The organism is Aeromonas sp. MaB10011B (assembly GCF_017939325.1).
GTDB lineage: Bacteria > Pseudomonadota > Gammaproteobacteria > Enterobacterales > Aeromonadaceae > Aeromonas > Aeromonas caviae.
Genome location: NZ_JAGKRK010000032.1, coordinates 1 through 56380 on the forward strand (window position 1 = coordinate 1; position 56380 = coordinate 56380).

Annotated in this window: 48 protein-coding genes, 2 tRNA genes and 1 pseudogene (1 of these 51 cut by a window edge); 30 read left to right on the forward strand and 21 right to left on the reverse strand. The window is 63.9% G+C overall.

Annotation, left to right across the window (positions count from 1 at the left end; translation table 11 throughout):
- Positions 1-15: 15 nt before the first annotated feature.
- Positions 16-91, forward strand: a tRNA-Lys gene (locus tag J9893_RS10250).
- A 19-nt stretch (positions 92-110) separates the two neighbouring features.
- Positions 111-186 (forward strand) — tRNA-Val (locus tag J9893_RS10255).
- A 47-nt stretch (positions 187-233) separates the two neighbouring features.
- Here J9893_RS10255 and J9893_RS10260 read toward each other — a convergent pair.
- Positions 234-2339, reverse strand: a complete 2106-nt coding sequence (locus J9893_RS10260) for a methyl-accepting chemotaxis protein (protein ID WP_210600655.1) — start codon at positions 2337-2339, stop codon at positions 234-236.
- A 142-nt stretch (positions 2340-2481) separates the two neighbouring features.
- Here J9893_RS10260 and nadA point away from each other — a divergent pair, with 142 nt between their 5' ends.
- On the forward strand, positions 2482-3555 hold the full coding sequence (nadA, locus tag J9893_RS10265; RefSeq protein ID WP_052816503.1) for a quinolinate synthase NadA: 1074 nt from the start codon (positions 2482-2484) through the stop codon (positions 3553-3555).
- 70 nt (positions 3556-3625) lie between these two features.
- Here the strand turns inward: nadA and J9893_RS10270 are convergent, their stop codons facing one another.
- Positions 3626-4486 (reverse strand): D-hexose-6-phosphate mutarotase, encoded by an 861-nt coding sequence (locus tag J9893_RS10270; protein ID WP_210600653.1) that lies wholly within the window; start codon positions 4484-4486, stop codon positions 3626-3628.
- A gap of 105 nt (positions 4487-4591) precedes the next feature.
- Positions 4592-5587: a type I glyceraldehyde-3-phosphate dehydrogenase gene (gene gap / locus J9893_RS10275; protein ID WP_010672882.1), complete on the reverse strand. Its 996-nt coding sequence runs from the start codon at positions 5585-5587 to the stop codon at positions 4592-4594.
- A gap of 345 nt (positions 5588-5932) precedes the next feature.
- Here gap and malQ point away from each other — a divergent pair, with 345 nt between their 5' ends.
- From malQ to msrB, 4 genes are all read left to right on the forward strand, one after another.
- Positions 5933-8122, forward strand: a complete 2190-nt coding sequence (gene malQ / locus J9893_RS10280; protein ID WP_210600651.1) for a 4-alpha-glucanotransferase — start codon at positions 5933-5935, stop codon at positions 8120-8122.
- 82 nt (positions 8123-8204) lie between these two features.
- Positions 8205-10382, forward strand: coding sequence for a 1,4-alpha-glucan branching protein GlgB (gene glgB, locus J9893_RS10285; RefSeq protein WP_210600649.1), 2178 nt, complete (start codon positions 8205-8207; stop codon positions 10380-10382).
- Entirely contained in the window at positions 10382-12523 is a 2142-nt protein-coding gene (glgX, locus tag J9893_RS10290) for a glycogen debranching protein GlgX (protein ID WP_210600645.1), read from the forward strand. The genes glgB and glgX overlap by 1 nt, the downstream gene beginning before the upstream one ends.
- Positions 12524-12668: 145 nt before the next feature.
- Positions 12669-13055 carry a peptide-methionine (R)-S-oxide reductase MsrB gene (msrB, locus tag J9893_RS10295; RefSeq protein WP_210600644.1) on the forward strand — a complete coding sequence of 129 codons (387 nt, stop codon included), beginning with the start codon at positions 12669-12671 and terminating at the stop codon, positions 13053-13055.
- A 70-nt stretch (positions 13056-13125) separates the two neighbouring features.
- Here msrB and J9893_RS10300 read toward each other — a convergent pair whose 3' ends face one another.
- From J9893_RS10300 to J9893_RS10315, 4 genes are all read right to left on the reverse strand, one after another.
- Complete coding sequence (locus J9893_RS10300) at positions 13126-13995, reverse strand: AraC family transcriptional regulator (protein ID WP_210600643.1); 870 nt, start codon at positions 13993-13995, stop codon at positions 13126-13128.
- Positions 13996-14132: 137 nt separating this feature from the next.
- Entirely contained in the window at positions 14133-15275 is a 1143-nt protein-coding gene (gene chrA, locus J9893_RS10305) for a chromate efflux transporter (RefSeq protein ID WP_210600642.1), read from the reverse strand.
- A 173-nt stretch (positions 15276-15448) separates the two neighbouring features.
- Complete coding sequence (locus J9893_RS10310; protein ID WP_139736425.1) at positions 15449-15889, reverse strand: NUDIX hydrolase; 441 nt, start codon at positions 15887-15889, stop codon at positions 15449-15451.
- A gap of 178 nt (positions 15890-16067) precedes the next feature.
- Positions 16068-17072, reverse strand: coding sequence for an NADP-dependent oxidoreductase (locus J9893_RS10315; protein ID WP_042864401.1), 1005 nt, complete (start codon positions 17070-17072; stop codon positions 16068-16070).
- 176 nt (positions 17073-17248) lie between these two features.
- Between J9893_RS10315 and J9893_RS10320 the strand changes: the two genes are divergently transcribed.
- The 3 genes from J9893_RS10320 to J9893_RS10330 all read left to right on the forward strand — a co-directional run bounded on the left by J9893_RS10320 (position 17249) and on the right by J9893_RS10330 (position 18406).
- Complete coding sequence (locus J9893_RS10320) at positions 17249-17674, forward strand: MarR family transcriptional regulator (protein ID WP_029313694.1); 426 nt, start codon at positions 17249-17251, stop codon at positions 17672-17674.
- A gap of 35 nt (positions 17675-17709) precedes the next feature.
- Complete coding sequence (locus J9893_RS10325) at positions 17710-17940, forward strand: hypothetical protein (RefSeq protein ID WP_210600657.1); 231 nt, start codon at positions 17710-17712, stop codon at positions 17938-17940.
- Positions 17941-18088: 148 nt separating this feature from the next.
- On the forward strand, positions 18089-18406 hold the full coding sequence (locus J9893_RS10330; RefSeq protein ID WP_210600640.1) for a hypothetical protein: 318 nt from the start codon (positions 18089-18091) through the stop codon (positions 18404-18406).
- Between the two features lie 135 nt (positions 18407-18541).
- Here the strand turns inward: J9893_RS10330 and J9893_RS10335 are convergent, their stop codons facing one another.
- Positions 18542-19018 (reverse strand): Lrp/AsnC family transcriptional regulator, encoded by a 477-nt coding sequence (locus J9893_RS10335; RefSeq protein WP_010672894.1) that lies wholly within the window; start codon positions 19016-19018, stop codon positions 18542-18544.
- Positions 19019-19327: 309 nt separating this feature from the next.
- A complete protein-coding gene (locus J9893_RS10340; protein WP_041214535.1) occupies positions 19328-19951 on the reverse strand; it encodes a metalloregulator ArsR/SmtB family transcription factor in 624 nt (207 codons plus the stop codon).
- Positions 19952-20099: 148 nt separating this feature from the next.
- Here J9893_RS10340 and J9893_RS10345 point away from each other — a divergent pair, with 148 nt between their 5' ends.
- Together J9893_RS10345 and J9893_RS10350 are read left to right on the forward strand one after the other, a co-directional pair.
- The gene (locus J9893_RS10345) at positions 20100-21338 is read left to right on the forward strand and encodes an MFS transporter (RefSeq protein WP_210600638.1); all 1239 of its coding nucleotides are present in this window, start codon (positions 20100-20102) and stop codon (positions 21336-21338) included.
- A 234-nt stretch (positions 21339-21572) separates the two neighbouring features.
- On the forward strand, positions 21573-22394 hold the full coding sequence (locus J9893_RS10350) for a Cof-type HAD-IIB family hydrolase (protein ID WP_049635931.1): 822 nt from the start codon (positions 21573-21575) through the stop codon (positions 22392-22394).
- A gap of 54 nt (positions 22395-22448) precedes the next feature.
- On the opposite strand, the gene J9893_RS10355 is transcribed toward J9893_RS10350, so the two are convergent.
- Complete coding sequence (locus tag J9893_RS10355; RefSeq protein WP_010672898.1) at positions 22449-23012, reverse strand: DUF2799 domain-containing protein; 564 nt, start codon at positions 23010-23012, stop codon at positions 22449-22451.
- 200 nt (positions 23013-23212) lie between these two features.
- Between J9893_RS10355 and J9893_RS10360 the strand changes: the two genes are divergently transcribed.
- The 3 genes and pseudogenes from J9893_RS10360 (at position 23213) to J9893_RS10370 (ending at position 27303) form a co-directional block, all read left to right on the forward strand.
- Positions 23213-24052, forward strand: coding sequence for a 2OG-Fe(II) oxygenase family protein (locus tag J9893_RS10360; RefSeq protein ID WP_010672899.1), 840 nt, complete (start codon positions 23213-23215; stop codon positions 24050-24052).
- Positions 24053-24261: 209 nt separating this feature from the next.
- Positions 24262-25576, forward strand: a pseudogene (locus tag J9893_RS10365) (sodium-dependent transporter).
- Between the two features lie 413 nt (positions 25577-25989).
- Positions 25990-27303, forward strand: a complete 1314-nt coding sequence (locus tag J9893_RS10370; protein ID WP_041211033.1) for a sodium-dependent transporter — start codon at positions 25990-25992, stop codon at positions 27301-27303.
- A gap of 36 nt (positions 27304-27339) precedes the next feature.
- Here J9893_RS10370 and J9893_RS10375 read toward each other — a convergent pair whose 3' ends face one another.
- The 3 genes from J9893_RS10375 to J9893_RS10385 all read right to left on the reverse strand — a co-directional run bounded on the left by J9893_RS10375 (position 27340) and on the right by J9893_RS10385 (position 30987).
- Positions 27340-28977 carry a hypothetical protein gene (locus J9893_RS10375; RefSeq protein ID WP_210600636.1) on the reverse strand — a complete coding sequence of 546 codons (1638 nt, stop codon included), beginning with the start codon at positions 28975-28977 and terminating at the stop codon, positions 27340-27342.
- A 142-nt stretch (positions 28978-29119) separates the two neighbouring features.
- Entirely contained in the window at positions 29120-29584 is a 465-nt protein-coding gene (locus J9893_RS10380) for a hypothetical protein (RefSeq protein WP_210600634.1), read from the reverse strand.
- A gap of 29 nt (positions 29585-29613) precedes the next feature.
- A complete protein-coding gene (locus J9893_RS10385) occupies positions 29614-30987 on the reverse strand; it encodes a PLP-dependent aminotransferase family protein (RefSeq protein WP_042016518.1) in 1374 nt (457 codons plus the stop codon).
- 116 nt (positions 30988-31103) lie between these two features.
- Here J9893_RS10385 and J9893_RS10390 point away from each other — a divergent pair, with 116 nt between their 5' ends.
- From J9893_RS10390 to J9893_RS10405, 4 genes are all read left to right on the forward strand, one after another.
- Entirely contained in the window at positions 31104-31700 is a 597-nt protein-coding gene (locus J9893_RS10390; protein WP_039039402.1) for a LysE family translocator, read from the forward strand.
- 102 nt (positions 31701-31802) lie between these two features.
- Positions 31803-32393, forward strand: a complete 591-nt coding sequence (locus J9893_RS10395; protein WP_010672906.1) for a LysE family translocator — start codon at positions 31803-31805, stop codon at positions 32391-32393.
- Positions 32394-32528: 135 nt separating this feature from the next.
- Positions 32529-33221, forward strand: coding sequence for an aspartate/glutamate racemase family protein (locus tag J9893_RS10400; RefSeq protein ID WP_210600632.1), 693 nt, complete (start codon positions 32529-32531; stop codon positions 33219-33221).
- A gap of 227 nt (positions 33222-33448) precedes the next feature.
- Positions 33449-34663, forward strand: coding sequence for an aldose 1-epimerase family protein (locus J9893_RS10405; protein WP_210600630.1), 1215 nt, complete (start codon positions 33449-33451; stop codon positions 34661-34663).
- A 60-nt stretch (positions 34664-34723) separates the two neighbouring features.
- On the opposite strand, the gene J9893_RS10410 is transcribed toward J9893_RS10405, so the two are convergent.
- A complete protein-coding gene (locus J9893_RS10410; RefSeq protein WP_210600628.1) occupies positions 34724-36514 on the reverse strand; it encodes a long-chain fatty acid--CoA ligase in 1791 nt (596 codons plus the stop codon).
- A gap of 182 nt (positions 36515-36696) precedes the next feature.
- Between J9893_RS10410 and J9893_RS10415 the strand changes: the two genes are divergently transcribed.
- Positions 36697-37239, forward strand: coding sequence for a thioredoxin family protein (locus J9893_RS10415; RefSeq protein WP_210600626.1), 543 nt, complete (start codon positions 36697-36699; stop codon positions 37237-37239).
- Between the two features lie 73 nt (positions 37240-37312).
- On the opposite strand, the gene rimI is transcribed toward J9893_RS10415, so the two are convergent.
- Together rimI and J9893_RS10425 are read right to left on the reverse strand one after the other, a co-directional pair.
- Positions 37313-37762 (reverse strand): ribosomal protein S18-alanine N-acetyltransferase, encoded by a 450-nt coding sequence (gene rimI / locus J9893_RS10420; protein WP_029313700.1) that lies wholly within the window; start codon positions 37760-37762, stop codon positions 37313-37315.
- A 74-nt stretch (positions 37763-37836) separates the two neighbouring features.
- Positions 37837-38274, reverse strand: coding sequence for a hypothetical protein (locus J9893_RS10425; protein ID WP_210600624.1), 438 nt, complete (start codon positions 38272-38274; stop codon positions 37837-37839).
- Positions 38275-38490: 216 nt separating this feature from the next.
- On the opposite strand from J9893_RS10425, the gene J9893_RS10430 reads away from it, so the two are divergent.
- A complete protein-coding gene (locus tag J9893_RS10430) occupies positions 38491-40104 on the forward strand; it encodes an ATPase RavA domain-containing protein (protein WP_201895115.1) in 1614 nt (537 codons plus the stop codon).
- A 95-nt stretch (positions 40105-40199) separates the two neighbouring features.
- Positions 40200-41654, forward strand: a complete 1455-nt coding sequence (viaA, locus tag J9893_RS10435) for an ATPase RavA stimulator ViaA (protein ID WP_029313704.1) — start codon at positions 40200-40202, stop codon at positions 41652-41654.
- A gap of 12 nt (positions 41655-41666) precedes the next feature.
- Here viaA and J9893_RS10440 read toward each other — a convergent pair whose 3' ends face one another.
- Positions 41667-42671 carry a sensor domain-containing diguanylate cyclase gene (locus J9893_RS10440; RefSeq protein WP_210600622.1) on the reverse strand — a complete coding sequence of 335 codons (1005 nt, stop codon included), beginning with the start codon at positions 42669-42671 and terminating at the stop codon, positions 41667-41669.
- A 195-nt stretch (positions 42672-42866) separates the two neighbouring features.
- On the opposite strand from J9893_RS10440, the gene J9893_RS21645 reads away from it, so the two are divergent.
- The 5 genes from J9893_RS21645 to J9893_RS10460 all read left to right on the forward strand — a co-directional run bounded on the left by J9893_RS21645 (position 42867) and on the right by J9893_RS10460 (position 48124).
- Positions 42867-43028: a hypothetical protein gene (locus J9893_RS21645; RefSeq protein ID WP_234839593.1), complete on the forward strand. Its 162-nt coding sequence runs from the start codon at positions 42867-42869 to the stop codon at positions 43026-43028.
- A gap of 18 nt (positions 43029-43046) precedes the next feature.
- Complete coding sequence (locus J9893_RS22065; RefSeq protein WP_270830011.1) at positions 43047-44735, forward strand: diguanylate cyclase; 1689 nt, start codon at positions 43047-43049, stop codon at positions 44733-44735.
- Between the two features lie 244 nt (positions 44736-44979).
- Positions 44980-46569 carry a peptide chain release factor 3 gene (prfC, locus tag J9893_RS10450; RefSeq protein ID WP_089503670.1) on the forward strand — a complete coding sequence of 530 codons (1590 nt, stop codon included), beginning with the start codon at positions 44980-44982 and terminating at the stop codon, positions 46567-46569.
- Between the two features lie 168 nt (positions 46570-46737).
- Entirely contained in the window at positions 46738-47076 is a 339-nt protein-coding gene (locus J9893_RS10455) for a nuclear transport factor 2 family protein (RefSeq protein ID WP_104451827.1), read from the forward strand.
- 103 nt (positions 47077-47179) lie between these two features.
- Entirely contained in the window at positions 47180-48124 is a 945-nt protein-coding gene (locus J9893_RS10460; RefSeq protein WP_113069659.1) for a bile acid:sodium symporter family protein, read from the forward strand.
- 169 nt (positions 48125-48293) lie between these two features.
- Here the strand turns inward: J9893_RS10460 and J9893_RS10465 are convergent, their stop codons facing one another.
- Both J9893_RS10465 and J9893_RS10470 read right to left on the reverse strand, forming a co-directional pair.
- Positions 48294-49205: a bifunctional helix-turn-helix transcriptional regulator/GNAT family N-acetyltransferase gene (locus tag J9893_RS10465; protein ID WP_113069660.1), complete on the reverse strand. Its 912-nt coding sequence runs from the start codon at positions 49203-49205 to the stop codon at positions 48294-48296.
- Between the two features lie 192 nt (positions 49206-49397).
- Complete coding sequence (locus J9893_RS10470) at positions 49398-50435, reverse strand: alkene reductase (RefSeq protein ID WP_041214552.1); 1038 nt, start codon at positions 50433-50435, stop codon at positions 49398-49400.
- 167 nt (positions 50436-50602) lie between these two features.
- Between J9893_RS10470 and J9893_RS10475 the strand changes: the two genes are divergently transcribed.
- Positions 50603-51169 carry a TetR/AcrR family transcriptional regulator gene (locus tag J9893_RS10475; RefSeq protein WP_010672924.1) on the forward strand — a complete coding sequence of 189 codons (567 nt, stop codon included), beginning with the start codon at positions 50603-50605 and terminating at the stop codon, positions 51167-51169.
- Between the two features lie 339 nt (positions 51170-51508).
- Here J9893_RS10475 and J9893_RS10480 read toward each other — a convergent pair whose 3' ends face one another.
- Both J9893_RS10480 and J9893_RS10485 read right to left on the reverse strand, forming a co-directional pair.
- Entirely contained in the window at positions 51509-51844 is a 336-nt protein-coding gene (locus tag J9893_RS10480) for an endonuclease domain-containing protein (RefSeq protein WP_210600620.1), read from the reverse strand.
- A gap of 466 nt (positions 51845-52310) precedes the next feature.
- Entirely contained in the window at positions 52311-53222 is a 912-nt protein-coding gene (locus J9893_RS10485; protein WP_210600618.1) for a LysR family transcriptional regulator, read from the reverse strand.
- A 145-nt stretch (positions 53223-53367) separates the two neighbouring features.
- Between J9893_RS10485 and aguA the strand changes: the two genes are divergently transcribed.
- Together aguA and J9893_RS10495 are read left to right on the forward strand one after the other, a co-directional pair.
- Positions 53368-54465, forward strand: a complete 1098-nt coding sequence (gene aguA / locus J9893_RS10490; protein ID WP_210600616.1) for an agmatine deiminase — start codon at positions 53368-53370, stop codon at positions 54463-54465.
- A gap of 280 nt (positions 54466-54745) precedes the next feature.
- A protein-coding gene (locus J9893_RS10495) for an amidase (RefSeq protein WP_210600614.1) crosses the window boundary here: on the forward strand, positions 54746-56380 show its 5' portion. It continues 69 nt past the right edge of the window; the window shows 1635 of its 1704 coding nt (coding positions 1-1635); the start codon lies at positions 54746-54748; its stop codon lies off the right edge, out of view.

Sequence of the window (56380 nt, forward strand, 5' to 3'; positions counted from 1 at the left end):
AAAAATGATTTCGATGGGTCGTTAGCTCAGTCGGTAGAGCAGTTGACTTTTAATCAATTGGTCGCTGGTTCGAATCCAGCACGACCCACCATCATTTCAGTCATATCCCAGGTCGTTTAGCTCAGCTGGGAGAGCATCTCCCTTACAAGGAGGGGGTCACTGGTTCGAGCCCAGTAACGACCACCATATTGAAAAGCCCGCAGCGATGCGGGCTTTTTCGTTTCCGTCTCTCATCAGGTTCGCAGTCGATCCAGCTCGCTTGCCAGGGTGGTGGCCGCCTGTTCCAGTGCCTCGCTCAGGCGCTGGCTGGCATTGGCCTCTTGTCCCAGGGTGGTGGCGGCGTCGCCGATGCGCATCAGGTTCTGGTTGATGGTGTCGCTCACGGCACTCTGCTGCTCGGCGGCGGTCGCCACCTGGCTGATGTGATCATGGATCTGCTGGATCTGGGTGACCACTTGATTGAGTGCCTCGAAGGCCTGCTCCGTGCCTTCAACCGTGCTCACCGAGCGGGCGATCCCCGTGCTCATCAACTGCTGGCTGCTGGTGACCTCGGTTTGCAGGCTGCCGATGAGCTGCCCTATCTCGTCGGTGGATGAGCGGGTCTTGTTGGCCAGCGCCCTCACCTCGTCCGCCACGACGGCAAAACCCCTGCCCATGTCGCCGGCCCGCGCCGCCTCGATGGCTGCGTTGAGGGCCAGCAGGTTGGTCTGTTCGGCAATGGCCCGGATCACATCGAGAATATGGCTGATATTGGTGCTGCGCTGGGCGACCTGGGCGACCGCCTTGTCGGCCTGATGCATGTCCTCGACCAGGGTATGGATCTCGTTGCGGGCCCTGCTCAAGGTCTGCTGGGCCGTGCTGACATGGTGGGTCGCCGCTTCAGACTCCTGCGCCGCCTGTTCCGCATAGCCCGCCACACTGACTGCCGTGGTGCTCATCTCGTGCATGGCGCTGACCACGCTCTCCAGCTCCAGGCTCTGATCATCCAGGCTGCTGCGCATGGCATCGGCCGTCTGTTTCATGCCCCTGGCCTGCTGATGCACCTGTTGCCCTATCTGCTTGCTGCCCTGCACCATGGCCCTCAGCTTGCCGAGGAAGGCATTGAGATGCCTGCCCAGCTCGATGAGCTCCTGGTGGGTGTCGATACGCATCTGCTGGGTCAGGTCGCCTTCATTGCTGGCGAGGTGGGAGACGTGGCGGCTGATGAGGGAGAGGGGCGCCGTGATGGTCTGGATGAACCAGACAAGCAGGCCCAGGGCCACCAGGGTGATGACAACGATGGCAACCAGCTGCTGCTGCTGGGTAGCCTGCAACAGGCTGCCGAGCTGCTGGCTGATGGTGTTGGCCTGGCTGAGGGCGAGGGCCTTGGGCACCTTGATCATCAGCCACCACTGGTTGTCGGCGGCCTCGATCCGTATGGGCTGCTGCAGGATGAAATCGCTGTCGGTATCGGCGGGGTGTCCATTCGGGGTAACCAGTCCGGCCTCTGTCAGGGGGCGCCCCAATTTGTCCGAATGGCGGTTGCTGCCGACGATGAAGCCCGTCTTGCTGACCAGGGTGACCTCGGCCTGGTTGTCATAGAGGCTCTTGCCTAGGTGCTCGGCCAGTTGCTGGAAGATGGGCAGGTTCATGTCGACCCCGGTGATCCCGGCAAACTTGCCATCTTTGAGGACGGGCACCGTCAGGCTGGTCATCAGCATCTTCTGGCCAGTGCTTATCTCGTAGAGGTAGGGTTCCATCAGGCAGGGGCGACGAGTCTCGCGACCGCAGAGATACCACTCGCTGTTGCGAATGCCGAATTCATTGCGCGAGGTGTCGAACTTGGCGTCACTGGTGGCGGCATCTATGGTCTGCTGCGCGATGTTTCCGTTCTGTTCCCGGGTGAAGTAGACCTCGAGACTGCCCTTGCCGGCAACCGAATGGCTGGCGCCCGTCTGCCAGTCGGCGTCCTGTCCGTCGTAACCGTTGGGTTCGAACTGGGCGTAGATGGAACTGATCCCGTTTGCCTGGCGCAGGCGGCTGCCAAGCAGCAGCTCCACTTGTGGGCGACTCAGCCGCTGGTCCGGCTGGGCCATGCTTCCTTCAAGCTGCGCCGCCATGCCGAGCGGTATCTGATAGGCCTGCTGCAACTGGTCTTCGATCTGCACTGCATACCGCTCTGCCTGGAATTGCAGGGAACGGGAAACCTCCTGCTCCAGGGCGCCACGGGTCTGCGCCATGATGTCATCGCGCAGGCCGTTCAGCGAGGAGGACTGTATCCATGTCATGGCGACGCCACTGGCGAGAAAAAGTCCCAGCGTGAGCAACAACAACTTGGTCTTGAGCGAACGTTGTTTCATTCGACAACTCCTTTTGGCAAGAATGACAACGATATGGTCGGAGCGGATCCTGACAGTTGTACTGTACTGGATTTGTTGATGGGTTTGTGCACGGCTTCTGGTTATAATTTTGGCCTTCCCGAGCGTTGATGGAACAGTCGCAATGAGCAATGCACTGAGCAGTATTCCGCCGGTAGTCGAGATGGACTACCCCTTCCCGGCCAAACCACAGCCCCTGACTCCCGAGCAGAAGGCGACCCTGATCGCCGAGATCAAGGTGCTGCTCGAGGCGCGCCAGGCCGTGCTGGTTGCCCATTACTACACGGATCCCGAGATCCAGGCCCTGGCAGAAGCCACCGGTGGCTTCGTGGGTGACTCCCTGGAGATGGCCCGCTTCGGTCGCGACCATGCGGCCCAGACCCTGATCGTGGCTGGTGTGCGCTTCATGGGAGAGACCTCCAAGATTCTGAGCCCCCACAAGCGGGTGCTGATGCCGACGCTGGAGGCCGAGTGCTCTCTTGATCTGGGTTGTCCCATCGACCAGTTCTCCGCCTTCTGCGATGCCCACCCCGATCACATCGTGGTGGTCTATGCCAATACCTCGGCAGCGGTGAAAGCACGGGCCGACTGGGTGGTCACCTCCAGCATTGCGCTGGAGATCGTCGAACATCTGGACAGTCAGGGTCACAAGATCATCTGGGGCCCGGACCGCCACCTCGGCGCCTACATCGAGAAGAAGACGGGGGCCGAGATGCTGCGCTGGCAGGGGCACTGCATCGTGCACGACGAGTTCAAGGCCAAGGCGCTGCGCGAGCTCAAGGCCCAGAACCCGGATGCCGCCGTGCTGGTGCACCCGGAGTCTCCGGCCTCCGTCATCGAACTGGCGGATGCGGTGGGTTCTACCAGCCAGCTCATCAAGGCCGCCAAAGAGCTGCCCCAGCAGAAACTGATCGTGGCGACCGATCGCGGCATCTTCTACAAGATGCAGCAGGCATGCCCGGAGAAAGAGATGGTGGAGGCGCCCACCGGTGGTGATGGTGCCACCTGCCGCAGCTGCGCCCACTGCCCCTGGATGGCGATGAACGGCCTGGTGGCAATCAAGGAGGCCCTGACCGACGGCGCCGAGCGTCACGAGATCCATGTGGATGAGGCACTGCGTCTCAAAGCGCTTGTCCCGCTCGACCGCATGCTGGATTTCGCCGCCGAGCTCAAGCTCAAGACCCAGGGCAACGCCTGACTGACGCTGATGGCAAGATGCAAAGAGGGCTCCCGCGGGAGCCCTCTTTATTTATCCGTCATCTGTATCGTCAGATGATGACGGTGGAGAAGCTGTGCTCCTCGTCGGGCGGGACGGTGATCCCGTCCTCGGCGGTGATGGCCGCCTCGACACAGAGCATGGTGCGATAACCGTTGTCACTCATGTCGGCCATGGCGCTGGCCCCTTCCTGCCAGGGGGTCCAGACCACCACGCTGTCGTGGTTGCCGTTGACCACCCGGGTGGTGCGCTCACCATCCTGCACGCTGACCATGGCATCGGGCTGGCGGTAGATGCGATCCATGGCTGCGGTGACGGTCAGCGCTCCCTGTTGCAGTTCGTTTCGGCCGGTCAGCTTGTCCAGATAGGGTTCGCCGAGGCCGGTCACGGTCACCGCTTCCGGCGCACTGATCTGCAGGTAGGTGTGCAGGGCGGCATTGTAGGTGAGCGCTGACTTGCCGGTGTTGCGGGTGGTCAGCACCAGGGAAAGCTCCTTGCCGACCAGTACGTCCAGCTCCAGCTCGAAGGCATGGGGCCAGAGTGTCCTGCTGGCATCGTTGTCACGCAGGGAGAGGTGGACGAGTGTGCCATCCCCGTGATCGGAGACCCCATCCAGCGTCCACAGGCAGTTGCGTGCGAAGCCATGAGCCGGCTTGCCGCTGCCAACGCGAGCGGGGGAGGGGCCGAACCAGGGCCAGCAGAGGGGAATGCCGCCGCGAATGGGCTTGCTGCCATCCAGTATCGCCTTGTCGCTGAGCCAGAGAGAGGCCGGCTCACTATGGCGTTGGTAACGCAGCACATGGGCGCCAAACAGGCTTATCTCGGCCCTGGCGTGCTCATTGTCTATGGTCAGCAGGGGCAGGCCATCCTGGCTCAGGGTGCAGTGGGCAGTCAGCGTACGTGTCGGTGTCATAAAGGCTCCAGTGCTCGGGGACATTCAGAAAGGGTCCGTGATTCAGAATACAAAAAGGCGGCCATTGGCCGCCTTTTTTCAAGCTACGCGATTGCGCATCCCAAATTACTTGGAGATGTGAGCGATCAGGTCCAGAACCTTGCTGGAGTAGCCCATTTCGTTGTCGTACCAGGAGACGACTTTCACGAAGGTCTTGTTCAGCTGGATACCAGCCTTGGCATCGAACACGGAAGTCTGACGCTCACCCAAGAAGTCGGTGGAAACCACTTCGTCTTCGGTGTAGCCCAGCACGCCCTTCATGGCGCCTTCGGAGGCAGCCTTCATGGCCTGGCAGATTTCAGCGTAGGACGCTTCTTTCTTCAGGTTGACGGTCAGGTCAACAACGGACACGTCCGGAGTCGGCACGCGGAAGGCCATGCCGGTCAGCTTGCCGTTCAGTTCCGGGATGACCACGCCAACAGCCTTGGCAGCACCGGTAGAGGACGGGATGATGTTCTGAGCCGCACCGCGGCCACCGCGCCAGTCTTTGGCAGACGGACCATCAACGGTCTTCTGGGTAGCAGTGGTAGCGTGAACGGTGGTCATCAGGCCGGATTCGATACCGAAGGTATCGTTCAGAACCTTGGCGATGGGGGCCAGGCAGTTGGTGGTGCAGGAAGCGTTGGAAACGATGTCCTGGCCAGCGTAGGAATCCTGGTTGACGCCCATGACGAACATCGGGGTAGCGTCTTTGGACGGACCGGTCAGTACGACTTTCTTGGCACCGGCAGCGATGTGCTTTCGAGCGGTTTCGTCGGTCAGGAACAGACCGGTTGCTTCGGCAACAACGTCAACACCGATTTCGCCCCATTTCAGGTTGGCCGGGTCACGTTCAGCGGTAACACGTACGGTTTTGCCGTTGACGATCAGGTTGCCGTCTTTGACTTCAACAGTGCCCTTGAAGCGACCGTGAGTGGAGTCGTACTTCAGCATGTAAGCCATGTAGTCAACGTCGATCAGGTCGTTGATACCAACCACTTCGATGTCAGCACGCTCAGCGGCCAGACGGAAAACGAAACGACCGATACGGCCAAAACCGTTAATACCTACTTTGATAGTCATAATTGGTTACCTAACTGTTCAGTAGTCAAAGAAAATTCCGTTTGTAAATTTACTAGAACTCCCTCGCGAGTCAACCAACAATCTGCGCGAAATTGCGCTATATCATGAAAAACTGTGAAATTTATTTTCGGTTTATGTAACTGGCTACCAACTTTTGTTGAATGCATCATCAGCAAAGTCGGTGGCAGAGAACAACAATAGTGCCTGCCCGGTCACACATCCAGCCGGGGAGATATGTAAAAATGTGCGCGGTTTAGCATGGCCAAAGAGCCACTGTTCAAATACCAACCAAAAAATTAATCACAAAATAGCGTAGACAGAATCCACAGCGGGAATTCTCAAACTATGACCACCCTGATTGAACAGCTGGCTGCCGCCAAAGGCATTGCCAGTGAGTATGTTGATGCCTGGGGCCAGCCGGCCCTGGTATCCGAAGAGAGCAAGGCCGCCATGCTGGGCGCCATGGGTTACCGCGTCGACGACGAGGCCGCCCTGACCGAGCAGCTGGAGCAGGAGCATCGCCAGCACTGGCTGCGGCCACTGGATCCCGTGATGGTGGTCCGCAGCGGCGAGCCCATCAGCCTCGAAGTCCGTCTGCCCATCGAATTCGTCAACGACGCCCTCACCTGGCAGCTCCAGCAGGAGCAGGGTGCCGTGCTGTCCGGTCAATTCACTCCCATCGAGGGTGAGCTGGTCGGGGTGGCCGAGTTCGAGGAGATGGAGTGCCAGGCCTATCGCGTCACCCTGGATGTCCAGCCGGCGCTGGGTTATCACCAGCTCATCCTGCTCGAAGAGGGCAATGACGAGCCGCTGGCCACCATGCGTCTCATCGTCGCCCCCAAGTCCTGCTACAAGCAGGCGCCCATCGCCAATGGTCGCAAGGTGTGGGGCCCGAGCGTGCAGCTCTACTGCCTGCGCAGCCGCCACAACTGGGGCATCGGCGACTTCAGCGATCTCGGTCAGCTGGTGGAGAAAGCCGCCGCCTGGGGCGCCCACTTCGTCGGCCTCAACCCCATTCATGCTCTCTATCCGGCCAACCCGGAGAGCGCCAGCCCCTACAGCCCCTCTTCCCGTCGCTGGCTCAACGTCGCCTATATCGATGTGGAGGCGGTGCCCGAATTCCTGAGCAACGATCGCCTGAAGGCGGAGGTGGCGAGCCCGGCCTTCCAGCAGCACCTCACCTCCCTGCGGGTCAAGGACAACGTGGACTACACCGGCGTCATCCAGACCAAGATCGGCATGCTGCGCCAGGTGTTCGACCAGGCCAGCTTCAGCGCCGAGCGCCAGGCTGCGTTCGATGCCTTCGTGGCCGCCGGTGGCGACAGCCTGCAACAGCAGGCGGCGTTCGATGCCCTGCAGGCCCACTTCTATGCCAAGAGCGACAACGCCTGGGGCTGGCCGGTCTGGCCTGAGCAGTTCCGTGACTACCACAACCCGGCCGTTGCCGCCTGGATGGCCGAGCACAACCAGGACGTGGCCTTCTACCTCTACCTGCAGTTCCTGGCCGACGAGCAGCTGGCCCAGGCCGATGCCCGCGCCAAGGCCGCCGGCATGGTGATGGGGATCTACCGGGATCTGGCGGTGGGTGTCTCCGAAGGCTCCACCGAGATCTGGGCGAACCGGGATCTCTACTGCCCGAAAGCCTCGGTCGGTGCGCCGCCCGACATTCTCGGCCCCCTCGGCCAGAACTGGGGCCTGCCCCCCATGAACCCGAACCAGCTGTTCGAGGCGGCCTACCAGCCCATGGTGGATCTGTTCCGCGCCAACATGCGCTCCTGCGGTGCCCTGCGTATCGACCACGTGATGGCCTTGCTGCGCCTGTGGTGGGTGCCGCCCGGAGAGTCCGCCGCCAAGGGTGCCTACATCTATTACCCGGTCAACGACCTGCTGGGGATCCTGGCCCTCGAATCCCACCGCAACCAGTGCCTGCTGATCGGCGAGGATCTCGGCACAGTGCCGGAGGGGATCGACGTGACCCTGAAGGAGAACGGCGTCCACTCCTACAAGGTGTTCTTCTTCGAGCGCTCCAAGGACGATGGCGGCTTCATCTCCCCGGCCCACTACGCCGAGCAGGCGATGTCGGCCCTGACCACTCACGACATGCCGACCCTCAAGGGCTTCTGGCATTGCGACGATCTGGCGTTGGGACGCGAACTGGGCCTGTATCCGGATGAAGAGGTGCTCAAGACCCTGTATGCTGATCGCCACCAGGCCAAGCAGCGGATCCTTGACAGCCTGCATGCCCATGGGGTCATCTCTGGCAATATCAGCCACGACGTGAACTGGGTCGGCATGAACACCGAGCTCAACCACGGTCTGCAACTGCACATGTCCCGCGGCAGCTGTGCCCTGTTCAGCACCCAGCTGGAAGACTGGCTGGAGATGGACAAGCCGGTCAACGTGCCGGGCACCAGTTACGAATACCCCAACTGGCGTCGCAAGCTCTCCCGGGATCTGGAGGATATTTTCGCCGATGAGGCGCTCAAGAATCTGGCGGGCAAGATGAGCCGGGCCCGTGACGAGGCCAGCCGTTGAGCCTTAATCGCCAACATGTGACTCACTTTCATCCGCTTCGGCCCAGGCCGAAGCGGATGTTCAGCCATCAAAGGAAATGTCGATGCCCGTTGAACGTTTGGTTGCCGCCCGCTGTGCCGATCCCTTCTCCCATCTAGGCCTGCTGGCCAATCCGGATGGGCCAGGCCTGAAACTCACCGCCTGGTTGCCCGATGCGCTCGAGGTCCGGGTCAGAGACCTCAAGTCAGGCAAGATAGTTGCCACCCTGACTGCCGCTGACGAAGCGGGCCTCTTTGAAACTGTTTTCACCCGCCGCAAGAATCCCTTTCCCTACCAGCTCATCGCCAGCTACGCCGACGCCAGTGCCGACATCATAGACCCCTACCAGTTCCAGGCCGCCGCCTGGGAAGGGTTGGCGGAGCTGACCTGGCAACCGGAAAACCTCTACCACACCCTAGGTGCACAACTGCGCACAGTGGAGCACCTCGGCCAGCAGGTGGAGGGGGTGCGCTTCGCCGTCTATGCGCCGAGCGCCACCGCGGTGAGCCTCATAGGCGACTTCAACTTCTGGGATGGCCGTCGCCACCCCATGCAGCGCAGCCAGTGCGGTCACTGGGTGCTGTTCGTGCCGGGGCTCAAGGCCGGGGATCGCTACAAGTTCGAGCTCAAAGACCCCATGGGCAACCGGCTGCCCCACAAGAGCGACCCGGTGGGTTTCTACTGCGAGCAGTACCCCTCGTTCGCCTCCGTGGTCTATGACCACGATCAGTACCAGTGGCAGGATGCCGCCTGGCGCGAGAGCCAACGCAACGACAAGCTGGAGCAGCCGCTCTCCATCTACGAGCTGCACGTGGGCTCCTGGAAGCGCCACCCCAACGGCGACAGCCTGAACTGGCGCGAGCTGGCGGTGGAACTGGTGAACTACATCAAGGAGATGGAGTATACCCACATCGAGCTGCTGCCGGTCTCCGAGCACCCGTTCAGCGGCTCCTGGGGCTACCAGCCGGTGGGCATGTTCTCCCCCACCAGTCGCTACGGCAGCGCCGACGACTTCAAATACTTCGTGGACCAGTGCCACCAGGCCGGGATCGGCGTCATCCTCGACTGGGTGCCCGCCCACTTCCCGTCCGACGCCCACGGCCTGGCCCGCTTCGACGGCACCCCGCTCTACGAGTACGAGGATCCGCGCCGTGGCTGGCACCCGGACTGGAACTCCTACATTTATGACTTCGGTCGCGATACCGTGCGCCAGTTCCTGGTGGCGAGCGCTCTGTTCTGGCTCGACAAGTTCCACGTCGACGGCCTGCGGGTGGATGCGGTCGCCTCCATGCTCTATCTGGACTACTCCCGCAACGCCGGCGAGTGGGTGCCGAACGTCGATGGCGGCAACCACAACTACGAGGCAATCAGCCTCTTGAAGTGGACCAACGAGGAGGTGTACGGCAAGTACCCCCATGCCATGACCATCGCCGAGGAGTCCACCGCCTTCGCCGGGGTTTCCCGTCCCACCTTCCTCGGCGGCCTGGGTTTTGGCTTCAAGTGGAATATGGGCTGGATGCACGACACCCTCAGCTACATGCAGAAGGAGCCCATCCACCGCCGTTACCACCACAACGACATGACCTTCTCCATGGTGTACCACTATGACGAGAACTTCATCCTGTCCCTCTCCCACGACGAGGTGGTCCACGGCAAGCACTCCCTGCTCTACAAGATGCCCGGCGACGAGTGGCAGCAGGCCGCGAACCTGCGCGCCTACATGGGCTTCATGTATGCCCACCCCGGCAAGAAGCTGAACTTCATGGGTACCGAGATCGCCCAGAGCAATGAGTGGAACCACGACGCCCAGCTGCCCTGGCACCTGTTGCAGTATCCCAAGCACGGCGGCCAGCAGCGGCTGATCCGGGATCTCAACCACCTCTATCGTCACGAGGCTGCCTTGTATCAGGCCGATTATGAACAGGCCGGTTTCCGCTGGCTGGATCACAACGACGCCGACAACAGCATCTTCGCTTGGCTACGGGCGGACAAGCTGGGGGCGCATCCCCTGATGGTGGCCTGCAACTTCACCCCGGTGCCTCGGGTCGGCTATCGCCTCGGGGTGCCGGCGGCCGGCCACTATCGGGTGGTGCTCAACACCGACAGCGAGCATTACTGGGGCAGCAACTATGATGTGGGTCTGGTCTTCGTCGCCGAGCCGACGCCCTGGCAGGGCATGGCGCACAGCATAGTGCTGGATCTGCCGCCGCTCGCGACCTTGTTCATCAAACAGGAGTCTTGATGTTCGCAATGGAAAACGGGGTGGATCACCCGCTGGGCGCCCGGCTCGACGAGACGGGCTGCCACTTCTGCGTCTGGGCACCGCAATCGGACAAGGTGGAGCTCTGCCTGTTCGACGAAGAGGAGCAGGAGCAGGCCCGGCTGGCCCTGCCCGGCCGGCGAGGCCAGTACTGGTTCGGCCATGTGCGCGGCGTCAAGGCCGGTCAGCGCTACGGTTATCGGGTCCATGGCAGCCCCCAGGACGGCCTGTTGTTCGACCCGGACAAGCTGCTGATCGACCCCTATGCCAGGGCACTGAGCCGTCCTACCTACTGGGACGACGCCCTCTATCAGGGGGACAGCGCGGCCATGGTGGCCAAGTCCGTGGTGGTGGACGATGCCTTCGACTGGCAGGGGGTCGGCAAGCCCGGCATCCCGCCCGAGCGGGTCGTGCTCTACGAGACCCACGTCAAGGGCTTCACCCGCCAGCACCCCGGGATCCCCAAGGAGCTGCAGGGCACCTATCTGGGCATCAGCCACCCGCTGATGATCGAGCACCTGCAGTCGCTGGGGGTCACCTCGGTGCAGCTGATGCCGGTGGCGGCCTTCATGTCCGAGCCCAGGCTCGAGCAGCTCGGGCTCACCAATTACTGGGGCTACAACCCCATCGCCTTCTTCGCCCCCGAGCCGCGCTACGCGGCGAAGGAGGCGGTAACCGAGTTCAAGACCATGGTGCGGGAGCTGCACCGGGCCGGGATCGAGGTGATCCTGGACGTGGTCTACAACCACACCGCGGAATCCGGCTTCGACGGCCCCATGCTGTCGTTCAAGGGGTTCGACAACGCGGGCTACTACGCCTTCGAGTCGGGGGCCCACGGGCCGGACTACCACCGTCACGCCAACGTCACCGGCTGTGGCAACAGCGTCAATCTGGATCATCCCAACACCCTGCGGCTGGTGCTCGACGCCCTGCGCTACTGGGTCACCGAGATGCAGGTGGACGGTTTCCGCTTCGATCTGGCGGTGACTCTGGCGCGGGAGGCGGGGGAGTTCGATCCCATGAGCGCCTTCTTCAAGGCCATGATGGCGGATCCCGTGCTGGCGCGGGTCAGGCTCATCGCCGAGCCCTGGGACATCGGCCCCTTTGGCTATCGTCTCAGCCAGTTCCCGAGCCAGTGGCTGGAGATCAACGATCGCTATCGCGACACGGTGCGCGCCTTCTGGCGCGGCGACGCGGGCAAGATGGGGGACTTCGCCACCCGGCTGGTGGGCTCGCGGGATCTCTTCCCGAAGAACTGGCGCGCCCCCCACACCAGCGTCAACTACCTCTGCTATCACGACGGCTTCACCCTGGAGGATCTGGTCTCCTACAACCAGCGCCACAACCAGGCCAACGGCGAGGACAATAGAGACGGCCACGGTCACAACCTCTCCCATAACCACGGGGTGGAGGGGCCGACGCTCGACCCCAGGGTGAACAACCTGCGCCAGCAGCAGAAGCGCAACCTGATCGCCACCCTGCTGCTCTCCCAGGGGACGCCGCACTTCCTCGCCGGGGATGAGATGGGCCGCAGCCAGCTTGGCAACAACAACGCCTACTGCCAGGACAACCAGATCAGCTGGGTCAACTGGCAGTTGCGCCCGGAGGACGAGCGGCTGCTCGCCTTCACTCGCCAGATGATGGCGCTGCGGGCGGAATCCGGGGTCTTCTCCAACCTGCAGCTGAGCGACGACAGCTGGAATGGCAAGGCGACCAGCTGCCACCAGGTCAACTGGTACCACCCGGACGGCCACCAGCTCACCGATCAGGACTGGCATGCCCCCATGGGTCAGGCGTTCGCCATGGACATCGGCATGATCGGCTGCACCGGCGAGCGCTGGTTCGTGCTGTTCAACGCCAGCGATTACGACATCCAGTTCCGCCTGCCACCGCCGGGGGAGGGGATGGAGTGGATCCAGACCATAGACACCGCCACCAACGACGGCCTGCCCTTCCTGCCGGACGACATCAAGCGGCAGGTGGCGGTCGGGCGCGCCCACTCCCTCAAGCTGCTGGAGCGGGTCGCCCTGCCGGCGGTGGCCCTGGCCAGGGAGGGGGTAGTCGCCACGCAGGATGTTGCCGCCGTGTTGCCAACGGGATCACAGTTCCCGCTGGCAGGGTAGAGTGAAACGGCCTGACTCGGTATGCTGGTCACCGCTACACATGGCAAGGAGTCCATATGAATGGCAATAATCCTGGACGGTTGCGTAGCAATCCCGAGAACCGCGCAGTTTCATATCTGCCCGGTCAGCATGACGAGGAGTCAGTATGAGCGGTAACAATCCCGAGCAGTGGCGCAGCAAGTTGAGCGCCGAGCAGTTTCACGTCTGCTGGGAGAAGGGGACCGAGCGGCCCTACAGCGGTACCCTGCTGCACAACCGCAAGAGCGGCGACTACCTGTGCGTCTGCTGCAAGAGCGTGCTGTTCCACTCGGATGCCAAGTTTGACTCGGGCTGCGGCTGGCCCTCGTTCGATCGGGCCATCGAGGGGACTGTGACCTACACCGAGGACAACAGCCACGGCATGAAGCGGGTGGAGATCACCTGCCGTCAGTGTGGCTCTCACCTGGGTCACGTCTTCCCGGACGGGCCGACCGAGACCGGCCAGCGCTACTGCGTCAACAGCCTGAGCCTGGATTTCGAGCCCGACGCCTGATCCCCGACACGACCAGCGGCGCCTCCCTTCGGAGGCGCCGCTTTTTTATCTCCCCCTGTCAGGTGCCGGGCTATGCCAGCGGCAGGTAGATGTCGGTGACCAGCTCATGGGTGGGCACCTCGTGTACAAAGTTGTGGTAGTGGAAGAAGAGCGGAAAATCCCGCAGCTCTTCGCCGCTGGCGGGCAGCCAGTCGCGGTAGAGCGCCCGGGCACAGTCGGCCAGGAGGTCGTGGGAGCCGTGGTGGCGTACCACGGCGCAGCGCCCGGCCGGGATGAGGGCATTCTTCACGCCCCACTCATTGTCCTCGGCGACGGGGGCCTCGACGCTGCCACAGAGGGTAAAGCGAAACGCCGCACCCTCCGTCGTGGCGGGGTCGTCCGGCGCCAGGCCATAGGTCCGGCTGGTGGCGACCGGGGAGCCGCCCGTGGCCTTGCGCCACTGGATGAAGCGCGCCGCGGTGTCGTTGATGCGCTCGGGCAGGCCCTGATGGGTCAGGGCGGCGACGGCGGTCTGCGGGAACTGGATGATGTCGACTCGCATGGGGTCAATCCTCTTTGTGGGGGGCCGTGGCAGGCAGCGATGCCAGCTGGCCCAGTCCGGGTGCTGCCTGAACTGGCTGGGCGTCAGGCCGAACGTCTGCTTGAAGGCGCGACTGAAAGATTCGCCATGCTGGAAGCCGGCATCGAGGGCGATATCAGTCACCTTGTCCAGAGGAGCGAATGCCAACCGGTAAGAGGCTCGCTTCAGCCGCAGCAGCTGGATGTAACGCCCCAGCGGCACGCCGCAGTAAGCGGCAAATTGCCGATGAAAGTGAAAGGGCGAGAAGTGCGCCACGGCGCTGAGCTGCTCCAGCGACAGGTCGTCGTCGAGATGGCGCTCGATGTGCTCTGTCACCGTTTGAAAGCGTCGGCGGTAGGCCTCTGTCTGGTTGTGATCCATGGTCTCTCCTCTGTGCTGCCCACTATCGGCCAACGGGCCCGAGCTGTCCTGACGGATCTTGCTCTCTTTGCCTCCCCTCGGGGATAAGAGCCATGACCGCCAGCCCGGCGGGCGCTGCCTGACTTGTCGCGGGTTCGTCAGGCCAGCAGCAGGGCTGCCCCCGTCAGCAGGGCGGCGAGGGGCAGAACGGGGAGCCGTGGCACCCGCAGCAGGTAGAAGCCGACGGCGGCCAGCGCCAGATCGGTGGGGGAAAGCACGGCGCTCTGCCACACCGGCTGATAGAGGGCCGCCAGCAGCAGCCCCACCACGGCGGCGTTGATGCCGGCCACGGCCCCCGCCAGACGGGGGCGGGCCAGCCAGTGCTGCCAGCAGGGGCCCAGCGCCCAGAGCAGCAAGAAACCCGGCAGGAAGAGCGCCAGGGTCGCCAGCAGCGCTCCGATGAGGGGAGTGGCGGGCAGCAGCACGGCGCCCAGGTAGGTGGCCAGGGTGAACATGGGGCCGGGTACCAGCTGGGCCAGGCCGTAGCCGGTCAGGAACTGCTGCTCGCTCAGGTGGTGACCCAGGCTCTCCTGCAACAGGGGCAGCACCACGTGACCACCGCCAAACACCAGGCTGCCTGCCCGGTAAAAGTCGGCCAGCAACTGGCTGACGGGGCCGCTCGTCACCAGGGGCAGGCCGACGAACAGCAGGGCGAACAGCAGCAGGGTCGGCCAGTGAGGCTGGCGAGCCGGAGTGGACGCGAGGCCCTGACTCCCCGGGTGCGGCTCGCGCAAGGCACAGAGCAGGGCCGCGCCGAGCAGCGTGGCGACCTGGGTCAGAAGACCGGGGGCGCACCAGAGGGCGGCGGCGGTTGCCACCATGACGCCCTGTTGCAGCGCCGTCTTGCAGAACTGGCGGCTCATGGTGAGCACCGCATCCGCCACCACGACGAGCGCCAGCAGCTTGAGGCCGTGCAGGGCGGCGTCCAGCCAGAAGTTGCCCGCAAGCTGACCTAGACCGACGGCGGCCGCCAGCAACAGCAGGAAGGAGGGGAGGGTAAAGCCGACGAAGGCGGCCAGGGCGCCGCCGATGCCGGCACGGTGGCGGCCGATGGCAAAGCCGAGCTGGCTGGAGGCCGGACCCGGCAGCAGTTGGCACAGGGCCAGCAATTGGGCGAACTCCCCCTGGTTCAGCCAGCCCAGCCGCTGGACAAAGGTGCGCTGAAAATAGCCGATATGGGCGGCCGGCCCGCCGAAGCTGATGCACCCCAGCCACAAGAACTGCACGAATACCTGTCCCATCTTCCCCTCCTCGTCATCATCCTGGCCCGGATAATATGACAAAAAAGTGACGGTTTGGTGACGGTACGCCCTCCCGCGCTGCCTGCCATCAACAGGGGCTGGCGGGGTGGCGGGTCGCCTCCGCCAGCAGACGAGAGGTACCGGTATTACGTGCGGCAGCCTGCCGGTGAGGGTCAGGGGGCAGGTTGTGGCTGGGGCAGGTAGCATTGTCCCGCCAGCCAGCAGGCGATGGACTGGCGACTGGCATCGAAGTGAGGCTCGGGCAGAGTGTGCGGGTCGCACCAGATCCAGCCCTCGCATTTTTCCGGCTCCAGCAGTTGCGGCTCCCCGTCCACATCTGCCAGCAGGGTGACCGAGATGTAGTGCAGGCCGCTCTCGCGCCAGGTCTCCAGGTTGTTGGTGACGGCGATGACGCGAGGCTGGCGGATGACGAAGCCGGTCTCTTCCGCCACCTCCCGGATGGCTGCCGACTCGAAGGTTTCCCCCAATTCCAGATGACCACCTGCGATGGACCAATAGGGGGCATGGCTGCCCTTGCGCTTGCCAAGCAGTACCTGGCCCTGGCCATTGGTGAGAATGACGCCGACACCGACGCGGGGATAGGGGGTAGACATAGGGGAGGCTCCTTGCTGAGACGGCGGGGTGCGCCAGGGAAAACGGGCCCACCTTAGGGGGGATGGGCCCGTTGTGCAAGCCGCCTGTTCAAGGGGGATCGGATGCCGATTCTCCATCGCTTAAATGGATGGGTATGGCGAAATTCTATCTGTTAAACAGATGGAAAACGCCCCCGGATCAGGGCAGTCTGACCAGCATCTTGCCGGTATTGCGGCCCTGGAACAGTCCGATAAAGGCTTGCGGCATGCTGGCCAGCCCCTCGCTTACGGTCTCCTCGGCCTGGAGGGTGCCCGCCTCGAAGGCCGGCATGGCCTCGGCCAGGAATTCCCCGTAGTGCTGCCAGTGATCGGAGACCAGCAGCCCCTGCATCAGGATACGCTTGCGGATCACCTGGGAGAGGTTGCGCGGGCCGCTGGCCTGGCCGTTGCTGTTGTACTGCTCGATGAGGCCGCACAGCACGATGCGCCCGTGCACCACCAGGTGGTTGAGGGCGGCATCCAGCATGGCGCCCCCCACGTTCTCGAAGTAGACGTGGATGCCTTCGGGGGCGAGGCGGGCCAGCTCGGCGTCGAGATCCGGGGTCTCCCGGTAGTTGATCACCGCATCGGCTCCCAGAGTCTTGAGGTAGGCGACCTTGTCGGCCGAGCCGGTGGAGCCGATGACCCTGGCCCCCGCCTGCTTGGCGAGCTGGACCGCCATGGTGCCGACCGCCCCGGAGGCTGCCGAGACCAGCAGGGTTTCACCGGCCTTCAGGTGTGCCACCTTGTGCAGCCCCGCCCAGGCGGTCATGCCCGGCATGCCGAGGGCGCCGAGGAAGCGCTGGGGCGGCAGGGTGGTGTCGGGCAGGCGGGTGAGCTGGGCGGCGTTTGCCACGAAGGCATCCCGCCAGCCCAGCATGCTGCTCACCTTGTCCCCCACCTTGAAATCGGGATGGCGCGATGCCTGTACCGTGCCGATGGCGCCGCCGTCGAGGGGACCGTTGAGGGGGAAGGGAGGAACGTAGCTTTTGGCCTCGCTCATGCGGCCGCGCATGTAGGGGTCCACCGACAGCCACTGGTTGGCGACCTGCACCTCTCCCTCCTGCAGGGCGGGCAGGGGCACGTCCCGGAGGGCGAAGTCCTCCAGGGTGGGGAGACCGGTGGGGCGACGCAGCAGTTGGATTTGATGGCTGATGGCATTCATGGGCATTCTCCGGCAGTGGGGCCGCGCGTCGGGCAGCGGCCTGGTATTTTTGTTTGTGTGCAAACTAAAATCAGGGTAGTCCTGAACGCGGAGGCTGGCAACTGTTTTGTGTGCAAACTATTCAGCCCCGAAGTTGATGGGGTATACTGCCCCCCTTGTCGTCAGCGAGGTCCTCCATGAGCGAATTGAAAAAGCAGGTCTGTTTTGCCCTCTACAGCGCCTCCAATGCGGTGATGCGTGCCTATCGGCCGCTGCTGGACAAGCTGGATCTCACCTATACCCAGTACCTGGTGATGCTCTCGCTCTGGGCCCGGGACGAGGTCAGCCTCAAGGAGATAGGGCAGGAGACCGGACTGGATGCGGGCACCCTGACCCCCATCGTCAAGCGGCTGGAGAGCAAGGGGTGGCTGACCCGCACCGTCTCCCACGAAGATGAGCGGCAAAAGTGCATCAGCCTGACCGAGGCGGGACGCCAGTTGCAGCAGGAGGTCAGGGAGTGCTGTCTGGCGGACAGCTTGCGCAACCAGGTGGATCTGGCCGATGCTGAGTTGGCCCAGCTCAAGCAGCTTTGCGATCGCGTGGCGGCGCAGCTGGGGCGCTGATCCCTTTCCCCGTCAGGAGTGACCCGATGAAACCCATGCAATCCCTGCTCCCTCTGTTTGCCATCCTGCTGTGCGCCTGCGCCTATACCTCCTATCCCCGTTCCGAGTTGCAGATCGACGATGCCGATGCCTGGCAGGCCATCTGCAAGGACGGGGTCCGGGTGCGGGCGGTCACCGACGAGGGGATCTGTGCGGATCACCGCGGGGTGGCCATGTGGACAAATAAACCAAGGGCTGCACGGATGGCAGAAGAAGCGGCCAAGTAGTGTGACCTGTACGACATAAAATGACATGACCGGCCATGGAGCCGGTTTTTTTCGCGATCTTGCCAGCACTTTGGCACCTTGTTCATGGTGCACTCATTTTTCTCTTCCCATACTGGCCCTCAAGGTAGCAAACTAACAGGAGAGAGAGATGCAATCATCCATCGTCGGGCTCTCCATTCTGTGGGGGCTGGCCAGCTTTGGTGTTCAGGGGGATTTCATCGAGAGCCGTGATACCGCCTCCCCCTCCTGGCAGGCCGAGTCCAGAGTGGAGATGGAAGGGTACTTGATGGAGTCGTTGGGAGCCGATCTCTGGGTGTTCGACAACGGCAGCGAGAGCCTGGAAATCTCTCTGCCCAAAGGGCAGTGGGTGTCGACCGGTGAGCGGCTGCGGCTGCGCGGCGAACCCCTGCAGGAGCAGAGCGGCTGGTTGCTGCAGGTGCAGGACGTCAGCCAGGTCGAGGCATGACCAGGCGTCCACCACCTGGCGGCGCGATGGCGCCCGGGGGCTGTGTTGACCGCGAATGCCCTTGATAGCAGAGACAAGAAGAGGAGGCCCTGGCCTCCTCTTGCTTTTGGTGCTCCCCGGATGCGGGGTGGGTTGTCAGCCCAGGTGGTTGAGCGGCAGGGCGGTCTTGTGTTTGATGCGGCGCAGCACGAAGCTCGAACGCACCCCGGTCACGCCGGAGATGTGGGTCAGCTTGTCCAGCAGGAAGTGCTGGTAGTGCTCCATGTCCCGCACCACCACCTTGAGCTGGTAATCCGCATCGTTGCCGGTGATGAGGTCGCACTCCAGCACCTCGGGCAGATCCTTGACGGCGCGATCGAAGTTCTCGAACCGCTCCGGAGTGTGCCTGTCCATGGAGATGTGAATGTAGGCGGTGAGGGTCAGCCCCAGCTGGCGGGCATTGAGCAGGGTGACATGGGTATCGATGAGACCGGCATCCTCCAGCGCCTTGACCCGGCGCGAGCAGGGGGAGGGGGAGAGCCCGACCAGCTCGGCCAGCTCCAGGTTGCTGATGCGGCCATTTTCCTGCATCAGCTCCAGAATATGCCTGTCTATACGATCAAGTTTCAGCATTCTCCGTACCTCTTCGCAATTACTAATCCACTTTTCCTAGATTAAGGGTGAACTATTGCAAAAACAACTGAAAATACCTGCTACTTCACAACCACTCACCGCATCGCGGGGAGTACCATGGTTACATCTTCCGGTGGCAAGACAGGCGCCCGACCAGGCACCTGTGGTGAAGGACCTTACCGGGTCAAGAGCCCCATCAGCCGTTCGACCTTATCGGGAAACAACGGGCTGGAACGAGAGCACCCCCTCCCCGAAGGCAACAAAGCAGGCATCCCGGCGCCTGCTTTGTTGTTTTTGCGTTCCGCCCGCTCAGGGGCGGGGCGGCCGGATGCGATAGAGACAGCGGCTGTCCCCCTCCAGCAGATACTGCTCCCGCTCCACCTCGGCCGGCGCCAGCAACCGGCGAAACAGCGCCAGCTCGCTGCGGCAAAAGCCCCGACAGGCCCTGGCCGCACTGCAGATGGGGCAGTGACTCTCCCACCACAGCCAGCTGCCGTCCTCCTCCTGCGACATGTCCGCCATATACCCCTCCTGGGTGCGCAGCGCCTTGAGCGTCATCAGCCTGTCTGCCAGCGCCGGCTGGGTTAGCCTGGATTCATAGCGTGCCTGCATCTGCTGCTCCCGCCGCGTGATGAGCTGCTCCATGCCCGCGTCGCCAAACACCTGCCGGATGTCGTCGATCAGTTGCAGGGTCAGATCGCCATGGGTGTCGGGGAAGCGTTGCCAGGCCTGGTCGGTGAGGTGCCACAGGCGCACCGGGCGACCACGGCCGCGGGCCTCGTCACTAAACCCCACCCAGCCCTCGGACTCCAGGGCCATCAGGTGCTGGCGCGCCCCCATGGACGTCATCTGCAACTGGTCGCCGAGTTCGGCGGCGCTCTGGGGGCCGCGGGTTTTCAGCAGATAGAGGATCTTGTCGGTACTGGCGTTCATGGGGGCTCCGGTGGTGGGTATCGGTGCGGTGACTGCCTGGATGAGGTCATTATGGGTAGCAGGGCGATTTAAATCAACAATATGCTTTACTTAATGGACGACCCCTCACAATATAAATAAACCGATAACTTTATTTAATGAGGCGAAGATGGAAGGGATCAAGGGACAGGTGACCCTCTGGGTATTGGTGATGACGGTGACGCTGGCGGTGGCGGGATTCAGCCTGCCTTCCCCCGTCCTGGCGCCGCTGCTGCTGGATCCGGTCCAGGGCATGCTGACGCCACAGGCGTCGGACTGGAGCCGCAAGGTGTGGCTTGGCGTCATCATGGGGCTCTATCCGTTGTTTCAACTGCTGGGGGCCCCCTTGCTTGGCCGTCTCTCCGATCGCCATGGGCGCAAGCCGGTGCTGACCCTCTGTCTGGTGGGGGTGCTGGCGGGGTATGTGCTGATGGCCCTCGGCATCGCCTGGCGTTCCCTGCCGCTCTTGCTGCTGAGCCGGGTGGTGGAGGGCTTCTTCAACGGCGACATCGCCATCGTGCAGGCGATGGCGGCGGACATGAGCACGGCCAGGACCAAGGCACGCAACTTCGCCCGCATCAACATCGGCATGAACCTGGGCTGGGTGGTGGGCCCCATGATCGGAGGCTATGCGGCCGTGGTCTCGGGAGATTACAGTCTGGCGGCCTGGCTGGCGGTGGGGATGACGGTGATCAACCTGCTGCTGGTGCTCTGGCTGCTGCCCAATCGTCCCCCGGTGCCGGCGACCCGGGATGAGGTTCCTCTCTCGACCCGCCAATTGCTGTTGCAACCTCGTCTCCTGCCCTACTTTGCCCTGACCCTGGCAAGCTACGGGGCGGTACAGCTCTACTTCACCTACTTCAATGTCTGGCTGGTGGAGCGGCTGGCATGGGATCCGGTGCAACTGGCCCAGGCCGCCGTGCTGGTGAGCGTGCCCATGATGCTGGGCTCCTGGATCGGTGAGCAGCTGGCACGGCACTGGCGCGGCAGCTCCCTTGGCATCGTCGGCCACCTGGTGATGGCGGCGGGCATGCTGATGTTCATCCTGCCGACCCAGTGGTGGGGGCTCGCGCTCACCTTCATCCCGGCCGGCATCGGCATGAGTCTGGGGGAGCTGGCCACCTCGGTGGCGGTCTCCAACCGCAGCCATGCCAGCCAGCAGGGGCAGGCGATGGGGCTCTACCGCGGTCTGGCGGTGGGCAGCGAGATCCTGGCGGTGGTGCTGGGCAGCCTGGTGCTGCTGGCGGGGACCGAGTGGCCCTTCTACCTGGCCGGCCTCTGCGGCGTGATCTGTGCCCTCGGTTTCTACGGATTGCGCAGACGGGCGGACAGGCGAAACGCCGTGGCCGGGTGCGCCGAGGCGGGCTGACGAAGGGCGCGGGGATCACAGTTCGGCGACGGGATGGCGGGCCGGACTTGCATCGCGGCGCCGAGTCTGGGACGGTATGGCTCTTTGCTCCGCTGTTCCCGCCCCCCGGCGAGCGCGTCTCCCATCATGGGCCTTGTGATGCCCAGTCCGCATTCCCGGCGGTGAGATGTGTCGTCATGGCACTGGAAACGGGAGGGATGGCGCCGCACCCGTCTCGACATTCCTGGAGGTGATATGAGTCGTTATCAGGCCATTGCATTGGACATGGACGGCACCCTGCTGAACCGGGATCACAAGATCTCGTCCGCTACCCGGGCGGCCCTGGCCCAGGCCCGGGCCCACGACATCAAGGTGCTGCTGGTGACGGGTCGCCACTTCATGACGGCCCGTCCCTTCCACCACGAGCTGGCCCTCGACACCCCCATCATCTGCAGCAACGGCGCCTACCTCTATGATCCGGTGCAGGAGAGGATCCTCGCCGGGGATCCCCTGGCCGTGGCGCCTCTCACCACCCTGCTGGAGGAGGTGCAGGCCCAGCAGATGGGGGCGCTGTTCCACCTGGGGGACGGCATCGGCTACCTGGGCTGCGAGGAGCACGTGGGCCGGATGCGGCGCTGGTCGGCAACCCAGCCGGATCACCTCAAGGTCTCCCTGCTGCCCGCCGAGGATATCGAGTCCTGGTTGCAGTCCCCCATCTGGAAGCTGGAGTTGTTCAACCAGGATCCCGGCCGGTTGCACCGTTTCGTCGGGGAGGTGGTGGAGAGACTGCCCTTCACCCGTGACTGGGCGGCCCCCTATGCGGTGGAGCTGGTGCAGCCAGGTTGCAGCAAGGGCAACCGGCTGGCCCAGTGGGCGGCGAGGGAGGGGATCGCTATGGAGAACCTGGTGGCCTTTGGCGACAACAACAACGACATCAGCATGTTCGAGCAGGTGGGGCTGGCGGTGGCCATGGGCAATGCGGCGCCCCAGATCCAGGCCCATGCAGACCGGGTCACCGCGGATCACAACGAGGATGGCATCGCCCTGGCGTTGCAGCGCTGGGTCCTGCCCGCCTGAGGGGAAAAACAGTCTGCGGCATAAACAGAAAGGGGCCATGTCGGCCCCTTTTTGTCAGCTCCCGAAGGAGAACTGGATCACCCGATCCGGGAAGCGCAGCCGGTTATAGTCCCGGTACACCCCTTCGTAGTGACGGATGGCGCGCTCGCGCTGGGCACGGTAGTAGTCGCGCTGGCGGCTGTCGCTCTCGCCCCGGATCTGCTGATCCAGCTGGTGGATGCTCCGCTCGGTGCGTTCCAGCTCCTGCTGCAATTCGCCGAGGCGCTGCTCCAGCAGGTACTCCTTGCGGCCGCGCTCGAACTGGGTGAGGAAGCTGGTGTCGTTGGGGCAGACCCCCAGGTATTCGCTCCCTTCCCGTCCCTTGCTGTAGGCAAGCTCGGGGATGCAATAGAGCTCCAGCCCCTTGGCGTAGCCGCGCTGCCACTCCGCCTCATCCACCTTGAGGCCGTACTCCCCGCAGGTCTTCTGATAGTCGCGGGTGGCGCTCCGGGTCTTGCCCTGCTCCCCGTCCTGATAGCCCTGGTTGTACCAGCTCATGGCACGGCACTCCTCCTCCGAGAGGGAACTGCACCCGGCGAGCAGGAAGGGAAGGGTCAACAACAGGATCTTGGGGGACATGAGGGGGCTCCGACAGCAAAGGGGGTGGGGCATTCTAGAAGAGGAGGCCCGTCCGGGACAAGCACCGGGCGAGGGGGCCGTATCATGATGTTTTTATCAGTATTTTCAAGCCGTTGTAGACGGGCTTCCGGCAGCCTTTTCTTGCCGGGGGAGGCAGGGTAAACTGCGCCTACTTTTAACTGGCATGTAACATAAAAACAATGAAAGTCCTGACCGTCGATTATCGCTCCCCCGATGCGGCCGAGCGCTTCACCGAATCCCTGCGCACCACCGGCTTCGGGGTGCTGACTCACCACCCCATCCCGAAGGAGCTGGTGCAGTCCATCTATGACAACTGGTATCGCTTCTTCATGAGCGAACAGAAGCAGGATTTCCTGTTCAATCGCGAGACCCAGGACGGCTACTTCCCGCCCTCGGTGTCCGAGGTGGCCAAGGGTCACAGCCAGAAGGACATCAAGGAGTACTTCCACATCTATCCCTGGGGCCAGATGCCGGCAGAGCTGAAAGAGCAGGCGATGGAGTACTACCGCCTCGCCAACGATCTGGCCGCCGAGCTGCTGGGCTGGGTGGAGCAGCACACCCCGGGCGACATCGCCGCCCACTACAGCTGCCCGCTCTCCTCCATGATCGAAGAGAGCCACAAGACCCTGCTGCGGGTGCTGCACTACCCGCCCTTCGACGGCACCGAGGAGCCGGGTGCCATCCGCGCCGCCGCCCATGAAGACATCAACCTGCTGACCATTCTGCCCGCTTCCAACGAGCCGGGCCTGCAGGTGAAAGGTTCAGACGGGGAGTGGATGGATGTGCCCTGCGATTTCGGCACCCTCATCATCAACATCGGCGACATGCTGCAGGAGGCCTCCCGCGGCTACTACCCCTCCACCACCCACAGGGTCATCAACCCGACCGGGGGCAGTGCCGCCAAGTCCCGCATCTCCTTGCCGCTCTTCCTGCACCCCCGTCCGGACGTGGTGCTCTCGGAGCGTCACACCGCCCACAGCTATCTGATGGAGCGGTTGCGGGAGCTGGGGGTGATCTAATCCCGCCAGACCCGAGCAGACAACAAACCGGAGCATACCCGCTCCGGTTTTTATTTTGTGGCACGATTGGTGGGTTATCCGAATTTTATTTGTTAATGATGCTAAAAACTGAGTTTTATATCGGATATACGCCGAGTGATTGCGCGCCCGCGGGCGTACTCTGAGCGCCATTTCGGGCCTCGCTGGCAGGCCTTTCGCGTGGAGTTCTTATGAAGCAGTCCCAATGGTCATCCCGGCTCGGTTACATCCTGGCCGCCGCAGGTTCCGCGGTCGGTCTCGGCGCCATCTGGAAGTTCCCCTATGTCACCGCCGCCAACGGTGGCGGCGCCTTCCTGCTGGTCTTTCTGTTGTTCAGCTTCACCCTGGGGGGGGGCGGTGCTGATGGGGGAGACCCTGATCGGCAGCCTGACCCGGCGCGGGGTGGTGGGCGCCTTTGGCGAACTGATGGGCAAGCGCTGGCGTTGGGTCGGTGCCATGGGCTTGCTGTGCAGCCTGCTCATCTTCTGTTTCTACAGCGTGGTGGGCGGCTGGACCCTGGGGTATACGGGCATGGCCCTGGCGGGGGAGCTGCAACAGGGGGACGGCGCGGCACTGACCGCCCGTTTCAACGACTACGTCGGTGATCCGCTCTGGCCGGTGCTGACCCACCTGCTGTTTGCCGGCTTGACCTGGTGGTTCGTGCGGGGCGGTGTGCAACAAGGGGTGGAGCGCACCCTGCGCTGGATGATGCCGGCCCTCTTCATCATGATCCTGCTGCTGGTGGCCTTCGGCCTCACCCTGCCGGGCGCCATGGCCGGGGTGCGCCACTTCCTGATGCCCGATTTCAGCAAGCTCGGCATGTCGGGTGTGCTGGACGCCATGGGGCTGGCCTTTTTCTCCCTCTCCATCGGCCTTGGCATCCACACCACCTATGGCGCCTACCTGCCTTCCAGCGAAGGGGTCGGTCGCTCCAGCCTCTGGGTGGTGCTGCTGGCGAGCGTCATCGCCGTGCTAGCGGGCCTGATGATCTTCCCGGTACTGGCGGCGACCGGTATTGACCCGGCCTCGGGCCCGGGCCTCACCTTCATGACCATGCCAGCGGTGTTCCAGCAACTGCCCTTCGGCCAGGGGCTGGCGGTGGTGTTCTTCTCTCTGCTGGTGGTGGCGGCGCTCTCCTCCTCCATCTCCCTGCTGGAGCATTTGCAGTGTTTCCTGTGCGAGAGCCTGGGCTGGTCCCGCCGCGTGGCGTGCAACCTGGTCATTGCCCTGGTGATGGCGGGTGGCATCCCGGTGAGCCTGTCGTTCGGTCCCTGGGCCACCCTGACCCTGTTTGGCAAGAATATCTTCGAGTTGCTGGACTTCATCACCTCCAACCTGATGATGCCCCTGTTCGGGCTGGCCCTGACGCTGCTGCTGGGCTGGCGGCTCGGTCGCCAGGCGCTGCCCGAAGGGCTGGCTCCCCACTGGCGGGCCCTGCTGATGGGCTGCTGGCGCTGGCTGGCTCCCCTGCTCATTGGCGGCATTCTGGTGCGCGGCCTGGTGTAGGGAGGGTTGGTCATCTGTGCCACTCCCCGGCCGGGCTGGCTGGGGAGTGGGGTGGCAGGATTGACTCTTTATAAAAATCTGTCAATTAAAAATAAACAGAGCAACAGTCTGTAATCTCGATATTTTGTTTTGATTAAATCTGTTTTTGGTTCTGTTTTAGACTATTTCCTGTCAACTTCTCTTGCCATGGTTTAGGCTGTGGCTCCTTTTTACCGTGCAGGCGTCGCCCTCCCCATGTCACCCCTTATCGCTCTCTGTGGCCGATTTAGCCCCTTCCTGGAGAGGTGACCTTGCAGGTGTCGTTTGTCTGACTGTTCATTGCAAAGGTCGCCCTCAGGCGGCCTTTTTTGTTGCGGCGCACACCGCGTCTAGCCATGGAGTATCGAACTGATGTTGTCTTGCCCGGAGGTTGTATGAGCCAGGTTCAGTGGTCTTCCCGTATTGGTCATGTGCTGGCGGCCGCCGGCTCGGCGATCGGCCTTGGCGCCATCTGGAAGTTTCCCTATGTGACAGCCACCAACGGGGGCGGTGCCTTCCTGCTGGTGTTCCTGCTCTTCAGCTTCACCCTGGGGGTCGCGGTGCTGGTGGGGGAGACCCTGCTCGGCAGCCGCAGCCAGCGCGGCGTGCTCGGCGCCTTCCACAAGCTGGTGGGGCCGAACTGGCGCTGGATGGGTTACATGGGGATCCTGTGTGGCTTCTTCATCTACAGCTTCTACAGCGTGGTGGGGGGCTGGACCGTCGGCTATGCGGCCCTGGCCGTGGGCGGCGAGCTCAACCTGAGTGAGGCGAGCACCCTCACCGCACTCTTTACCGGTTATGTGAGCGATCCCCTCTGGCCGGCCCTCACCCATCTCGTCTTCGCCGGGCTCACCTGGTGGTTCGTGCAGGGAGGGCTGCAACAGGGGGTGGAGCGGGCGCTGCGCTGGATGATGCCGGCCCTGTTCGTGATGATGCTGCTCCTGGTGGTGACCGGGCTCTCCATGCCGGGGGCCATGGCCGGGGTACGCCAGTTCCTGATGCCCGACTTCTCCCACCTGACGGGGCAGGGGGTGCTCGACGCCCTGGGGCTGGCGTTCTTCTCCCTCTCCATTGGCCTCGGGGTACACACCACCTATGGCGCCTACCTGCCGAGCAGTGACGGGGCGCTGCGCTCCGGGGTCTGGGTGGTCACCCTGGCGAGCTGCATCTCGGTGCTGGCGGGGCTGATGATCTTCCCGGTGCTCGCCTCCACCGGTATCGATCCTGCCGCCGGCCCCGGCCTCACCTTCATGACCATGCCGGCGGTGTTCAACCACCTGCCGTTCGGTCAGGGGCTGGCGGTGATCTTCTTCCTGCTGCTGCTGGTGGCGGCGCTCTCCTCCTCCATCTCCATGCTGGAGCACCTGGTGCGCTTCACCACCGAGGAGTGGGGCTGGTCGCGCCGCAATGCCTGCCGGGTGCTGACCCTGCTCATCATGGCCTGCGGCATTCCGGTCAGTCTGTCGTTCGGGCCCTGGGCGGACTACACCCTGTTTGGCAAAACCCTGTTCGATCTGCTGGATTACCTCACCTCCAACCTGATGATGCCCCTGTTCGGTCTGGTGCTGACCCTGCTGCTTGGCTGGAAGCTGGGGGACAGTATTGTGCCTGCGGATCTCTCGCCGCTGATGCGTGGCGCGCTGCTCTGGTGCTGGCGGCTGGTCGCCCCCCTGCTGATCGCGGGGATCCTGGTGCGAGGCTTGTTGTAACGCACCAGCCAGGGCGGCATGCACCGCCCTGGATGGCTACAGGCCCTGGTGGGGACCGAGGGGCGGCAGTTTGGGGGCCAGATGGGATCTCACCTGTTGCAGGGTCTCCCGATAGGCGTTCCCATGGTGCTCCAGGAAGGCGGCACTGTGGTTGAGACGCTGCTCCAGCCTGTCCACCAGGCGGGCCACCGCCGGGGCCGCCATGCCGGCGGGCCAGCACTGGGTCAGCAATACCAGCAGTTGCCAGGCATCCCCCGCCTGGGCCGGAAATCGCTCCTGCAGGGTCAGTGCGCTCTGCACGGCGAGCTGGAGCTGACCCGTGGTCATGGCCCGTTGCCGCTCCTCGCGCAGCTGGGTCAGCTGCTGCTCCCGCTGCGCCAGTTGCCGCGCCAGATCGTCGACCACCTGCAAAATGAGCCCCTGCAGCAGCGGGGTCTGTGCCACCGGCCCCTGATACTGGCCGAGCTGGGCCAGATAACGCTGGGCATGGTGGGGAAGCCCGCAGAACTGGCTGACGGCCACCCCGAGCAACTGGTTGAGGTGATTGTCCCGCGCCGCCTCCGGCGGGTGCTTGGCCAGCAGCATCAAGGCGTCATCGAATCGATAATCCAGACCCAGCATCAGGGCGCGCAGCAGCCCCTCCTCGTGGGCACGCAGGGTCACGGCCTGCTGACCGAGCTCCTCCAGAGCCTGCTGCAGCCCATGAATTCTGGCCTCTCCCGGTGGATGCCAGAGCACCGCCAGGGTCGCATCCAGCAGGCAGCGTTCGACGGAGTGGCGAAACGTCTGTTTGGGGAAGTAGCGCAGGATGAAATCGGTGGCCTGCGCCAGCACCTGATCTTCATCCCTTCGCAGCAAGGCCAGCAAAATGGCCACCTGGCGCCACTGCGGCTGCCAGGGGCAGCGTTGCAGCAAGCCTGACAAGGTTTCCCAGGCAGGATCCCACTGCGCCTCGTGCAGTTGACAGGCGAGAACCAGCGCCTGATGGATGACGGGGGGCAGTCGCTCCCGGTTGCGGGCCAGATCCTTGTGGGCACTCTCCACCCGGTTCAGCCCGAGCAGGGCCTGGTTCAGCCCCTGGCGCGGCCACCAGGCATCGTGCTCCGTGGTGCAGATGGCGTAGTGCTGGGCGGCCTGCACCCGTTCCCGGGCTTGCAGCAGCATGTAGCCCTTTACCCTGTCCATCTGTGCTTCCAGCCCCTTGTGGCTAGCGTGCCGGTAAAGCAGATCCTCGCACTGGGCGCAGGCGCTGCGCCACTCCCTGAGCGCCATGGGGGTGGCCAGGGGGCGGGTCACCGTGGTCAGTGTCAACAGCGCTTGCAGGCTGTGCGCCAGCTGCTCCGTGGTGAAGGGCACGGCCAGACGCAGGGCGAAATAGAGGTCGGAGGGGGGGAACTGACCGGTGTCCTCGTCCTGCTCCAGCAGCAGGAGCACGCAGCCGGGCGCGAGCAGGCCCAGGTGGTGTGCTTCATGCAGCAGCCTGACTCCCTCGTGGGCCTGGTGGTGATACTGGCGGCAAAGAATGGCATCGAAGGCGTGCTGGCGCAGCAGGGCGGGCAGGCTTGCTATCTCTTTGCAGTGAAACAGCTCGGTGGGGGGCAGCCCCAGATCACTCAGTCCCTGGGTGAGGGTCGAGCCCATCATGGCATCGTCTTCGATGAGGAGGATCTGCATCTTTGACGCTCCTTCGCCGGTCGGGGGTGGCGAGGTTGGATTCAAAGTTAGCCTTCACTCTCCCGCGAGAGCCAGAGGGGGTCAATACCCCACCTGGGTCAGGGATGGCTCAGTGCCGGCCTTGGGCGGGGCAAAGATAGCATCACTGAAGGCCGGGCCCCCTGGCCGAGAAGGGGCAGTCCCGCTGGGGGACACGCAGCTCCCCGGCTCCCGCCTTTCCCTGCCAGGCGAGCTCGAGCTGGCCCAGGCGCCCGAGGCGGCGCAGCTCGAACTCGTAGCGCAGGCAGGGGTTGTCGGTGGGCAGCCGTGTCATCCCGGCGGGCAGCCGGTAGTCGTAGTGCAGCAGGGGGCCATCTTGCAGTCGGCTCTGCACGGGCACCAGCCCCTCCGCCGTCGGTGCGGGGGCCTTGAGATAGCGGCGCAGTGCCACCGGGGCGTCGATGGCTTTTTGATAGTGAAGGCCGTTCATGGCTGCCAACTCCTCCTCCAGCCGCGTCAGCTCCCCCTCCAGTCCGCTCAGGGCGGCGCCAAGCTGTTGATGGGCCGGGGAGGCGCAGCCTCCCAGCAGCAGGGTCGTGATCAGCAGGGCGGGACGGACGGCGGACATGAAGGTTCCTCGGGTGCCAGGGTCAATGACTATAGCAGGGGATTGGTGGGCGGCGTGCCCCTCAGCAGCCCGGCGAGGCGCTCCAGCCCTTCGGCGACGCGGGCGTCGGTGGCGGGCTGGCTCAGGCTGAGGCGTACTCCCTGCGGGGCGGCAAACTGGCCGGCGGCGAAGTGTTCTCCGCTGGCGACCCCCACGTCAAGGGCGTTGGCGGCCTCCGCAAACTCCTGGCTGCGCCAGGGCTCGGGCAGCGGCAACCAGGCGTGCATAGACCCCGGCTGCCAGCGCGCTCCCGGCAGCAGGTGGCGCAGGAGCTCACCCCGGCGCGCCAGGATTTTTCGCTGGTGTTCGATGAGCGGCATGATCTGGCGCTGGCTCACCAGCTTGCAGGCCAGCTCGATGAGCAGCGGACTCACCATCCAGCTCGACAGCCGCATCGCCTGGGCGAAGCCGTTGCGAAGGGCGGGAGGGGACAACACGAAGCCGACCCGCAGGCCGCCGCAGGCGATCTTGGCGAGACTGCCGAGGTAGATGACCCGCTCCGGTGCCAGGTTGACCAGCGGCGGGAGCGCACTTTCGGGCAGCAGGCCGTTGACGTCATCCTCGACGATCAGCAGATCGTGGCGACGGGCGATGGCGACGATGGCGTCGCGCCGCGCCAGGCTCATGGTGGCCGTGGTGGGGTTTTGCAGGGTGGGGGTGAGGTAGAGCAGCTTGGCCCGGCGGGTACGGCACGCGGCATCCAGCGCCTCTGGCAGCAGTCCCTCCTCATCCATCGCCAGTCCCACCACCTGATTCTTGAGCTGGCGTGCATTGCCCAGCATGCCGGGGTAGCTCAGGCCCTCGCAAAACAGGGTCTCTCCCACGCAGCCGGTGGCCAGCAGGGCCAGCATGATGCCGTGCTGGGCCCCATGGCTGAACAGCAGGCGATCTTCGCTCGCCGTGATGCCCTGCTCGGCGAGCCAGTCGACGAACAGTTGGCGCTGTGCGGGGCGTCCCGCCTCCTTGTCATAACCGAGCAGGCCGTTGAGATCCCCCTGCGCCAGCTCGGTGAGCAGGGGCCTGATGATGGCGCCCCTGTCCAGCTGGACCGGGAGGTTCTGCCACAGCTCGATGCGCTGGCTGTCTTCATTGCGGATCACCCATTCGTTGGCGGGATCCGCCGCTCCCCTGACCCAGGTGCCGTGCCCGACCCGGGCCGCCAGCAGGCCCCGTCGCTCCGCCTCGGTGTAGGCGCGGGTGACGGTGCCCACGGTGACCCCCAGCTTGTCTGCCAGGGCCCTGTGGGTCGGCAGCCGGGTCTCGGGTGAGAGAATGCCGGTGGCGATGGCCTGCTCGATGGCCTTGACCAGTTTGAGGTAGAGGGGCCCCTCGAAAGGGGTGAGGTCGGGCGTCCAGATTGTCATGGTGACAATAAATCCATTGATCCAAGATTGTCCGCAATATAGCGTGATTATCAGTCTTTACACAACCAACAAGCACACATTGTATCGGTACAATGTGGCGAGAAAGGAGTCTCCCCATGACCATCGAATGGTATGCCACCCTATTTGGCTTCGCCCTGCTCACCTGCGGTACGCCCGGGCCGAACAACCTGATGTTGACGGCGTCCGGTGCCAACTTCGGCGTGCGTCGCACCCTGCCCCATCTCATCGGGGTGGCGGTGGGCCAGCCTGTGCTGCAACTGGTGCTGGCGCTCGGCTTCTATCCGCTGTTCGAGCGCTGGCCCCTACTCAAGCTGAGCCTGCAGGTGCTGGGCAGCCTTTACCTGCTGTGGCTGGCGTGGCGCATCGCGGTGGCAGGCGCCCCCGGAGATCCCGCCAGCCGTGCCCGGCCCTTGACCCTGCTTGAAGGGCTGGGCTTCCAGTTCCTCAATCCCAAGGCGTGGATGATGGGGATCTCGGCCATCAGTCTGTTCAGCCTGCCGGGGAGCGACTACTGGCCGAGCATGTGGGGTATCATGAGTGTCTTCCCCATGGCGGGGTTCCCGGTCTGCTTCGCCTGGGTGATGTTTGGCCATCAGCTCAGCCGCTGGATCAACTCGGACAAGGGGTGGCGTCGTCTCAACGGCAGCCTGGGTGCCTTGACAGCCCTGTGCGTGGTGATGCTCTGGTATTAACAGCACCTTGATTATTCATGCAAAGAAAATGCATTGCTGACCTTGTCGTCAGGGCGTCGGCTCTGCATATTAGGAGGCTTGCCGTATCTGAACGAGGTTGAGATGGATCTGAACTGGTTGCTCCCCCTGGCGGGCTTTGCCCTTATCACCTGTGGCACGCCGGGCCCCAACAACATGCTGCTCACCAGTGCCGGGGCTGCCCAGGGGTTTCGCCGCTCCGTGCCTCTGCTGGTGGGGGTGGTGGGAGGCATCAACCTGATGATCCTGGCCACGGCCCTGGGGCTTGGGGTGGTGTTCGAGCGTCTGCCCCTGCTGCACGACGGCCTCAAGCTGGTGGGGTCGGCCTACCTGCTCTGGCTGGCCTGGAAGGTGGCCAACGCCAGTGGCCCGGCGGAGGGGAACCGGCCGCTCATCCCGGCCCATCAGGGGGCCATGCTGCAACTGCTCAATCCCAAGGCCTGGATGATGGCGCTCTCCGCCATCAGCGGCTTCACCCTGGCGGGGGAGGCTTACTGGCCGTCCGCGGGCTGGGTGCTCGGCATTTTCTTCGTGACCGGCCTCTATACCGGTGCCTTCTGGGTGCTGTTCGGTGCCCAGGTGCGCCGCCTCATCCGCACCGCCACCGGCTGGCGTCGTTTCAATCTGGGCATGGGGCTCGCCACGGCGGCCTGCGTGCTGATGATCTGGGTTTAGGCCTCGGCCTGAGCCTTTACCGGCTGTCTTGTTGGCCCTTCGGGGCCTTTTTTATTGCCGGGGCGGTGCAATCAAACGCGCCCCCTGAGGGATTGCGGCATTGGTTTGCATCATCGGGTTACATAAGGAGATCCCATGAAATGTATCGGTCTGCTGGGTGGCATGAGCTGGGAGTCCACCGTCAGCTATTACCAGGCCCTCAACCGGGGGGTACGCGAGCGGCTCGGCGGTCTGCACTCGGCGCGGGTGCTGCTGAGCAGCGTGGATTTTGCCGGGATAGAGCGGTTGCAGCACGCCGGTGACTGGCCCGCCACCGCCCGTCTGCTGGCGGCCGAGGCCAAGGCCATCCAGGCCGGTGGCGCCGATTTTCTGCTGATCGGGACCAACACCATGCACAAGGTGGCGCCGGAGATCGAGGCCGCCATCGACATTCCCCTGCTCCACATCGCCGATGCCACGGCCCATCGCCTCCAGGCCGACGGGGTGACCCGGGTAGGCTTGCTCGGCACCCGCTTCACCATGGAGCAGGATTTCTACAAGGGGCGGCTCCAGGAGCGCTTCGGGCTGGAGGTGCTGGTGCCTGATGACGCTGCACGGGAGCGGGTGCACCGCATCATCTATGACGAACTCTGCCTCGGCGACATTCGCGAGTCGTCTCAGGCCGAGTATCTGGCCATCATCGCCGATCTGGCACAGGCCGGTGCCCAGGCGGTGATCCTGGGTTGCACCGAGATCGCCCTGCTGGTGGGGGCGTGCCAGGCCGCCGTGCCCCTCTATGACACCACCGCCATCCACGCCGAAGCCGCGGTGACGCTGGCCCTTGCCTGATGTGGTGCGGGCGGGGTGAGGGGGCGCCCCTCTCGGCGCCCCGCCTGTTTTTTCCTCCTTTCATAACTGTGAGTCAGCCTTCATTTCAGCAGGGCTGAAGCCGTTTTTATTGTCAATCGGCTCACATTTCCTCCGTTTGTCTCTTGAGTCCGGGGCGTCAGGAGCCTAGTTTTCGATCACTGAAACGATTCAGCTTTCACAAAAACAAGAGACACGAGGATAAATCCATGTTGAAGAAACTCTCCATTGCCGTGCTGCTCGCCCTGGGCGCCACCGCGGGTCACGCCGCCGAATTTCTGCTGACCGACTCCCAGCAAGGGCTGGATGTGGGTGACTGGAAGATCACCAGCGAGAAGCTCGGCATCAAGAGCCCGGTTCCCTTCACCATCGAGAAGAAACGCCTGCACGGCGGCCGCCAGGAAGGGGTGGATCTGCTCATCGTCGACAACGGCGTCATGAAGATCACCCTGGTGCCGACCCGCGGCATGGGGATCAAGGAGGTCAAGGCGGCGGATCTGCGCCTCGGCTGGGATTCACCGGTCAAGGAGGTGGTCAACCCCGCCTTCATTGATCTCGAGAGCCGTGGCGGCCTCGGCTGGCTCGACGGCTTCAACGAGATGCTGGTGCGCTGCGGCTACGAGTGGACGGGTCATCCCGGAGTGGATGACGACGGCCGCCTCAAGAGCCTGCATGGCCGGGTGCAGAACATTCCCGCCTCAGTGGTCAGCGTGACCGTGGACGAAGAGCCGCCCTATGCCATCCACGTGCTGGGCCGGGTGGACGAGCGCACCTTCAAGATGAGCGAACTGGTCACCTGGACCCAGCTGAGCGTGGTGCCCGGTCAGGCGGAGTTTGCCCTGCAGGACAAGCTGACCAACCACGCTGACTACGAGAACGAGTACCAGATCATCTATCACGGCAACTTCGGGGCTCCCATTCTGGAGGAGGGAGCCAGGGTGAGCACGCCGGTGAAGCAGATCTCCCCGTTCAATGACTACGCCAAGGCCGGACTCAAGGGTTGGCAAACCTATCTGGGGCCCACCAAGGGCTTCGACGAGATGGTGTTCAACCTGATGCCCTACAGCGACGCCGACGGCAATACCCTGGCAGTGCTGAACAACCGGGCCGGCAACGCCGGTGTGGCGGTGGGCTACAACACCCGACAGCTGCCGGTGCTGACCCTGTGGAAGAACACCGACACCCGGGCCCAGGGCTATGTGACCGGCATCGAACCCGGTACCAGCTATGCCTACAGCACCAAGTACCAGCGCCCGCTCGGGCTGGTCCCCAAGATCCAGCCGGGGGAGACCAAGACCTTCGATCTGACCTATCGCCTGCTGCAAAATGCCGACGAGGTGAAGCAGGCCCTGGCCCAGGTGGAGAAGATCCAGGGCGGTCGGGCCACCGAGCTGCGCGAGCAACCCCTGGTCAAGCTCCCATAAGGGAGAGACCCCCAGCAAAAAGCCGCTCCATGAGCGGCTTTTTCATATCAGGCCCGTCGATCAGACGTGGCTGTACATGGCTTCTATCTCGCGCTGGTACTTGGCCTCGATGATCTTGCGGCGCAGCTTCATGGTGGGGGTGATCTCCCCGAGTTCCATGGAGAAGGCGCTCGGCAGCAGGGTGAACTTCTTCACCTGCTCGAACTTGGCCAGCTCCTTTTGCAGATCCTGAATGCGGGCCTCGAAGAACTCCATCACCCGGGAGTGGCGCAGTAGCTCGGTCTTGCACTGGTACTGCAGGTTGATGGAGCGGGCGTACTCCTCCAGGGACTCGAAGCAGGGCACGATGAGCGCCGACACGAAGTGGCGGGCATCGGCGACGATGGCAATCTGCTCGATGAAGCGATCCTTGCCGAGGGTCCCCTCGACCAGTTGCGGCGCCACGTACTTGCCGTTGGAGGTCTTCATCAGCTCCTTCAAGCGCTCGGTGAAGTAGATGTTGCCCTCGTCATCCAGCTCGCCTGCATCGCCGGTGCGCAGGAAGCCATCCTCGGTCATCACCTCGGCGGTGGCCTCCGGCTTGTTGTAGTAGCCACGCATCACGGTGGGGGCGCGCACCAGCAGTTCGTTGTTCTCGCCGAGTTTCACCTCGATGCCGTTTAGCGCCGTGCCGATGGAGCCCAGCCTGAACTGGGTGTCTTCATAGCAGCAGACGGTGGCGGTGGTCTCGGTCATGCCGTAGCCGTACTTGAGGTTGAGCCCCATGGCCTGGAAGAAGAGATTCACCTCGTCCGCGAGACGGGCGCCCGCCACCGGCAGGAAGCGGGTGCGACCGCCGAAACGGGCGCGCAGCTTGCGAAACACCAGGCGCTCGGCAAGCCAGAGCTGGCCATAGAGCAGGGGAGAGGCGGACTTGCCCGCCTGACGGATGGCGACCATCTGCTTGCCCACCCGGGTGGCCCAGCCGAACAGGGCGCGGCGCAGGCGCGGCGCCTGGGCGACCTTGGCCTGGATCATGGCGTAGGCCTTCTCGTAGAGGCGAGGCACGGCGCACATCACGGTGGGCTTCACCTCGCCGATGACATCCATCACCTTCTGCGGGTCGCGAATGTAGACGTTCTCGGCGCCGCAATAGAGCACGTAGTAGCTCCAGGCGCGCTCGAACACATGGCTCAGCGGCAGCATGCAGAGGGAGACATCCTGCTCGCTGAGGTCGAGGCGAGCGTCATGCATTTCGAAGCAGGCGGCCATGTTGGCGAAATCGAGCATGACCCCCTTGGGTTCGCCCGTGGTGCCCGAGGTGTAGATGAGGGTCAGCAGGTCGTCCATGCGGTAGTGGCGCTCGCGCTCGCGCAGCACCTGCTCGCTGGGTTGGTGGTTGCCGGAGACGAGGAAGGTCTGGAAGTGGCTGGCCGAGGCGCAGCCGCGCAGATCGACGGTGCCGTCCAGGGCGACGATGTGGCTTATCTCGCCGCTGTCGATGAGGTGCAGCGCCTGATCGAACTGGGGCTGCTCCCCCACGAACAGCATCCTGATGCCGGCATCCTTGACGATGTAGCGCAGCTGATCGAGGGTGCTGGTGGGGTAGATGGGCACGCTGACGCCACGGGCGGCCAGGATGCCGAGGTCGGCCTGGGTCCACTCGGGCATGTTGCGGGCATAGATGCCGACCATCTCGCCGGACTGGTGGCCCGCCCGGATCAGGCCTTGGGCGCAATAATCCATGGCCTGACCCAGGGTTCGCCAGCCGATGGCGCGCCATTGGCCATCCTGCTGGACGCGCAGGGCGGCCTTGTTGCCAAGGCGGGCAATACGCTCACGCATCACTCTAACCAGATGAAACTGCGACATCTCACGCATCCTCAAGTAACAGTTGTGCGCCCGCAGGGGGCACCAAAATCGGGGCTGGAGTTTAAACTCTAACATTACAGCTTACAAGTGTGCGCCATTTGTCCTGGATCACAAAGTCGTCAACCAGATGAGAGTGAGGCATGATAGGGGGCAGGGATCGGATTCATTCAGGGAGTTGCACCATGAATATCGGGATCAAGAGCCTGTTCACCGGCGTGTTGCTGCTGTTGGCGGGGGCAGGCGCCCTCTGGTATCTGCTGGGGGGCGCGGGGGAGCAGGAGAATCCCTGGCTGAGCGGCGCCGAGGGCTATGAGCAGGCGCAGCGGCTGGCGCTGAGGGAAGGATACCCCTTGCTCTACGTGATCGAGCGCGCCAAGTGCCGACGCTGCAAGGCGCTGAATACTAGGCTGTGGCGTGCCCCCGAGATGCAATCCGCCCTGGCGGGGCTGGTGAAGGTGCGACTTAACCTGGATGCGGGGGATGGCAGCGAGCACATTCTGCGCCGCTTCCCCCAGGTTGCGACGGCCCCTGGCATCTATGTCCAGCGACCGGGTGAGCCGCTTCGCCCCATCAAGATCGCGGTGGATATCGAACAGATCTGGATGCCCGGCGTCACCTATGGTCGCGGCTTCTTCATGCCCCTCTCGGGAGCCGCCTTCGAGGCCGTGCTGAGGGTGACCCTGAGCCTGGAAGACCCCTCCATCGACAACGCGCCCCTGCCCTGAGGGGGAAGCGAAGCGGGGGAGTCTGGGAGGTCAGAGGGGGTGTTGCCCGCTGACGGCGGTCTGCAGCGGGTTGTCAGCCGAAGTCGAACAGACGGGACATCAGCACGGCATCCTCCCTCTCCTGCCCGGTGCCATAGTAGTCGGCGCGGCGGCAATATTCGGCAAACCCCTCGCTCTCGTAGAGGTTGATGGCGGTGCGGTTGCCGGCCCTGACCTCCAGGAACCAGGCCTCGGCCTTGCCGGCCTTGCTGCGGGCCAGGTACTCCCTGAGCAGCGCCCGCCCCAGCCCCTTGCCCTGAAAGTCGGGGTGTACGCAGATGTTCATCAGGGAGCTGTCTCCCGCCACCAGATCCGAGATGTAGAAACCGGCCGGTCGTCCGTCCACCAGCATCAGGCCGTTGAGATAGCGCGGCCCGAAGCAGGAGAGCAGGTTGGCCTGGCTCCAGGGCTCCTGGTGGGCGGCCTGCTCGATGGGGTAGATGGCTTCGAAGTCCGATTCGAGCAGGGGGCGAAAGTGGGGCAAGAGGTCAGACATGGTCACTCCGGACGGGATTCAGGCTTGCGATGGACACCATGGCCGTGCCATGGTCGTGAGCATCAAGGGGTGTGGCGCTGCCGGCACTGCTGCCAGAGGGCGCGCTTGTGCGCCCCATCGGGCTTGAGCGGGCAGACCAGGGCATCGGGCCAGCGAGGGTCCGGCGCCGTCAGCCAGAGCAGGGGCGAAGCGCCCCCTGCTGGCAGGGAAGGCATCTCGGACAGCAGGGAGACCTCGTCTGTGCCAAGGCCGAGCCAGCGGCAGATGTCCCCGAGCAGGGAGGGCGCGGGCAGCGTCTCTGCCAGCAGCCAGAGCTTGCCGGTCGGCAGAGGGGCAGTCTCCTGCGGGGCCAGCACCTCGTCGGCGGGCGTGTTTCCCGGCTGTGCGGCGCCGTCGGGGCTGGTGCCTCCCGCCAGGAGTCGGCCTCTTTGTTGCCAGAGGGGGATGCCCATGCGGGCCAGGATGCGCTGGCGCAGCGGGTCCAGCAGGGGATCTTGCATGGCGAAGGCTCACTCTTGATCTGCGTTGGGGTAAATAATGATGCGCAGAGTACACTCTCGCGGGATTTGCTGCACCCCGGACGTGCGCTTTTCGCCCTGTGGCGATGGCAAACGAGCGCCTCCCCGGGGGCAGAGATGACAGACAATGAGAGTGGGGCGGGGCCAGAGGCCGGACCCCGTCAACACGGATGACCTATCAGCTTCGGAACTGTGCCTATGCCGCCTTTAGCCCAGAATACTGTTCGTGCCACCCCCATTCATGAGCGCCTGCCACGGCTCCTTTCCGCCCTTGGTGAGGGACTGTATGAGCGCCAGGATGCCCTGCGGCTCGGCCTGCTGGCGGCCCTGAGTGGCGAGAGCGTCTTTCTGCTGGGCCCCCCGGGCATCGCCAAGAGCCTGATCGCGCGGCGCCTCAAGCTGGCGTTTCAGGATGCCCGCCATTTCGAATACCTGATGACCCGTTTCAGTACGCCGGAGGAGGTGTTCGGCCCCCTCTCCATCCAGGCGCTCAAGGAGGATGGCAAGTACCTGCGGTTGACCAGCGGCTACCTGCCGGAGGCCGAAGTGGTCTTCCTCGACGAGATCTGGAAGGCGGGCCCCGCCATCCTCAACACCCTGCTCACCGCCATCAACGAGCGGCAGTTTCGCAACGGCGACAGCCAGCACCCCATTCCCATGCGGCTGCTGGTCACCGCCTCGAACGAGCTGCCAGCCCCGGACAGCGGGCTGGAGGCGCTCTACGATCGCATGCTGGTGCGGGTCTGGATGGACAGGGTACAGGAGAAATCCAACTTCCAGGCCATGCTGGCGAGCGATGGCCAGTCCCATCAGAACCTGACCCCCTCGGTGCAGATTCGGGGGGAGGAGTACGACGCCTGGCAGGATGCCATCGAGCAGGTGCGCCTGCCGGACGCCTGTTTCGAACTCATCTACCAGCTGCGCCAGCAGCTCGACAGCCAGCTCGGGCACGGCTGCTATGTCTCGGATCGGCGCTGGAAGAAGGCGGTGCGGCTCATCAAGGCGAGCGCCTTCTTCAATGGCCGCGACGAGGTGGCTCCCCTGGATCTGCTGCTGTTCAAGGATTGCCTCTGGCACGACGAGGCTTCCCGCACCGCGCTGCTGGAGATGATCGGCGAGTTTTCCCGCCTCTACGGCTACCAGCAACTGGCGCTGACCCGGGAGCTGCTCTCCCTGCGCGAGCAGTTCAAGCAGTTGCAGGGGGCGGTCGCCCTGCGCATCGGCTGCAAGGCGGTCAAGCGCAAGCAGTGGTTCGGCCGCCGCGCCCGAGGCACCGAACTGCCGCTGGCCAACGCCAGGCCGTTCGGCAAGCTGGTGCATTTCCAGCTGCTCACTCCGGCGCCCCTGGATGGCAGCGATCCCGAGCGCCTCACCGGCACCCTCACCTTCGATCGCACCCTGCTCTCTCACTGGCACCCCACCGGGGAGGCGCTGGTGGGCTGGCCTCTCGGCAACCCCAAGGAGGGGCACTACGAGCTGGTGCTGGACGAGCAGTTGCGGCTGCACGTGCTGGATATCCAGCGCCAGCCCGTGCCCCTGATGCTGGTGGAGCGCACCCCCATCCCCGAGGTGGTGATGGCCCCCTGGCTGTCGGCCCTGGACGACCTGACGGGCCAGGTGAACCGGGTGCTGCAAAACCTCAAGGGCCAGCGCAACCTGTTCGACCGTCACCAGCCCCATCTGTTCGTGGGGGACCACTGGCTGCGTCAGGTGGAGGACAGCTTCTTCGTGCTGAACCGGGACCTGGAGCGGCTGGGGGCCGAGCTGCAGCAGTGGCGGGATCGTCTGCCTCTTCTCGATGCACAGGGGTGACGTCGCGTCTGACGTGGGATTGGTGAAATAAACAGGATGAAAAACATGTTTAGTCAGCATGATACTCCATCACATCTCAACGTCCGGGGTGGCCCATGCTAGAGATCGGCATGATGGACCTGGGGCTGCTCATGGGGGAGGGGGAGCTGGCGGGGGAGATGGCGCTGCTGCTTGCCTCCACCCCCAAGATCTCCGAGTTCCTCAAGCGCTCGCCCCTGCAGGGGAAGCTGCTCAGAAAGCGAATCCAGACCTGGAGCGAACAGCTTGGGGAGGAGATGCGCCACAAGCCGGTGCCGGTGGCCCTCGAGCGGGAATACCTGCTCTATCAGGCCCACCGGCAATTGCCTCTGCCGGAGCTGGTGGGGCGCCTGCCTGCCTTGCTGGAAGCCCTTGAGCAGCACAGCCCCTTTGCGGGGGATGCCCGCAGCCTGGTGCGCCAGATAGTGGCCCAGCCCACCGAGGGGCTGCGCCAGCTCTTCATCGAGAAGTGGCGCGCCAGCCTGGTGGGCAGCCTGTTGCAGTTGCAGCAGCAGATAGCGGAGGCGGAGCGGGAGAAGCAGCGCCAGGAGATAGAGGATCAACTGCTGGCCAACCGGACCCTGGCCGATGCCCTGGATCCGCACCAGATCTCCGCCGGGGGGCTCTGGGATCTGGCCCAGGGGAGCTGGCACAAGCGCAGCCTGGCGCTGGTGAAGCAGTACGCCCGCATGTTGCAGCAGGAGCCTCTGCTCGCGGAGATCGCCGCCCTGCTTGGGCGCAGCGAGCGGGAGCGGCGCAGCGAGGACAGGACGCTGCCGCCGGTGCCTGTGCACGAGCTGGAGGAGGTGCAAAGTGACGATGTGCCGGACGATCTGGTGGGGGTGCACCCGGCCAGCGATCTGATGCGCCTCCTGCCGAGCGAGGCGGTGATGCTGGCGCTGCCGGAGCTGGAGCTGGAGTTCTATCGCCGTTATCTGGAGCGGCGCCTGCTGAGCTACCAGTCGCGGGGCACCCTGCCGCGCCAGCGTCTGATGCTGCGCTCCCCCGAGCAGGGAGGGCAGGAGGTGCAGCCGCGGGGCCCCTTCATCGTCTGCGTCGATACGTCAGGTTCCATGGGGGGCTATCCGGAGGAGTGTGCCAAGGCGCTGTTTCTCGCCCTGCTCAAGGGGGCGATGGAGGAGAAGCGGGGCTGCTATCTGATGCTCTTCTCCACCGAGGTGGCGACCCTGGAGATCACCGCCGACACCGGGCTTGAGAAGGCGGAGCGTTTTCTCTCCATGAGTTTTCACGGGGGGACCGATCTGGTGCCCTGCCTGGAGCAGGCCCTGACCCAGCTTGAACAACCCGCCTTTGCCAAGGCCGACGTGCTGGTCATCTCCGACTTCATCGCCCAGAACCTGCCCCACCCCCTGCTCGAGCGGATGAACCGGCGACGGGCGCAGCAGACACGCTTCCATGCGGTCGCCATGTCCCGTCACGCCAAGGCGGCCATTTTGCGGGTGTTCGACAACAGCTGGCTGCTCGATTGCGGCCTGCGTGGACGCCTGCTGCGGCGCTGGCAGCGCCATTGAGGGCGCTCAGGCTCAGAGAGTGGGCCTGTGGTAGAGGCCCCGTTCGTTGACCTGCTCCTGATCCAGCAGCGGCTGACCGCTTGGCTGGGCAATGCAAAAACCCCGCTTGCCGCTGCGCTTGACCCTGTACATGGCCTGATCCGCCCGGGCCAGCGCCGCGCCGAAATCGTCCTGGGGCCGGATGGCCGCAATTCCCATGCTCAGTCCCACCGAGGCGTCCCCGTTGGGCAGCTCGAAGGGGGTGGCGATGGCATCGATGCACTGGCGGGCGAGGTGGCTGGTGCGGGGATCGTCGCACGCCCAGGGCAGCAGCAGCACGAACTCGTCCCCGCCGATGCGCCCCAGCCGTACCTCCTCGCCGCAGCAGTGGCGAAGGCGCTGGGCGAGGGAGACCAGTAGTTCGTCACCTGCCCGGTGGCCCAGGTTGTCGTTCACCAGCTTGAAGTCATCGAGATCGATGAAGCAGATGGCCTGGTACTCCCCTGGAAAGTGGCGGTGCAGCGCGGTGCGGTTGAACAGGCCGGTGAGGGGATCCCGGTGGGCAAGCTGGGCGAGCTGCTGCTCGTACTCCTTCTCGTGGGTGATGTCGATGTGGGTGCCCATCACCCGGACGGGGTTGCCCTGATCATCCCGCTCCACCACCCGGCCCCGGTCCAGCACCCAGGTGGTCTTGCCATCCTTGGCGATCATGCGGTGCATCGCCTGATAAAATGGGCTCTTGCCCTCCAGATGGTCGAAGAAGGCCTGCAGCACCTGCTCCCTGTCCTCCGGGTGCAGGTGGGCGCGCCAGACGTCGAAGTGGGCCGACAGCTCCTTGGGCTGGTAGCCGAGCATGGAGCCCCAGCGCCGGTTGAAGATGATGAGTTTGCCGGTGGGCACATGGTTCTGCCAGATGCACAGGCCGGTGCCGTCCATGGCTGCGTCCAGCTTCTCCCGCGCGTCATCCGCGATGCGTTTGAGACGCTCGTTCTCCAGCAACAACCTGTCGTAAGCCTCCCTCAGCTCCTCGTAGGTCATTTCTCATCCCTTCCCCTGTTCGAAAGCATATATAGTCGATGCACTCTCTCCTTCTGTAAAGAAGGAGATAGGGGAGGCTCTCGTTCGATATGAGGCGTTTTCTCACCCTCTGGCGGCTGTGCGCCCAGAGTCTGTGGGGATATGATGACAGTGGTGAGCGCGGCGTCCGGCCAGTGAAGAGGAGAAAATGTCCGCATGAAGATCCTGATGGGAGGTGGTCTGTTGCTGGGGGTTGCCCTGGCCCAGGCGACGCCACTGGCTGGGTACGAGTTGCAACTGGCGTTGCAGCGACTGGAAGAGTCGACGATGCCGGTGCAGGTGTTTCGCGAGCGCGTCGCCGCCCTGACTGCCGGATAGGCACACTATCCGCCCGAGGTGCAGGGCCGCCTTGCCCGGCTGCAGTGCTGGGCCCAGCCGAGTGAACGGGACGAGGAGTTTCGCCGCGCGGTGGCGTTTGCCGAGCAGGAGCAGGAGCTGGCGCAGGCCCGTGCCCGCAAGGACAGGGTCACCGAGGTAGGGTTGCTCGCCTGCCGCGGGTATCACCGGCAACTGCTCGGCAACATGGCCGGGGCCGGGGAGGATTACGACGCCGCCCTGACCCTGGCTCGCCGGCTCGGGGATGAGCGCCAGCGTGCCGACATCCTGAGTCTGCGGGGGGAGATGTACTCCTACCAGGGGGAGCTGGCGGAGGGGCTGATGGATCTCATCGATGCCCACCAGCGCTACGAGGCGCTCGGGCTGGAGGCCAAGGGGCGCGAGGGGCTCGCCAATATTGCCAATGCCTATCGCAGGATGGGGCTCTATGAGCGGGCCGAGAGCTACTTCAACGAGCTGGAACACGACTACCGGCAGCTCGGGGACGAGGAGCACCTGGTGGACATTCACAGCCAGCAGGGGCTCCTCTACATCGACACCGAAGAGTACGACAAGGCGCTGCCCCTGATGGCCGAAGCGGAGCGTTACTATCTGGGGTCAAAGCAGGAAGGAGTACTGGCCTGGAGCCGGATCGAGCTGGCCACAATCCTGCAGAAACAGGGCAAGCCGGACCAGGCCATGACCAAGCTCGATCAGGCGGCAGCCTCCCTTCATCAGGGGGAGGGGGCGGACAGCGTCACCCTGGGCCACTGGCACCTCGTCATGGCCGAGGTCCTCGAGGCCCTGAACCGTCCCGGCGAGGCGCTGCGGCACCTGGACGAGGCCGAGCCCATCTTTACCCGGGAGCAGAACCTGCGCTTCCTCGCCCGGGTGCATGAGACACGGGCCCGGGTGCTGGAGCGTCAGGGGCATATCCAGTCGGCCCTCACCAGCCTCAAGACCTATGTCGAGACCCGCCAGGCCCTCGAGCTCAGATTGCGGGAGCAGCGCTCCTTGCAGATGCGTTTCGAGTTCGATCTCGCCCGCAAGGAGCTGGAAAACCAGAGCCTCAGGTCCCAGCAGCAGTTGCAGGCGGAGAAACTCAAGCAGTTGCAGGAGCGGCGCTACTGGCAATACCTGGTGGTGGCCCTGCTGCTGGTGGTGATGGGTACCCTGGTGGTGCACCAGCGCGGGCGCACCCGCAAGATGCAGCGCCTCGCCATGACGGACGAACTGACCGGCATCCACAACCGGCGCCAGATCCAGGCCAAGGGGCGCAAATGGTTCACCCAGGCGCGGGAGGAGGGCAAACCCCTGTGCGTGCTGCTGCTGGATGTGGATCACTTCAAGAAGGTGAACGACCAGCTGGGCCACCACGTGGGGGACAGGGTGCTCACCGCCGTGGCCCAGTGCATCGAGGAGCAGTTGCGCAGCCTCGACAGGGTGGGGCGCAACGGCGGCGAGGAGTTTCTGGTGCTGCTGCCGGATACCCTCCTGGGCGAGGCCGTCGAGGTGGCGGAGCGGATCCGCCAGGCCGTCGCCCGTCTCGAGATTGAGGGGGTGCCTGCGGATCATCCCATCCGCATCAGCATCGGCTGCGCCCAGTACAAACCCGAGGATGACAACCTGGGCGAGCTGGTACGCCGGGCCGACGAGGCCATGTACGAGGCCAAGCTGGCGGGGCGCAACCGGGTGATGACGGCCCGGTGAGGCCGACTCCGGGCCCCCGTGATAGCGGGCTGGGTATTTTTCACTCGCGCGGGTATAATGCCGCGCAATTTTGCTTTGATCCGGGGCCAGACCCATGTAATGCAACGCGCTTCTCCTGTCTCCACCGGTGGTCACTGACCCGCCCGCGTGGTGTCGTTGTCTGCATGGGCGCCCTGATTCCAAGGTGCTGTCCCGCATTTTTCCCACGGTGGCTCCAGGCCGCCGCTCAATAGAAGAACGTTGAATTATGTCAGCTGAATTTCTGAGTGAAGTCTCCAAGAGACGCACTTTTGCGATCATCTCGCACCCGGATGCGGGTAAAACCACCATCACCGAAAAGGTCCTGCTGTTCGGACAGGCCATTCAGCGCGCCGGTACCGTCAAGGGCCGTGGCTCGGGCCAGCACGCCAAATCCGACTGGATGGAGATGGAGAAGCAGCGCGGTATCTCCATCACCACTTCCGTGATGCAGTTCCCCTATGCCGACTGCCTGGTCAACCTGCTCGATACCCCGGGTCACGAGGACTTCTCCGAAGATACCTACCGTACTCTCACGGCGGTCGACTGCTGCCTGATGGTCATCGACGCCGCCAAGGGTGTTGAAGACCGGACCCGCAAGCTGATGGAAGTGACCCGTCTGCGGGATACCCCCATCCTCACCTTCATGAACAAGCTGGACCGCGAAGTGCGCGACCCGATGGAGGTCATGGACGAGGTGGAGCGCGAGCTCAACATCATGTGCGCCCCCATCACCTGGCCCATCGGCTGCGGCAAGTCCTTCAAGGGTGTCTATCACCTCTACAAGGACGAGACCTACCTGTATCAGAGCGGTCAGGGCCACACCATCCAGGAGAAGCGGGTGGTCAAGGGGTTGAACAACCCCGAGCTGGACGCGGCCATCGGCGACGATCTGGCTGCCCAGCTGCGTGGCGAGCTGGAGCTGGTGCAGGGCGCCTCTCCCGAGTTCGATCACGACGCCTTCATCGCCGGCGAGATGACCCCGGTCTTCTTCGGGACCGCCCTTGGCAACTTCGGTGTCGACCACATGCTGGACGGCCTGACAGACTGGGCGCCAGCCCCCATGCCGCGCAAGGCCGAGAGCCGCGAAGTGGTGGCGACTGAGGAGAAGTTCTCCGGTTTCGTGTTCAAGATCCAGGCGAACATGGACCCGAAACACCGCGACCGTATCGCCTTCATGCGTATCGTGTCAGGTACTTACAGCAAGGGCATGAAGATGCGCCACGTGCGCATCGGCAAGGACGTGAACATCTCCGACGCCGTCACCTTCATGGCCGGTGACCGTGAACAGGCGGTCGAGGCCTGTGCCGGCGACATCATCGGTCTGCACAACCACGGCACCATCCAGATCGGCGACACCTTCACCCAGGGTGAAGATCTCAAGTTCACCGGCATCCCGAACTTCGCACCTGAACTGTTCCGCCGTATCCGCCTGCGTGACCCCCTCAAGCAGAAGCAACTGCTCAAGGGGTTGGTGCAGCTCTCCGAAGAGGGGGCGGTGCAGGTGTTCCGTCCGCTCATCAGCAACGATCTCATCGTCGGTGCGGTCGGTGTGCTGCAGTTCGACGTGGTGGTCTCGCGCCTCAAGAGCGAGTACAACGTCGAGGCCATCTACGAGGCGGTCAACGTCGCCACCGCCCGCTGGGTGGAAGGGACCGACGTCAAGAAGTTCGAGGAGTTCAAGCGCAAGAACGAGGTCAACCTGGCCCTCGATGGGGGTGACAACCTCACCTACATCGCGCCGACCATGGTCAACCTGCGCCTGGCCCAGGAGCGTCACCCGGACGTTCACTTCCGCCAGACCCGCGAACACTGATCACCCTGCCCGCACCCAGCGGGTGGCTGATGACCAGAGAGACCCCGCTTCGGCGGGGTTTTTTGTTATGGGGCCTGTCATTGGAAGGGGCGGCGATCCCCATCCGGGGCTTGATGAATGAATAAAAATCAAGGATAAGTGATTTAAATTTCACCCATGGAGAGAGACATGTCCGTCACCCAACCCGTAGAGGCGCAGTTTGCCGCCTACAATGCCCACGATCTCGATGCCTTCGTGGCCTGCTTTGCCCCGGATTTCAAAGGCTATCGCATGCCGACCGAGACGCCGAGCACAGTCGGCAAGGGGGCGCTGCGGGCCTTCTATGCGGAGCACAGATTCAACAACCCGCTGCTCAAGGCCGAGCTGCTGTCACGCACCGTCTTGGGCAACAAGGTGTTTGATCACGAGCTGATCCATGGCCTCTCCCTTGAGCCCATCGAGAGCGTGGCGGTGTTCGAGGTGAAGGAGGGTCTTATCCAGACCGCCTGGTTCTATTTCCCTTCCTGAGCGCCGCGACACGGGCCTGCCGGCGACAAAGCTGGTATAAGAGAAAGTTCCCTGCGGGCATCCCCTGGTCTGCCCGCGTCTGGACAATAACAAGGAGTACACCATGCTTGGACGCATCACCCACCTCTTCCCGCTTTGGGCCCTGCTGTTTTCCCTGCTGGCCTACTGGCAGCCCGAGCCCTTCGTCGGCCTCAAGGGCCAGATAGTGCCGCTGCTGACCATCATCATGCTGGCCATGGGGCTGACCCTCAAACCCCAGAACTTCCTCGACGTGGTGCGCAACAAGAAGGCCATCGGCCTCGGGCTGGTATTGCAGTTCAGCGTGATGCCGCTGGCCGCTCTGCTGGTCAGCCTGTTGCTGGGCTTTGATGCCGAGTTGACCGTGGGAATGGTGCTGGTGGGCAGCGTCGCCGGTGGCACCTCTTCCAACGTGATGTGCTATCTGGCCAAGGGCGATGTGGCTCTCTCCATCACCATGACAGCTCTCTCCACCCTGCTCGGGGTCCTCGTCACCCCCCTGCTGGTGCAGCTGCTGGCTGGCAAGAGCGTCGACGTGCCGGTGCTGGACATGCTGCTGAGCCTGGTGAAGATAGTGCTGATCCCTGTGGTGTTCGGGGTGGTTGCCAATGTCTTCCTCCACTCCCTGACGGCACGTATCGAGCCCGTGCTGCCGCTCGTCTCCATGGCCGCCATCGTCATGATCATCGCCATCGTGGTCGCCCTCAACGCAGGGCAGTTCGCCAGCATCGGCCCCATCGTGGCGCTGGCGGTGATCCTGCACAACGGCATCGGCATTGTGGCGGGCTACTGGGTCAGTCGCTGGCTGGGCTTTGAGGAGCGGATCTGCCGCACCGTGGCCTTCGAAGTGGGGTTGCAGAATTCTGGCCTCGCCACGGCGCTGGCCATGAAATTCTTCACTCCCGCCTCGGCCATGGCTGGCACCCTCTTCTCGGTCTGGCACAACCTGTCCGGCTCTCTGCTGGCCGGGGTCTGGGCCAAGCGACCGCTTTCCCGGCCTGCTGGGACCCTGGAGCAGCGCGCTGGCTGATCAGGGGGCGCAAGATGAAACAATAAGGGGCCATGGGCCCCTTGTTGTTGTTTGAGCTAGGGAAGGTGCGAATAAGTCATATGGCACGAGAGCATTTACTGGTAACCCATTGATATTAAATGACTAAAATTTTCATTTTTTGTTCTTGGGATACTTGTTCGCACTTTCCCTAGTCGAGCGCCAGCACCATGCAGATCTCGCAGGCGTCGTGGCCTGTGCAGCCAAGGGGCCCCGGCAGGTGTTCGAAGCCCAGGGATTCATAGAGGGCGGTGGCTTCCCGCAGCACGGCGGTGGTCTCCAGATAGCAGCGCTGGTAACCCAGGGCGCGAGCCTCGGCCAGCGCCTGCAGCACCAGCCGCCGTCCCAGCCCCAGCCCCCGCAGGGCGGGCAGGAAGTACATCTTCTGCAGCTCGCATACATCCGCTGCCCCCGCCAGCGGCGCTATGCCGCCCCCGCCAAGAATGGTGCCGTCCGGCCCCTCAATCACCCAGTAGCGGCTGCGCTCCCCCTGATAGGTCTCGTGGAGAAAATCGAGGTTGGGATCCGCTACCCCGTACCCCTTGTCGGCGGTGAGGCCGTATTCGGCGGAGACGGCGCGCACCACGGCGGCGATCCGGGGATTGTCGGCCGGGGTGATGGGGCGGATGACGAACCCCTGCTGGCGGCGGGCGCGGGAGAGGGCGCTGCGATAGAGCCGCATGCCCTCCCAGATCTGCTCGCACTCGGCGGGGGAGAGCTGGGCCAGGGCCCCCGCCATGGTCTCGTCCATCTGCCGGTGCAGCTCCTCAAGCTGTGCCTTGCCCGGCTCGGTGAGGCTCGCCTCCTTGCTGCGCCCGTCCGAGGGGTGGGGTTGCCAGGCGATCAGCTCCCGCTCGGCGAGGCGGGCCAGGGGGCGGCTGGCGTTGGACTTGTCGATGCGAAGGCGCTCGGCAAGCTGCTGGTTGGTGGCGGGACCGTTCTCCAGCTCGATGAGCAGGTGGGCCTCCAGGGGGCTCAGGGCCAGCGAGCCGCACTGCTGGGAGAGCATGCCGAGTTCGCGTACCAGTTCCCTCGACAGGGCGCGCAGGGGGCGGGGATCCATGGGGTTGTCTCCTTGTGATGGCATTTGGTTGTTATGCGCAACCAATACCATCTTTTGGTTGTTGATGACAACCATTTGCGTGAAAAAGGGCGAAAGACAGGCAGAAAAAAGGGCCCGGGAGAGGGCCCAAACATTGGAAACCCGCGCGGGGGCGCGGATCCCATCCTTGGTCTGGCAAGGTGCCGGCGAGGGTTAGACCAGCTCGGCCAGCATGGTGTCGGCATAGGGCACCAGGGCGTCGCCCTGTTTCACCTTGGCGAGGTAGTCCGGGTTGGCGATGAGGGGGCGACCGATGGCGACGAGGTCGAAGCGGTCCGCCTCGATGGCCTCGAGCGCGGTCTCGGCGCTGTAGTTGCCCACCCCCACCAGGTGGCCGTCGTAGCGGGCACGCAGGTAGTCGGAGGCGCGGCCGTCCAGGTAGTCGAAGGTGAGGCTGTCATCGAAGATACCCAGGTGCAGATAGGCCAGAGTACGCTGGTTCAGCTCGGCCAGCAGGTGGTCGAACACGGCGCGATCCCGGGCATCCCCTTCCAGGTGCACATAGGCGCCGGGGGAGAGACGAAGGCCGGTGCGATCCCCGCCAATGCGGGCGGCGATGGCATCCACTACCTCGAGGGCGAAGCGGCTCATGTTCTCGGGGCTGCCGCCGTAGTTGTCGGTGCGCAGGTTGCTGGCGTGGTGCAGGAACTGATCGATGAGGTAGCCGTTGGCACCGTGGATCTCCACCCCGTCAAAGCCCGCTTCGATGGCGTTGGCGGCGGCCTGGGCGTAATCCTCGACCAGCTGGGCGATTTCGCTCCCGGTCAGGGCGCGGGGTACCTGATAGACCAGCTCGCGCATGCGCGGCACCGTGCCCTCATGGGCGACGGCGGAGGGGGCCAGCACTTCGGCGTGGTGGAAGAAGGGGTGGGAGAGACGGCCCACGTGCCACAGCTGGGCGAAGATCTTGCCGCCGTTGGCATGCACGGCGCTGGTCACTTTCTTCCAGCCGGCGATCTGTTCGGCGCTGTAGAGCCCCGGGGTATTGGGGTAGCCCTGCCCGTCCGGACGGATGATGGTGGCTTCGGAGATGATGAGGCCGATGTCGGCGCGGCGGCCGTAGTAGGCGGCCATCTGTTCGGTGGGCACCAGACCCGGGCCAGCCATGCAGCGGGTGAGGGGGGCCATCATGAAACGGTTCGCGAGGGTGAGGGTGTCGTTGAGGCGATAGGGCTGAAACAGGGTATTCATGATCGTCTGTCCTGAGGGAGTGATTCTTGAACGGGCATTCAAGACGTTTTTTGGTTTGTGTGCAAGTATTTTTTGAACAAGCATTCAACATGGATTGACGGGGGAGGCTGGGGTAAACTTGCCGCCCTGTTTTTTCCGTCCCGCGGGACCTTGCCACCGGAGACCCCATGCGCAGCGCCGAATACGATCGGGATGCCGTCTTGCGAAACGCCATGGAAGCCTTTCGCGCCAAAGGCTATGCCAAGACCACCATGCAGGAGCTGGTGGCCGCAACCGGCCTGCACCCCGGCAGCCTCTATGCCGCCTTTGGCAACAAACGCGGCCTGCTGCTGGCGGCGGTCGATCACTATGTGGCAGAGAAGGGAGCCCTGCGCCGTCGCTGCCTGGCACAGCCCAGTCCGCTGGCGGGGCTGCACGCCTTCCTCGAGCAGGTGGTGGACGATGCCCTGCAGGGCTCCTGCCTGCTGACCCGCACCCTGATGGAGCTGGCGGAGCAGGACGAGGAGCTGCACCTTCGCTTCAAGGCCATCTACGGCGAGCTGGAACAGGATCTGGCCGGGCAGCTGGCCCTGGCAAAGGCGCAGGGAGAGCTGGCAAAAGAGGGGGACATCCCCACCCTGACCGCCTTCTTGCAGGTCCATATCCAGGGACTGGTCACCTTCGCCCAGTGTCACCCCGACCGCCCTCTGCTGGCCGGTGTCGTTGCCCGGATGATGAGCGCCCTGCGGGCGTGATGGCGAAGATGTAAACAACAAAGGCTCCCGCGGGAGCCTTTGTTGTTGCTGGGCATGCCCCTCGCAGCAGGGTTTTTGCCCCCTTCTCCCCCTTGCGGGAGCCATGGTTGTTTCTGGGGATGCCACACGCCGCTGGGTTGTTTGCTCCCTTCTCCCCTTGCGGGAGCCATGGCTGTTTCTGGGGGAGGCCACACGCCGCTGGGTTGTTTGCTCCCTTCTCCCCTTGCGGGAGCCTTTGTTGTTGCTGGGATGCCACACGCCGCCGGGTTGTTTGCTCCCTTCTCCCACTTATTTACAAAAGAATGGTAGAAGGGCTGGGGATGAGGGGAGGGCTCGTGCTCAGCGCAAAGAGAGCAAAAGAAGTTCCAGTACGGCCTCTATCCGACTCAATACATCGTTATTCCACACCCGGATCACCCGAAAGCCCTGCTGATTGAGGTAGGCCGTTCTTGCGCCATCATGTTGCCGTCCGGCCGGTTCGTTGTGCTGTGACCCATCTACCTCGATGATCAGCCTCTGCTCAAGCGAGATGAAATCGACAATGTAGGGCCCGATGGGCATCTGGCGACGGAATTTCACCCCAGCCAGGCGGCGGTCGCGCAATTGCAGCCACAGTTTCTGTTCGGCAAGGGTGGCTTCTCGCCTCATGCGCCTGGCAAACGGATGGGTTCTCATGGTGCTTATCCAGAGCTGTTTGAACCTATTAGATATAGCCATTCCCCGGTCTGGTGACTGAGTGGGTGGCGTCCCCTCACCCTGGCCCTCTCCCAGAGGGAGAGGGGACAGATCGAGTAACAGTTGTCATCTTGTTGGTCATCTCGGGGCCATCGTGAACTGATGAACTGATGAACTGATGAACTGATGAACTGATGAACTGATGAACTGATGAGCTGATGAGCTGATGAATCGACAGGTCGATGTGCTGGTGGGATGTATTTCGCCCTAGCAGACAGGTTGTTTGCGATGCTGCCAGTGGCGCAGATCCGCTCCCTTCTCCCCTTGCGGGAGAAGGGTTGGGGATGAGGGGGGGAGTCACACGCCGTCGGGTTATTCAGGAGTCACCAGCTCTTTCATCAGATGCTTGAGCCACACCTGGGCCGGCTGCTGCGCATGCTGCTTTGGTATGCCAGACGCTGCGGGTTTACGCGGGGCTGACCAGATCCTTCATCAATGCCTTCAACCAGATCAAGGCCGGTTGCTGGGCGTGGACCGGATGCCAGACGCAGTTGAGGTGATAGTCCGGCACGTCGTCGGGCAGGGGCAGGCTTTTCAGCGGCCAGTGGCTGGCGAGCAGCTCGGCCACCATGCTGGGCAGTACCAGCAGGTGGTCGCTCTGGCTCACGATGGCGGCGGCGGACATATAGCTCTGGCTGTTGACCGAGATGGTGCGGTTATGGCCCAGGCTCTGCAAATAGCGGTCGAGGCTCGCCTCCGAGGTGCCGAGCGGCGAGTGGAACACATGGGGCATCTCGATTAGCTGGTCGAGGGTGATGCGCTCCTCCTCCAGCTCCAGGGTGGCGCGCACCAGCCCGGCCAGGGGTTCGGTGAGCCAGGTCTCCTTGCCCAGATACCCCGGCACCTGCATGTACTCGTCAAACCCCAGCACTAGATCTATCTCGCCGCTCGCCAGCTCGGCTTCGGGCAGGGTATCGCGCAGGATGCGGATTTCGATGGTGACGCCGGGGGCCAGCTTCCTGAGGCGCTGGATAAGGGGCGGGATCAGCACGCATTCCACGTAATCCGTGGTGCAGAGCACGAAGCGGCGCTTCGACTGGCGCGGCGCGAACTCGTCCTCCTCCCAGAGTTGCTGCTCCAGCAGCCGCAGCGCCTGCTGCACCCCCAGATGCAGCCGCTGGGCCCGGGGAGTCGGCAACATCCCCTGGGGCGTGCGCACCAGCAGCGGGTCGCCGAGAAAGGCCCGCAACCGGCCGAGGGAGTGGCTCATGGCGGGCTGGCTGATAAAGAGCGATTCGGCGGCGCGGGTCACGCTCCCTTGCGTCATCAGGGCGTCAAAGGCGAGCAGCAGATTGAGGTCGAGCTGGTGCAGTTTCATGGGGGGATTATTCGCCGTGTTTATGGGACAATTAATCCTATTCATTTGATGGATGGGCGCGCAACTTCTTACACTGCGACCCACTCTTATTTTTTCAGGGTTCCCAGGCAAATCGGGGGCCTCAATCCATGCAAGGAGCCTTGCGATGAGCATCAAGACCATGAATTCCACGCCGGCCGCCGACGGCTTCACCATGCCCGCCGAGTGGGCTCACCAACAGGCCGTCTGGATGATCTGGCCGTTCCGCCCGGACAACTGGCGGGAAGCCGGTCGCTTCGCCCAGGCCACCTTCGCCAAGGTGGCCGATGCCATCGGTGGCGCGACGCCGGTCTTTATGGGGGTGCCGGCCCAGTTTATGGAGCAGGCCCGTGCCATCATGCCCGCCCACGTCACCCTGGTGGAGATGGCCAGCGATGACTGCTGGGCCCGCGACACTGGCCCCACCGTGGTCACCAACGCCGCAGGCGAGTGCCGTGGGGTGGACTGGGGCTTCAACGCCTGGGGCGGCCACAAGGGCGGCCTCTACTACCCCTGGGATCAGGACGAGAAAGTGGCGGCACAGATGCTGGAGCAGCACGGCATGGATCGTTACGCCGCGCCGCTCATCCTGGAAGGGGGCTCCATCCATGTGGATGGCGAAGGCACCTGCCTGACCACCGCCGAGTGCCTGCTCAACGAAAACCGCAACCCGCACCTGACCAAAGAGCAGATCGAAGCTCACCTGCGCGACTATCTGGGTGTCACCAGTTTTATCTGGCTGGACGAAGGCGTCTACATGGATGAAACAGACGGCCACATCGACAATATGTGCTGCTTCGTGCGCCCAGGTGAAGTGGCCCTGCACTGGACCGATGACGAGAACGATCCCCAGTACGCCCGCTCCCTGGCCGCCCTCAAGGTGCTGGAAGCGGCGGTCGATGCCAAGGGTCGCAAGCTGAAAGTGTGGAAGCTGCCCCAGCCGGGCCCGCTGTTCTGCACTGAAGAGGAGTCTACCGGCGTCGAGAGCGGCAGCGGTGTGCCGCGCGAGGCAGAAGGCCGTCTGGCCGGTTCCTACGTGAACTTCCTCATCACCAACGATCGCATCGTCTATCCGCTGCTGGATGCCGCCACCGATGGCGAAGCCCAGCGCATTCTGGAAGAGATCTTCCCGGATCACACCGTGGTCGGCGTACCGGCCCGCGAGATCCTGCTGGGCGGTGGCAATATCCACTGCATTACTCAGCAGATCCCCTCCGGCAAATAAGAACCGGATGACGATCCTGCTGCGAGACCGTGATCAAGGCTCATGTGCTGCTCGCTTATGTGAAACCGAGGGCTCACGTATGTTAATACGCTCCGGTTCCTGCGCTGCTCTTCACTGAGCTTCCGGCCTCTCGCGACGGGTCGTAAACCGATTCCAAGCCAGCCGAGGTTGGTATTCAAAACCCCACTCAGTGGGGTTTTATCCCTTGATGACGTGATGGTCGCAGGCGCCGATGCGGCGATCATCATGACAAACAGTCACCCTTTTACAGGAGATCCCCATGATCGAAGTGACCGAGGTTTCCATTGCCGAGCTGCGTGCCGCGCTCGAATCAGGCCGCACCACAGCGGTCGAACTGGTCAAGGCCTATCTGGCCCGGATCGAGGCCTACAACGGCCCCGAGACTGCCACCAAACTCAATGCCGTGGTGGTCGCCAATCCCGATGCGCTGAAAGAGGCCGAAGCTTCCGATGCCCGCCGTGCCCGTGGCGAGACCCTGAGCCCGCTCGACGGCATCCCCTACACCGCCAAAGACAGCTATCTGGTCAAGGGGCTGACCGCCGCCTCCGGCAGCCCGGCCTTCAAGGATCTGGTGGCCCAGCGCGATGCCTTTACCGTTGAGCGCTTGCGCGCCGCCGGTGCCATCTGCCTTGGCAAAACCAATATGCCGCCGATGGCCAATGGCGGCATGCAGCGCGGCGTCTATGGCCGTGCCGAGAGCCCCTACAACGCCGACTACCTGACCGCGCCGTTTGCTTCCGGCTCCTCCAACGGCGCTGGTACCGCCACCGCCGCCAGCTTCTCCGCCTTTGGTCTGGCCGAAGAGACCTGGTCGAGCGGCCGTGGCCCGGCTTCCAACAACGGCCTGTGCGCCTACACCCCGTCCCGTGGCGTCATCTCGGTGCGCGGCAACTGGCCGCTGACTCCAACCATGGATGTGGTGGTGCCCTATGCCCGCACCATGGCCGATCTGCTGGAAGTGCTCGATGTAGTGGTGGCCGACGATGCTGATACCCGTGGCGATCTGTGGCGCATGCAGCCCTGGGTGCAGCTGCCCAAGGCCTCTGAAGTGCGTCCGGCTTCCTATCTGGATCTGGCTGCCAAGCCCGATGCCCTCAAGGGCAAGCGCCTCGGCGTGCCGCGCATGTTTATCAACAAGGATGAACTGGCCGGCACCAGCGACAACCCCGGCATCGGCGGCCCGACCGGTCAGCGCATTCATACCCGCGAGACCGTAATTGCCCTCTGGGAAGTTGCGCGCAAGGCGCTGGAAGCCGCTGGCGCCGAAGTCATCGAAGTGGACTTCCCGCTGGTCTCCAACTGCGAAGGGGACAGACCCGGCGCGCCGACCGTGTTCAATCGCGGCATCGTGAGCCCGGAGTTTCTTAATGACGAGCTGTGGGAGCTCTCCGGCTGGGCGTTCGACGACTTCCTGCGCGCCAATGGCGATCCCAAGCTCAACAAGCTGGCCGATGTCGATGGGCCGAAGATCTTCCCCCACGACCCGGGCACCCTGCCGAACCGCGAGGGCGATCTGGCGGCGGGCATGGACGAGTACGTCAATATGGCCAAGCGTGGCATCAAGCGCTTTGACGAGATCCCCACAGTGCCGGATGGCCTGCGCGCTCTGGAGAAGACTCGCAAGCTGGATTTGGAGGACTGGATGGACGGGCTCAAGCTCGACGCCGTGCTGTTCCCCACCGTTGCCGACGTCGCCCCGGCTGATGCGGATGTGAATCCGGCCTCCGCCGATATCGCCTGGAGCAATGGCATCTGGGTTGCCAACGGCAACCTCGCCATCCGCCATCTCGGCGTGCCGACCGTGACAGTCCCCATGGGCGTCATGGCCGATATCGGTATGCCGGTGGGCCTGACCTTCGCCGGTCGCGCCTATGACGACAACAACCTGCTACGC

What these genes read in the sequence shown, in the direction of transcription:
- J9893_RS10400 (WP_210600632.1), top strand. Translation starts at nt 32,529, where the DNA reads ATGAAATGTATCGGTCTGCTGGGTGGCATGAGCTGGGAGTCCACCGTC.
- J9893_RS10300 (WP_210600643.1), bottom strand. Translation starts at nt 13,995, where the DNA reads ATGGATCACAACCAGACAGAGGCCTACCGCCGACGCTTTCAAACGGTG.
- J9893_RS10475 (WP_010672924.1), top strand. Translation starts at nt 50,603, where the DNA reads ATGCGCAGCGCCGAATACGATCGGGATGCCGTCTTGCGAAACGCCATG.
- J9893_RS10355 (WP_010672898.1), bottom strand. Translation starts at nt 23,012, where the DNA reads ATGTCCCCCAAGATCCTGTTGTTGACCCTTCCCTTCCTGCTCGCCGGG.
- viaA (WP_029313704.1), top strand. Translation starts at nt 40,200, where the DNA reads ATGCTAGAGATCGGCATGATGGACCTGGGGCTGCTCATGGGGGAGGGG.
- J9893_RS10410 (WP_210600628.1), bottom strand. Translation starts at nt 36,514, where the DNA reads ATGTCGCAGTTTCATCTGGTTAGAGTGATGCGTGAGCGTATTGCCCGC.
- J9893_RS10465 (WP_113069660.1), bottom strand. Translation starts at nt 49,205, where the DNA reads ATGGATCCCCGCCCCCTGCGCGCCCTGTCGAGGGAACTGGTACGCGAA.
- J9893_RS10480 (WP_210600620.1), bottom strand. Translation starts at nt 51,844, where the DNA reads ATGAGAACCCATCCGTTTGCCAGGCGCATGAGGCGAGAAGCCACCCTT.
- J9893_RS10360 (WP_010672899.1), top strand. Translation starts at nt 23,213, where the DNA reads ATGAAAGTCCTGACCGTCGATTATCGCTCCCCCGATGCGGCCGAGCGC.
- J9893_RS10320 (WP_029313694.1), top strand. Translation starts at nt 17,249, where the DNA reads ATGAGCGAATTGAAAAAGCAGGTCTGTTTTGCCCTCTACAGCGCCTCC.
- J9893_RS10345 (WP_210600638.1), top strand. Translation starts at nt 20,100, where the DNA reads ATGGAAGGGATCAAGGGACAGGTGACCCTCTGGGTATTGGTGATGACG.
- J9893_RS10455 (WP_104451827.1), top strand. Translation starts at nt 46,738, where the DNA reads ATGTCCGTCACCCAACCCGTAGAGGCGCAGTTTGCCGCCTACAATGCC.
- J9893_RS10260 (WP_210600655.1), bottom strand. Translation starts at nt 2,339, where the DNA reads ATGAAACAACGTTCGCTCAAGACCAAGTTGTTGTTGCTCACGCTGGGA.
- J9893_RS10470 (WP_041214552.1), bottom strand. Translation starts at nt 50,435, where the DNA reads ATGAATACCCTGTTTCAGCCCTATCGCCTCAACGACACCCTCACCCTC.
- J9893_RS10460 (WP_113069659.1), top strand. Translation starts at nt 47,180, where the DNA reads ATGCTTGGACGCATCACCCACCTCTTCCCGCTTTGGGCCCTGCTGTTT.
- J9893_RS10375 (WP_210600636.1), bottom strand. Translation starts at nt 28,977, where the DNA reads ATGCAGATCCTCCTCATCGAAGACGATGCCATGATGGGCTCGACCCTC.
- J9893_RS10270 (WP_210600653.1), bottom strand. Translation starts at nt 4,486, where the DNA reads ATGACACCGACACGTACGCTGACTGCCCACTGCACCCTGAGCCAGGAT.
- J9893_RS10310 (WP_139736425.1), bottom strand. Translation starts at nt 15,889, where the DNA reads ATGTCTACCCCCTATCCCCGCGTCGGTGTCGGCGTCATTCTCACCAAT.
- J9893_RS10385 (WP_042016518.1), bottom strand. Translation starts at nt 30,987, where the DNA reads ATGACAATCTGGACGCCCGACCTCACCCCTTTCGAGGGGCCCCTCTAC.
- malQ (WP_210600651.1), top strand. Translation starts at nt 5,933, where the DNA reads ATGACCACCCTGATTGAACAGCTGGCTGCCGCCAAAGGCATTGCCAGT.
- J9893_RS10390 (WP_039039402.1), top strand. Translation starts at nt 31,104, where the DNA reads ATGACCATCGAATGGTATGCCACCCTATTTGGCTTCGCCCTGCTCACC.
- J9893_RS10340 (WP_041214535.1), bottom strand. Translation starts at nt 19,951, where the DNA reads ATGAACGCCAGTACCGACAAGATCCTCTATCTGCTGAAAACCCGCGGC.
- J9893_RS10440 (WP_210600622.1), bottom strand. Translation starts at nt 42,671, where the DNA reads ATGACCTACGAGGAGCTGAGGGAGGCTTACGACAGGTTGTTGCTGGAG.
- J9893_RS10325 (WP_210600657.1), top strand. Translation starts at nt 17,710, where the DNA reads ATGCAATCCCTGCTCCCTCTGTTTGCCATCCTGCTGTGCGCCTGCGCC.
- J9893_RS10415 (WP_210600626.1), top strand. Translation starts at nt 36,697, where the DNA reads ATGAATATCGGGATCAAGAGCCTGTTCACCGGCGTGTTGCTGCTGTTG.
- J9893_RS10485 (WP_210600618.1), bottom strand. Translation starts at nt 53,222, where the DNA reads ATGAAACTGCACCAGCTCGACCTCAATCTGCTGCTCGCCTTTGACGCC.
- glgX (WP_210600645.1), top strand. Translation starts at nt 10,382, where the DNA reads ATGTTCGCAATGGAAAACGGGGTGGATCACCCGCTGGGCGCCCGGCTC.
- J9893_RS10425 (WP_210600624.1), bottom strand. Translation starts at nt 38,274, where the DNA reads ATGCAAGATCCCCTGCTGGACCCGCTGCGCCAGCGCATCCTGGCCCGC.
- nadA (WP_052816503.1), top strand. Translation starts at nt 2,482, where the DNA reads ATGAGCAATGCACTGAGCAGTATTCCGCCGGTAGTCGAGATGGACTAC.
- J9893_RS10395 (WP_010672906.1), top strand. Translation starts at nt 31,803, where the DNA reads ATGGATCTGAACTGGTTGCTCCCCCTGGCGGGCTTTGCCCTTATCACC.
- J9893_RS10335 (WP_010672894.1), bottom strand. Translation starts at nt 19,018, where the DNA reads ATGCTGAAACTTGATCGTATAGACAGGCATATTCTGGAGCTGATGCAG.
- glgB (WP_210600649.1), top strand. Translation starts at nt 8,205, where the DNA reads ATGCCCGTTGAACGTTTGGTTGCCGCCCGCTGTGCCGATCCCTTCTCC.
- J9893_RS10405 (WP_210600630.1), top strand. Translation starts at nt 33,449, where the DNA reads ATGTTGAAGAAACTCTCCATTGCCGTGCTGCTCGCCCTGGGCGCCACC.
- gap (WP_010672882.1), bottom strand. Translation starts at nt 5,587, where the DNA reads ATGACTATCAAAGTAGGTATTAACGGTTTTGGCCGTATCGGTCGTTTC.
- J9893_RS10350 (WP_049635931.1), top strand. Translation starts at nt 21,573, where the DNA reads ATGAGTCGTTATCAGGCCATTGCATTGGACATGGACGGCACCCTGCTG.
- J9893_RS10370 (WP_041211033.1), top strand. Translation starts at nt 25,990, where the DNA reads ATGAGCCAGGTTCAGTGGTCTTCCCGTATTGGTCATGTGCTGGCGGCC.
- aguA (WP_210600616.1), top strand. Translation starts at nt 53,368, where the DNA reads ATGAGCATCAAGACCATGAATTCCACGCCGGCCGCCGACGGCTTCACC.
- J9893_RS10430 (WP_201895115.1), top strand. Translation starts at nt 38,491, where the DNA reads ATGCCGCCTTTAGCCCAGAATACTGTTCGTGCCACCCCCATTCATGAG.
- chrA (WP_210600642.1), bottom strand. Translation starts at nt 15,275, where the DNA reads ATGGGACAGGTATTCGTGCAGTTCTTGTGGCTGGGGTGCATCAGCTTC.
- J9893_RS10330 (WP_210600640.1), top strand. Translation starts at nt 18,089, where the DNA reads ATGCAATCATCCATCGTCGGGCTCTCCATTCTGTGGGGGCTGGCCAGC.
- J9893_RS21645 (WP_234839593.1), top strand. Translation starts at nt 42,867, where the DNA reads ATGAAGATCCTGATGGGAGGTGGTCTGTTGCTGGGGGTTGCCCTGGCC.
- J9893_RS10315 (WP_042864401.1), bottom strand. Translation starts at nt 17,072, where the DNA reads ATGAATGCCATCAGCCATCAAATCCAACTGCTGCGTCGCCCCACCGGT.
- J9893_RS10380 (WP_210600634.1), bottom strand. Translation starts at nt 29,584, where the DNA reads ATGTCCGCCGTCCGTCCCGCCCTGCTGATCACGACCCTGCTGCTGGGA.
- msrB (WP_210600644.1), top strand. Translation starts at nt 12,669, where the DNA reads ATGAGCGGTAACAATCCCGAGCAGTGGCGCAGCAAGTTGAGCGCCGAG.